Origin of the sequence: Azospirillum sp. TSH64, from assembly GCF_003116035.1 — a bacterium.
Lineage (GTDB): Bacteria > Pseudomonadota > Alphaproteobacteria > Azospirillales > Azospirillaceae > Azospirillum.
The window spans coordinates 6,869,168-6,909,839 of the sequence record NZ_LGQW01000015.1; the positions used below are offsets into that span (position 1 = coordinate 6,869,168).

General features: G+C 69.0%; 37 protein-coding genes. 16 read left to right on the top strand and 21 right to left on the bottom strand.

All coding sequences use genetic code 11. The features are described from left to right. Positions 1-421 precede the first annotated feature (421 nt). Together TSH64_RS32240 and TSH64_RS32245 are read left to right on the top strand one after the other, a co-directional pair. Positions 422-1,834, top strand: a complete 1,413-nt coding sequence (locus TSH64_RS32240) for a sigma 54-interacting transcriptional regulator (protein WP_247873269.1) — start codon at positions 422-424, stop codon at positions 1,832-1,834. 112 nt (positions 1,835-1,946) lie between these two features. Beyond that, positions 1,947-2,759: an IclR family transcriptional regulator gene (locus TSH64_RS32245; RefSeq protein WP_109451290.1), complete on the top strand. Its 813-nt coding sequence runs from the start codon at positions 1,947-1,949 to the stop codon at positions 2,757-2,759. Positions 2,760-3,072: 313 nt separating this feature from the next. On the opposite strand, the gene TSH64_RS32250 is transcribed toward TSH64_RS32245, so the two are convergent. Continuing rightward, complete coding sequence (locus TSH64_RS32250; RefSeq protein ID WP_109451292.1) at positions 3,073-4,773, bottom strand: methyl-accepting chemotaxis protein; 1,701 nt, start codon at positions 4,771-4,773, stop codon at positions 3,073-3,075. 291 nt (positions 4,774-5,064) lie between these two features. Here TSH64_RS32250 and TSH64_RS32255 point away from each other — a divergent pair, with 291 nt between their 5' ends. Further along, positions 5,065-5,727 (top strand): DedA family protein, encoded by a 663-nt coding sequence (locus tag TSH64_RS32255; RefSeq protein WP_109451294.1) that lies wholly within the window; start codon positions 5,065-5,067, stop codon positions 5,725-5,727. A 21-nt stretch (positions 5,728-5,748) separates the two neighbouring features. On the opposite strand, the gene TSH64_RS32260 is transcribed toward TSH64_RS32255, so the two are convergent. Further along, positions 5,749-6,402 (bottom strand): LysE family transporter, encoded by a 654-nt coding sequence (locus TSH64_RS32260; protein WP_109451296.1) that lies wholly within the window; start codon positions 6,400-6,402, stop codon positions 5,749-5,751. 219 nt (positions 6,403-6,621) lie between these two features. On the opposite strand from TSH64_RS32260, the gene TSH64_RS32265 reads away from it, so the two are divergent. Together TSH64_RS32265 and TSH64_RS32270 are read left to right on the top strand one after the other, a co-directional pair. Next, the gene (locus TSH64_RS32265; protein WP_109451298.1) at positions 6,622-7,611 is read left to right on the top strand and encodes a BMP family ABC transporter substrate-binding protein; all 990 of its coding nucleotides are present in this window, start codon (positions 6,622-6,624) and stop codon (positions 7,609-7,611) included. 11 nt (positions 7,612-7,622) lie between these two features. After that, on the top strand, positions 7,623-9,170 hold the full coding sequence (locus TSH64_RS32270) for an ABC transporter ATP-binding protein (protein ID WP_211099172.1): 1,548 nt from the start codon (positions 7,623-7,625) through the stop codon (positions 9,168-9,170). A 25-nt stretch (positions 9,171-9,195) separates the two neighbouring features. On the opposite strand, the gene TSH64_RS32275 is transcribed toward TSH64_RS32270, so the two are convergent. Further along, positions 9,196-9,909: an SDR family NAD(P)-dependent oxidoreductase gene (locus TSH64_RS32275; RefSeq protein ID WP_109453244.1), complete on the bottom strand. Its 714-nt coding sequence runs from the start codon at positions 9,907-9,909 to the stop codon at positions 9,196-9,198. Positions 9,910-10,043: 134 nt separating this feature from the next. Between TSH64_RS32275 and TSH64_RS32280 the strand changes: the two genes are divergently transcribed. Next, positions 10,044-10,967, top strand: coding sequence for a LysR family transcriptional regulator (locus tag TSH64_RS32280; RefSeq protein WP_109451300.1), 924 nt, complete (start codon positions 10,044-10,046; stop codon positions 10,965-10,967). 31 nt (positions 10,968-10,998) lie between these two features. Here TSH64_RS32280 and TSH64_RS32285 read toward each other — a convergent pair whose 3' ends face one another. After that, positions 10,999-11,427 carry a VOC family protein gene (locus TSH64_RS32285; protein ID WP_109451302.1) on the bottom strand — a complete coding sequence of 143 codons (429 nt, stop codon included), beginning with the start codon at positions 11,425-11,427 and terminating at the stop codon, positions 10,999-11,001. Positions 11,428-11,596: 169 nt separating this feature from the next. Here TSH64_RS32285 and gcvA point away from each other — a divergent pair, with 169 nt between their 5' ends. After that, the gene (gene gcvA, locus TSH64_RS32290) at positions 11,597-12,493 is read left to right on the top strand and encodes a transcriptional regulator GcvA (RefSeq protein WP_109451304.1); all 897 of its coding nucleotides are present in this window, start codon (positions 11,597-11,599) and stop codon (positions 12,491-12,493) included. Positions 12,494-12,562: 69 nt separating this feature from the next. Here gcvA and pcp read toward each other — a convergent pair whose 3' ends face one another. The 5 genes from pcp to TSH64_RS32315 form a co-directional block, all read right to left on the bottom strand. Beyond that, positions 12,563-13,222, bottom strand: coding sequence for a pyroglutamyl-peptidase I (gene pcp / locus TSH64_RS32295; protein WP_247873270.1), 660 nt, complete (start codon positions 13,220-13,222; stop codon positions 12,563-12,565). Positions 13,223-13,251: 29 nt separating this feature from the next. Next, positions 13,252-14,664, bottom strand: a complete 1,413-nt coding sequence (locus tag TSH64_RS32300) for a tetratricopeptide repeat-containing glycosyltransferase family protein (RefSeq protein WP_109451306.1) — start codon at positions 14,662-14,664, stop codon at positions 13,252-13,254. Further along, on the bottom strand, positions 14,661-14,894 hold the full coding sequence (locus TSH64_RS32305) for a hypothetical protein (RefSeq protein ID WP_109451308.1): 234 nt from the start codon (positions 14,892-14,894) through the stop codon (positions 14,661-14,663). The genes TSH64_RS32300 and TSH64_RS32305 overlap by 4 nt, the downstream gene beginning before the upstream one ends. A 113-nt stretch (positions 14,895-15,007) precedes the next feature. Further along, positions 15,008-15,889 (bottom strand): RNA polymerase sigma factor RpoH, encoded by an 882-nt coding sequence (gene rpoH, locus TSH64_RS32310; protein WP_109451310.1) that lies wholly within the window; start codon positions 15,887-15,889, stop codon positions 15,008-15,010. Positions 15,890-16,025: 136 nt separating this feature from the next. Beyond that, positions 16,026-16,766, bottom strand: a complete 741-nt coding sequence (locus tag TSH64_RS32315) for an AraC family transcriptional regulator (RefSeq protein ID WP_109451311.1) — start codon at positions 16,764-16,766, stop codon at positions 16,026-16,028. Between the two features lie 203 nt (positions 16,767-16,969). Between TSH64_RS32315 and TSH64_RS32320 the strand changes: the two genes are divergently transcribed. The 6 genes from TSH64_RS32320 to TSH64_RS32345 all read left to right on the top strand — a co-directional run bounded on the left by TSH64_RS32320 (position 16,970) and on the right by TSH64_RS32345 (position 22,703). Next, positions 16,970-17,422, top strand: a complete 453-nt coding sequence (locus TSH64_RS32320; RefSeq protein ID WP_109451314.1) for a DMT family transporter — start codon at positions 16,970-16,972, stop codon at positions 17,420-17,422. A 12-nt stretch (positions 17,423-17,434) separates the two neighbouring features. Next, a complete protein-coding gene (locus TSH64_RS32325) occupies positions 17,435-18,127 on the top strand; it encodes a metallophosphoesterase family protein (protein WP_199237717.1) in 693 nt (230 codons plus the stop codon). 109 nt (positions 18,128-18,236) lie between these two features. Further along, on the top strand, positions 18,237-19,001 hold the full coding sequence (locus TSH64_RS32330) for an ABC transporter permease subunit (protein WP_109451316.1): 765 nt from the start codon (positions 18,237-18,239) through the stop codon (positions 18,999-19,001). A gap of 16 nt (positions 19,002-19,017) precedes the next feature. Beyond that, complete coding sequence (locus TSH64_RS32335; protein WP_109451318.1) at positions 19,018-19,818, top strand: ABC transporter permease subunit; 801 nt, start codon at positions 19,018-19,020, stop codon at positions 19,816-19,818. Next, a complete protein-coding gene (locus TSH64_RS32340) occupies positions 19,815-21,533 on the top strand; it encodes an oligopeptide/dipeptide ABC transporter ATP-binding protein (protein WP_109451320.1) in 1,719 nt (572 codons plus the stop codon). Before TSH64_RS32335 ends, TSH64_RS32340 begins: the two co-directional genes overlap by 4 nt. Before the next feature lie 96 nt (positions 21,534-21,629). Further along, complete coding sequence (locus TSH64_RS32345; RefSeq protein WP_109451322.1) at positions 21,630-22,703, top strand: HAMP domain-containing sensor histidine kinase; 1,074 nt, start codon at positions 21,630-21,632, stop codon at positions 22,701-22,703. Positions 22,704-22,715: 12 nt separating this feature from the next. Here the strand turns inward: TSH64_RS32345 and TSH64_RS32350 are convergent, their stop codons facing one another. Further along, a complete protein-coding gene (locus TSH64_RS32350) occupies positions 22,716-23,963 on the bottom strand; it encodes a winged helix-turn-helix domain-containing protein (RefSeq protein WP_109451324.1) in 1,248 nt (415 codons plus the stop codon). 132 nt (positions 23,964-24,095) lie between these two features. Between TSH64_RS32350 and TSH64_RS32355 the strand changes: the two genes are divergently transcribed. After that, on the top strand, positions 24,096-25,298 hold the full coding sequence (locus TSH64_RS32355; protein WP_109451326.1) for an NnrS family protein: 1,203 nt from the start codon (positions 24,096-24,098) through the stop codon (positions 25,296-25,298). A gap of 40 nt (positions 25,299-25,338) precedes the next feature. On the opposite strand, the gene TSH64_RS32360 is transcribed toward TSH64_RS32355, so the two are convergent. The 4 genes from TSH64_RS32360 to TSH64_RS32375 form a co-directional block, all read right to left on the bottom strand. Then, positions 25,339-25,713 (bottom strand): response regulator, encoded by a 375-nt coding sequence (locus tag TSH64_RS32360; protein ID WP_109451328.1) that lies wholly within the window; start codon positions 25,711-25,713, stop codon positions 25,339-25,341. A gap of 160 nt (positions 25,714-25,873) precedes the next feature. Further along, positions 25,874-26,266, bottom strand: coding sequence for a hypothetical protein (locus TSH64_RS32365; RefSeq protein WP_109453247.1), 393 nt, complete (start codon positions 26,264-26,266; stop codon positions 25,874-25,876). 125 nt (positions 26,267-26,391) lie between these two features. Next, a complete protein-coding gene (locus TSH64_RS32370; RefSeq protein ID WP_109451330.1) occupies positions 26,392-29,130 on the bottom strand; it encodes an ATP-binding protein in 2,739 nt (912 codons plus the stop codon). Then, positions 29,127-29,978 (bottom strand): phosphate/phosphite/phosphonate ABC transporter substrate-binding protein, encoded by an 852-nt coding sequence (locus TSH64_RS32375; protein WP_109451332.1) that lies wholly within the window; start codon positions 29,976-29,978, stop codon positions 29,127-29,129. The genes TSH64_RS32370 and TSH64_RS32375 overlap by 4 nt, the downstream gene beginning before the upstream one ends. A 370-nt stretch (positions 29,979-30,348) precedes the next feature. Here TSH64_RS32375 and TSH64_RS32380 point away from each other — a divergent pair, with 370 nt between their 5' ends. Continuing rightward, a complete protein-coding gene (locus tag TSH64_RS32380) occupies positions 30,349-30,537 on the top strand; it encodes a hypothetical protein (RefSeq protein WP_109050254.1) in 189 nt (62 codons plus the stop codon). Positions 30,538-30,622: 85 nt separating this feature from the next. On the opposite strand, the gene TSH64_RS32385 is transcribed toward TSH64_RS32380, so the two are convergent. The 7 genes from TSH64_RS32385 to TSH64_RS32415 all read right to left on the bottom strand — a co-directional run bounded on the left by TSH64_RS32385 (position 30,623) and on the right by TSH64_RS32415 (position 39,555). Continuing rightward, positions 30,623-33,697 carry a multidrug efflux RND transporter permease subunit gene (locus TSH64_RS32385; RefSeq protein WP_109451334.1) on the bottom strand — a complete coding sequence of 1,025 codons (3,075 nt, stop codon included), beginning with the start codon at positions 33,695-33,697 and terminating at the stop codon, positions 30,623-30,625. A gap of 10 nt (positions 33,698-33,707) precedes the next feature. Beyond that, a complete protein-coding gene (locus tag TSH64_RS32390; RefSeq protein WP_247873272.1) occupies positions 33,708-34,946 on the bottom strand; it encodes an efflux RND transporter periplasmic adaptor subunit in 1,239 nt (412 codons plus the stop codon). A gap of 6 nt (positions 34,947-34,952) precedes the next feature. Further along, positions 34,953-35,720 (bottom strand): TetR/AcrR family transcriptional regulator, encoded by a 768-nt coding sequence (locus TSH64_RS32395; RefSeq protein ID WP_109451336.1) that lies wholly within the window; start codon positions 35,718-35,720, stop codon positions 34,953-34,955. A gap of 165 nt (positions 35,721-35,885) precedes the next feature. Then, a complete protein-coding gene (locus tag TSH64_RS32400) occupies positions 35,886-36,926 on the bottom strand; it encodes a response regulator (protein ID WP_109451338.1) in 1,041 nt (346 codons plus the stop codon). Next, the gene (locus tag TSH64_RS32405) at positions 36,923-37,372 is read right to left on the bottom strand and encodes a response regulator (RefSeq protein ID WP_109451340.1); all 450 of its coding nucleotides are present in this window, start codon (positions 37,370-37,372) and stop codon (positions 36,923-36,925) included. The genes TSH64_RS32400 and TSH64_RS32405 overlap by 4 nt, the downstream gene beginning before the upstream one ends. Beyond that, positions 37,362-38,861, bottom strand: a complete 1,500-nt coding sequence (locus TSH64_RS32410) for a CHASE3 domain-containing protein (protein ID WP_109451342.1) — start codon at positions 38,859-38,861, stop codon at positions 37,362-37,364. Before TSH64_RS32410 ends, TSH64_RS32405 begins: the two co-directional genes overlap by 11 nt. Before the next feature lie 106 nt (positions 38,862-38,967). Further along, the gene (locus TSH64_RS32415) at positions 38,968-39,555 is read right to left on the bottom strand and encodes a LysE family transporter (RefSeq protein ID WP_199237718.1); all 588 of its coding nucleotides are present in this window, start codon (positions 39,553-39,555) and stop codon (positions 38,968-38,970) included. Between the two features lie 297 nt (positions 39,556-39,852). On the opposite strand from TSH64_RS32415, the gene TSH64_RS32420 reads away from it, so the two are divergent. After that, positions 39,853-40,672, top strand: an 820-nt coding sequence (locus tag TSH64_RS32420) for a urate hydroxylase PuuD (protein ID WP_109453249.1), incomplete at its 3' end; no start/stop codon positions are given.

Consider the following 40,672-nt stretch of genomic DNA (forward strand, 5'->3'; position numbering starts at 1 on the left):
GAAGCGGGGGCACTGACCCCGCGGGCCGTTTCCGCGGAACTCCTGACAGAACTCCCCCAGGGGGGACCGAAAGGTCCCCCTCTTTTTCCTCATCCCCTCACCCGACTCTCACGCGCGTGAGTTGAAAATCCGGAAATCGCGAAGGGGTATGGCGGAGGATGTAGAGAACAGGTCCGGGTTGCCTTTTTAAAAAGCGCGCCCGCGAGGCGTTCCATAAAGGTCTGGTCTGATGAACGGGTGCGGATGACCGCGCGCACCCGCCCGATCCTGTGCGCCTTCCCTTTAATCCGACGGATGGGCTACTATGTTGACCTCTGATATTGTTGGCAAATTGCGCTGCAACGCAGCAGACCCCAAAGCGGGCATCGCAAGGGGCCTCGACACCGGGACGACGAAGATCGGTCCCGTTTGGGAGGGTGACGTGGGCGACACCGTGGATTTCGAAGCGCTGCGCCAGCGGGCGGTCCACTCCCTGTTCGAGCATCTGGAATCCATGTGCGTCGGCGCCGTCGCCGTCGATCACGCCGGCCGCATCGCCTGGATGGACGAGAAGTACAAGGCGCTGCTGGGCGTTCCCGGCGATCCGCGCGGTCGGCAGGTGGAGGACGTCATCCCCAACAGCCAGCTGCGCCGGGTGATCGACAGCGGCCAGCCGCAGCCGCTGGACATCATGGAGTTCGACGACCGGTCCTTCGTGGTGACGCGGATGCCGCTGTTCGGCACCGACGGCTCGATCATCGGCGCCATCGGCTTCGTGCTGTTCGACCGCGCCGAATATCTCCGCCCGCTGGTCCGCAAATACGAGAAGATGCAGGAGGAGTTGGCCCGCACCCAGCAGGAGCTGGCACATGAACGCCGCGCCAAATACTCCTTCTCGCAGTTCCTGGGCGCCAGCGAATCGATCCGTGAGATCAAGCGGCTGGGCCGCCGCGCCGCCCAGATGGATTCGACCGTCCTGTTGCTGGGCGAGACCGGGACCGGCAAGGAACTGCTGGCCCAGGCCATCCATTCGGCCAGCCCGCGGGCGTCCAAGCCCTTCGTCGGCGTCAATGTCGCCGCCATTCCGGAAACCCTGCTGGAGGCGGAGTTCTTCGGCGTCGCCCCCGGCGCCTTCACCGGCGCCGACCGCCGTCACCGCGACGGCAAGTTCCAGCTCGCCAACGGCGGCACCCTGTTCCTCGACGAGATCGGCGACATGCCGCTGCCGGTGCAGGCCAAGCTTCTGCGCGTGTTGCAGGAGCGGGAAATCGAGCCGCTCGGCTCCAACAAGGTGGTGCGGGTCGATGTGCGCATCATCGCCGCCACCAGCCGCGACCTGCATGCCCTGGTGCGCGAGAAGCAGTTCCGCGCCGACCTCTATTACCGGCTGAACGTGGTGCCGATCACCCTGCCGCCCCTGCGCGACCGGCCGGAAGACATCGAGAGCATCGCCGACCGCATCCTGGAACAGCTGGCGATCCAGCAGGGCACGCCGCCGCGCGAACTGCTGGAATCGGCGGTGCAGGTGCTGCGCGACTATGACTGGCCCGGCAATGTGCGCGAGCTTTACAACACGCTGGAGCGGGTGGTGGCGCTGACCGACGCGCCGATCCTGACGGCACCGCACATCCGCAGCGTGCTCCCCGGCCAGCATCCGGCCGGCGCGTCGGCCCTGCCGCTGGCGGCGGGGGCACGGCCGTTGCAGGAGGTTCTGCACGCCGCCGAGCGCCACGCCATCGCCGCGGCGCTGGAGGAGGCCAACGGGGTCAAGGCGCGGGCGGCGAAGCTGCTGGGCATTTCGCGCGCGTCGCTGTACGAACGCATGGTGACGCTGGGGCTGGGGGCGACCCAGTAGCGTCGGCACAGGCGGGACGCAGCAAATTTCGTACTGCGGAATGCTGTTTCATTGACGTGCTGACCAGCGGCTGGCAGGATCGTCCCGCAAAGGTTTGCGGGAGGGTTCGGGCATGCGCAGGCGGGAAGAGGCTCTGGTCGCCGACGATCTGGCGGAGGACGAGAAGGATCCGCGCTTCGTCACGGCACTCGCCCGCGGATTGGAACTGTTGCGCGCCTTCCGCCGCAACGAATCGATGCTCGGCAACCTGGAGCTGGCGCAGCGCACCGGCCTGCCCAAGCCGACGGTGTCGCGGCTGACCTACACGCTGGCCAAGCTGGGATACCTCTCCTACGACCACACCACCGGCAAGTACCGGCTCGGCACCTCGGTGCTGGCGCTGGGATATGCCAGCCTGTCGGGCATGGGCATCCGGCAGGTCGCCCGCCCGCTGATGCAGGAACTGGCCGACGAGACCGGGCTGGCGGTGGCGCTGGGCGGGCGCGACCGGCTGAGCATGATCTATCTGGAATGCTGCAAGGCCACCGGCCCGATCACCCTGTCGCTGGATGTCGGCTCCCACATCAAGCTGTCGACCACCGGCATGGGCCGCGCCTATCTGGCTGCCTTGCCGGAGGCGGAACGCGCGCCCTTGATGGCGAAGCTGGAAGAGCATGAGGGGGAGCGCTGGCCGCAGATCCGCGACGGCATCCTCCAGGCCGTCGAGGATTACCGGACGCGCGGCTATTGCCGCTCCATCGGTGCCTGGAAGTCGGAGGTCCATGCCGTCGGCGTCCCGTTCGTGCCGCGCGACGGCTCGCAGGTGCTGGCCTTCAACTGCGGCGGACCGGCCTTCATGGTCGATCTGAAGAGGCTGGAGGAGGAGTTTGCACCGCGGTTGGTGGCGATGGTCCGGCGAATCGACGCGACCCTGTTCAACGGGTGATGGGCCAGGTGGAGCGACCCGGACGCCGCTAGCCATCCCGCGCCAATCGGTTTTTCCTATCGAGGTATCCTGAAAAATCGATTGGACTGATCAGGTGTTTATAGCCATTCTTTGAATCGTTCTAGACAGGCTTCCCGATCCGGTTTGTCCTGTTCAGGCCGGTCCTCCATTCGGTGCCAGGGGTGGCCGGCCCCCCGGAAGGGCGGGGATTTCGGGGATGTGCGGGCACGTTCAATCCAACGCCCCGCCGTCTCCGCCCTTCCGGGATCTGGTCCCGCGGTTCCGGCCTGCTGTTAAGCCTTTTGTTGGCCCGTCAGGCCGCCCTGACCCGCGACAGGAAACCGTCCACCTCATCGCGCAGGCGCCCCGCCTCCTGCGACAGCAGCGAGGCGGCGGACAGCACCTCGTTCGACGAGGTGCCGGCCTCGTCGGCGGCCTTGCTGACGCCGGCGATGCTGGAGGAGACTTCCTGGGTTCCCTCTGCCGCCTGCTGGACGTTGCGGCCGATCTCGCCGGTGGCGGCAGTCTGCTCCTCGACCGCCGCGGCGATGCTGTTGGAGATCTCGTTCACCTGGGTGATGGTGCGGCCGATGTTGCGGATGGCGGTGACGGCGCCGCCGGTCTGGGTCTGGATTTCCGCGATCTGGGTGGAGATGTCCTCGGTCGCCTTGGCGGTCTGGTTGGCGAGCTGCTTCACCTCGCTGGCGACCACGGCGAAGCCTTTCCCCGCCTCGCCGGCCCTCGCCGCCTCGATGGTGGCGTTGAGTGCCAGCAGGTTGGTCTGGCTGGCGATGTTCTGGATCAGGCTGACCACGTCGCCGATCCGCTGGGCCGCCACGGCCAGCCCTTCGACCGTGCCGTTGGTGCGCTCGGCCTCGCTCACCGCCTGGCCGGAGATGGTGGCGGACTCGGCCACCTGCCGGCTGATCTCGCCGATGGAACTGCTGAGTTCTTCCGAGGCCGCCGCCACCGTCTGTACGTTGGCCGAGGCCTGTTCGGTCGCGGCGGCGACCGCCGTCGACTGGCGGGCCGTCTCCTCGGCGACCGCCGACATGGTCCGCGCGGTGGACTGGAGCTGCGCCGCGGCGCTGGAGACCGCCTCGACGACGGTGCCGATGCTCGTCTCGAACTCGTCCGCCAGGCCGAGCATGGCCTGCCTGCGCTCCGACGCCGCCCTGGCCTCGGCCTGCTTCGCCTGCTCTTCCAACTCGCGGCTGCGGATCAGGTTGGCTTTGAAGACGCTGGCGGTTTCGGCGATCTCCCCCACCTCGTCGCGGCGGCCCGTTCCGGCGATCTCGACCGTCAGGTTGCCGTCGGCAAGCCCGCGCAGCGACGAGACGATGGACTTGATCGGCCGGACGATGCCCTTCTGCGAGACCAGCAGGCCGAGCAGAAGCCCCGCCACGGTTCCGACGCCGGCGAGGACGAACATCCAGGTCAGCTTCAAGGCCGCCATCGCCTCGGCCGCTCGCGCCAGTTCGGTCGAGTCCTTCTCGGTGAAATCGAGGAAGGCCGTGATGTCGCTGCGCAGGCTCCGGATATCGGCACGGCTCGCCTCCACGGCGATTTTCATCGTCCGCTGCCCATCGGTCAGCGTGGACGAGCCCTGGAGCTTGCGCGCCGCATCGAGGGACGCCACCAGCTTCTCGTAATAGGCGGGAAGCTGGCGTTCGATCTTCAGCAGGATGGCCACCTGCTCCCCTTCGACCGTGCCCTTGAGCCGCGTGATGGCGTCGGCAATCGCCTTGCGGCGTTCCCCGATGGCAGTCGAGACGGTGCCGACCTCGCCCGGATCGATCGCGAGGCTGTATTCGTCGCGGTTGATTTCGGCGAGCAGGCGGTTGAGGCGGGAACTGAGACGCACCTCCGTCGTCGCTTCGTCAAGGTCCGTGATCGCAGATCCAAGGGATTGCAATCCAATTGCGCCGAAACCGGCAATGGTCATGCTCACCACGGACAGCATGCCGACGATCAGCATGATCTTCATCGAGATTTTAAGATTGCCCAAAGACATCCCTTAATACCCCTCAAGTTGCGAGTTTTATTTACAAGTTTACATGTTATTTTTATTAGAAATTCATTATGTGCATTGTATAATCTTAAAATTGCTTTACACGGCGTTGCAAAATACAACCTATGAAGAAAGTCGTATTCTTGGAATGATTTTAAAGTATCTCCGGTCGGGATGATGTTCTGCCATTGGGCGAACCCGATCTTCCGTCGTTTGCGCCTTTGCGGTCGGGAACTCTTCATGACGGCGGGCCGTTTTCGGAATGCGGCTGGATTCCGGCAGGGGAGAAGAGTCTTGGCAGGCGGCTTGACGGACTGGCTGGTGCAGGTGATGCACAACCTCCACTATGTCGGAATTTTCTTTCTGGTGGCATTGGCGCGGGTCTTCCCGCCGATCCCCGCCGAGTCGGTGATCCCGCTGGCCGGGATCGGGGCGGCGACCGGCGAGTTCACGCTGGTCGGGGTCGCCATCGCCGGCGGGCTCGGTTCGCTGGCCGGACAGCTGGTGTGGTTCCTGCCGAGCCGGCTGATGGGCCGCGACCGGCTGGAGGCGTTCTTGAAGAAGTACGGCCCCTGGCTGACCATCAATCCGAAGAAGGTGCGGCAGAGCACCGACTGGTTCGCCAAGCGCGGCGGGCTGGCGGTGCTGTTCTCGCAACCGGTGCCGGGGGTGCGGACTTTGATCTCGATCCCGGCCGGCGCCTGCAAGATGTCGATCCTGAACTATTCGCTGGCGTCCGGCATCGGGTCGGTGCTGTGGACGCTGCTGCTGGCCTGGACCGGCTACATGCTGTCCACTTGGCCCTTCGCGCACCGGCTGGTCGGCTATTTCACCGTCGGGCTGCTGGTGGTGCTGGTCGGCCTCTATCTCTGGCGGCTGTCCAAACACCTGCATCTGCTGCGCAAGGGCGGCACGGCCGCGGAGGCGCCGGGCATCACGCCGTCGGCAGGCTGCTGAGAGGCAGTCGCTGCCCGGGGATCAGGCCGTCGCCATCCCGACGATGCCGGTGGCGGCCATGCCCAGCGCCCACAGGCCGAACAGGCCCAGCGCCACGCCGGTGCAGTGGTTCAGCATGGTCAGCCCGCGGTCGGAGATGCGGTGGCGAACGGCGGCCACCCCCATCGACAGCGTTATCCACCACAGCGACGAGCCGATGAAGACACCCAGCACCAGGGTCGAGGCTTCCAGCCGGTCCAGCGTGCCGCCCAGTCCGAAGCCGGCGAAGATGGCGATGAAGGCCATGATGGTCGCCGGGTTGGTCAGGGTCAGCGACAGGCCGGTCATGAAGCCGGCCAGCCAGGATTTGCTGTCGGGGGCGGAGGCCGCCTCGCGCTCGTCGGCGTCGGGATGCTGGCGGAAGGTGCGGACCGCCACCACCAGCAGGAAGATGCCGCCGATCAGCTGGAAGGCGATCTCGTGCCCGCGCAGGAAGCTGAGCGCCGCCGACACGCCGAAGGCGGCGATGGCGCCATAGAAGGTGTCGGCCACCGCGGCGCCGAATCCGGTGAAGAAGCCCATCAGGGGGCCGTGCTGGAGGGTGCGGCGGATGCACAGCAGACCGATCGGCCCGACGGGTGCGGCGATGGCGAATCCAAGAGCGATTCCCTGCAAGAGCACCCAGACTTCGTTCACCGAGCGTCGCCCCCATTTTCTTGTGGCCAGGTTCAGATGGCCGTGTCCATCGCCAGTTCGTCGCAATGACTGTCGGCGGGGGTGATAAACGCCCCCGTCCCTGGCGTCAACCGGGGGAGACCCGATTCGCTCCGTTGCATCGTCCGCTTTCCCTGTTGTGTGAAATCATGGCGCGGTTATCCTTTGGGTCAAGTTTCCGCAGCCGGGAGTGGGTGGGACATGAAGACGCGTATTCTTGCAGCCATGCTGGCGGTGACCGCGGCCGGAGCGGGAGTCGGCGCTCCGGCGCTGGCCGACGACTTCTCGCCGGCCGTGGTGTTCGACCAGGGCGGCAAGTTCGACAAGTCCTTCAACGAGGCCGCCTATAACGGCGCCGAGCGGTTCAAGAAGGAAACCGGCACCGCCTACCGCGAGTTCGAGATCACCAACGAGGGCCAGCGCGAGCAGGCCATGCGCACGCTGGTCCGCCGCGGCGCCTCGGTCATCGTCGCCGTCGGCTTCTCGCAGACCGCGGCGGTGGACAAGGTGGCGAAGGAATCGCCCAACACCAAGTTCTGCCTGATCGACGACAAGCTGGACGCCCCCAACGTCCAGTCGGTGACCTTCAAGGAGGAGGAGGGATCCTTCCTGGTCGGCATGGCCGCGGCGCTGGCGTCGAAGACTGCCAAGGTCGGCTTCATCGGCGGCATGGACATCCCGCTGATCCGCAACTTCCTGACCGGCTACGAGCAGGGCGTGAAGCATGTCGCTGCCGCCGACGAGGTGTTCGTCAACATGACCGGCACCACGCCTGCCGCCTGGAACGACCCCGGCCGCGGGGCGGAGCTGGCCAAGAGCCAGTTCGGCCGCGGGGCCGACGTGGTCTTCGCCGCGGCGGGCGCCACCGGTCTCGGCGTGCTGCAGGCGGCGGCCGATGCCGGCAAGCTGTCCATCGGCGTCGACAGCAACCAGAACCATGTCCATCCCGGCAAGGTCCTGACCTCGATGGTCAAGCGGGTGGACGTCGTCGTCTATGACTGCATGAAGTCGGCGAAGGACGGCAGCTGGAAGGCCGGGCACCGCGTCGTCGGGCTGAAGGAGGACGGCGTCGGCTATGCGCTGGACGACAACAACCGCAAGCTGATCACGCCGGAGATGGAAGCGAAGCTGGAAGAGGCGAAGAAGCAGATCATCGCGGGCTCGCTGGCGGTCAAGCCGTACCAGCCGTAAGCGGACCCTTCATGACGCAGGCAAACGCGCCGGCCATCCGGTCGGAAGTCGCCCTGGAAACGGTGGCGATCAACAAGTGGTTCGGCACCAACCATGCCAACCGCGACGTGTCGCTGTCGGTCCCGGCCGGCACCATCCATGGGGTGATCGGCGAGAACGGCGCCGGCAAGTCGACGATCATGAGCATCGTCTACGGCTATCTGCGCGCCGACAGCGGGGAAATCCGGGTGAACGGCAATCCCGCCGCCATCCGCACCCCGCGCGACGCCCTGGCTGCCGGCATCGGCATGGTCCACCAGCACTTCATGCTGGTGGACCCCTTCAGCGTGCTGGAGAATGTGCTGCTGGGGGCGGAGGGCGGCGTCACGCTGGCGGGCGGCCTTGCCCGGGCCAGGACCGAACTGACCCGGCTGGCGCGCGACTATGGGCTGGAGGTCGATCTCGACAGCCCGGTCGGCGACCTGCCGGTCGGCGCCCAGCAGCGGGTCGAGATCCTGAAGGCGCTCTATCGCGGCGCCGACATCCTGATCCTCGACGAGCCGACCGGCGTGCTGACCCCGCAGGAGGCCGACCATCTGTTCCGCATCCTGCGGGCGCTGCGCCAGCAGGGCAAGACGGTCGTCATCATCACCCACAAGCTTCGCGAGATCATGGAGCTGACCGACAATGTCACGGTGATGCGGCGGGGGCAAGTGGTCGCCAACGTCGCCACCTGCGACACCAGCCGGGAGCAGCTGGCCGAGCTGATGGTCGGCCGCAAGGTTCTGCTGCGGGTCGACAAGACGCCGGCCAAACCGGGGACGGAGGTCTTGCGGGTCGAGGGCTTGCGGGTGCGCGATCCCTCCGGCGTCGAGCGGGTGAAGGGCGTCGGCCTGTCGGTGCGGGCCGGCGAGATCGTCGGCATCGCCGGCGTGTCCGGCAACGGCCAGTCCGAACTCTTGGAGGCTCTGGCCGGCATGCGGCCCATCGCCGGCGGCTCGGTCCGCCTGCGCGGGGAGGAACTGGCTGGGCATCCGGACCGCTTCAACGCCCGTGCGCTGCGCGGCCTGGGGGTGGGCCATGTGCCGGAGGACCGGCAGAAGGTCGGGCTCGTCACCAGTTTCTCGGCGGAGGAATGCTCGATCCTGGGTTTCCAGGACGATCCGGCCTGGAACGGCCGGGTGCTGCTCGACCGCGACGCGGTGGCCGAGAGCTGCGCCCGCCGGATGGAGGAATACGACACCCGCCCGCGCGACGGGTCGCTGGCGGCGGCCAACTTCTCCGGCGGCAACCAGCAGAAGATCGTGCTGGCCCGCGAGATCGAGCGGAACCCCGACCTGCTGCTGGTCGGCCAGCCCACCCGCGGCGTCGACATCGGCGCCATCGAGTTCATCCACCGCCGGCTGGTCGCCCTGCGCGACCAGGGCAAGGCGATCCTGCTGGTCTCGGTCGAACTCGACGAGATCCGCGCCTTGTCCGACCGCATCGTCGTGATGTTCGACGGCCATATCGTCGGCGAGGTGATGCCGGACCAGGCGGACGAGAAGACGCTGGGGCTGATGATGGCAGGGTGCGGGTGAGGGGCGCCGTCCCTCACCACGTCCCTCACCAGGGAACCGTTTGCCCCCGATAGTCGAGATACTGCAGACCGGGCCTGTCCAGCTTGGCGAGCAGCACATCGACCAGCTTCGGAATGCTGTCCTCGATGGACAGCGGCGCATCGGCGCCGCCGAGCGCGGTGCGGATCCAGCCCGGCGCCATCACCGCCAGCGGTCGGTCGGTGCCGGCCTGACGCGCCGCGAAGCTGCGCATGAACATGTTCAGCGCCGCCTTGCTGCCGCGATAAAGCTCGCGCCGGCCGGACAGGTTGTTGGCGATGCTTCCCTGACCCGACGACATCACCCCGATCAGCCCCGCGGCGGTGACGTTGCCCTCCAGGCCTTCGATGACTCGCATCGGGCCGAGGGCGTTGGTGGTCATGACGTGGATGAACTCGTCGGTCGAAACCTCGCCGATGGTCTGCGTTGGGTCGCGGTTGGCTGTTCCGGCATTGACGAACAGCATGTCGAACGTCCGGTCCGCCAGCCTGTCGCGGAGCGCGGCCAGCTGGTCGGGCGCGCAGATGTCGAGGCTTTCGATCTCGACCCGGCCGGGATGGGCGTCGGCCAGATCGTGCAGCTCGGTGCGATTGGGACCGCGCACCGTGCCGAGAACATTCCAGCCCTTCTTCAGGAATTCGGCGGCCATGGCATGGCCGAGGCCGCGCGACGCGCCGACCAGCAGAATGCTGCGATGGGTGTCGGTGGGGAGATGCTGCATGGGATCGTGGCTCCTGCTGTCGCTGTCCATGCTCCATATGTCCGGGGCCCTGGCTTTGCGCCAGACGCACAGGATGCAAAGATCGATTGCGTCCGGCGCTATGCATGGGAAGAGCGGCGGGCTATCCTGCGCCGATGCAGGCCATCGATCTGAACCTTCTCCTGCCGCTGGATGCGCTGCTCACCGAACGCAGCGTGACGGGTGCCGCCCGCCGTCTGGGCCTGAGCCCGTCCGCCATGAGCCGGACGCTTGCACGCCTGCGCCGGGTGACGGGCGATCCGCTGCTGGTCCAGGCCGGCCGCGGCCTTGTCCCGACGCCCTATGCCGAGGAGATTGCCGGCCACGTCCATGCACTCTGCCGCGACGTGCAGGCTGTCCTTCAGCCTGCGGCCGGGCGGTTGGATCTCGCGTCGCTCCATCGCACCTTCACCATCCGGGCCGGCGAGGGGTTCGTGGAACTGATGGCTGCGGCGGTGATGGCTGCGGTGGCGGACGCGGCACCGCATGTCAGCCTGCGGTTCGTGCCGAAGCCCGACAAGGAGGCGGAGCCGCTGCGGGACGGGCGGATCGACCTGGAGATCGGCGTGCTCGGCACCTCGGCGCCGGAGTTGCTGACGCAGCTTCTGTTTCGCGACAGGCTGGTCGGCGTCGCCCGCAGCGGGCATCCGCTGCTGGCGGACGGCGCGGTGACGGCGGACCGCTATGCCGCCTGCGGCCATGTCGCCGCGTCGCGCCGGGGCGAGTTCCATGGACCGGTCGACGACGCGCTGGCGGATCTGGGCCTCAGCCGCCGCGTGCCGCTGGTCGTCCCGCGCTACCCCGATGCGATGCGGGTCGCCGCCGGGTCGGACCTGATCGCGGCGGTCCCGCGCTCCTGCCTGGGCAACGGGCTGACGGGCGGGTATCCCGGCGGCCAGGGGTTGGACAGCTTTGAACTGCCGGTGCGGACGGCGGATTTCGCCATCTCCGCCATCTGGCATCCGCGCCTCCAGGCCGACCCGGCCCACCGCTGGCTCCGCGAGACCATCGCCGCGGTGTGCCGGCGGGCCTATCCGTGAGGACGGCCCGCGGCCCGTGCTCTCCAACCGGTTACTTCGCGAACAGCTTCGACATGTCGGCAAAGGCCTTGAATTCCAGCGCGTTGCCGGCGGGATCGAGGAAGAACATGGTGGACTGTTCGCCGACCTGACCCTTGAAGCGGGTGTAGGGCTCGATCACGAACTTGACGCCGGCGGCCTTCAGCTTCTCGGCGAAGGTGTCCCAGTCGGCGGGTTGCAGCACGACGCCGAAATGCGGGACCGGCACGTCGTGGCCGTCCACCGGGTTGTGGTGGGCTGGGGCGGCGCCGGGGTCGCGCGGCTTCAGGTGGGCGACGATCTGGTGGCCGAACAGGTCGAAGTCGATCCACTCGTCGCTGCTGCGTCCCTCCGGGCAGCCCAGGACGGTGCCGTAGAAATGGCGGGCGGCGGCCAGATCGTCGACCGGGAAGGCGATGTGGAAGGGCGTCAGCGTCGTCATCGGAGGGTTGGCCTTTCAGGACCGGGTGGCGGTGAGCTGCCATGGTTGGCTGCCAAGGGCGGTTGCCAGTAGCGGCTGTTGGTGCCCCCAGCAGAGCGTATCCCCGCACACTTGACAAACGAGTTCTCAGGCAGAGATTTATGAGTTCAACTCATGATTCGGATTGCCCATGCCCGACCGCGCTTCCGGACGCCATTTGCCGTCGCTCAATGCCGTTCGCAGCTTCGTCGCGGTGGCCCGCCATCTCAGCTTCACCCGGGCGGCGGACGAGCTGGCGGTGACCCAGGGCGCGGTCAGCCGCATGATGCAGACCCTCCAGGCCGATCTGGGGGTCGAGCTGATCCGCCGTGTCGGCCGCGGCATCGAGCTGACGCCGACCGGGGCGGCCTTCTATGGCGAGGCGTCGGCGGCGCTCGACCGCATCGCCGCGGCGGCGCGGGCGGCCCGCGCGCAGGAGGGCGGGGTGCTGCGGGTCAGCGCGCTGCCGACCCTGACGCAGCGCTGGCTGATCCCGCGGCTGAAGGGCTTCCAGGCGGAGAACCCCGACATCCAGGTCGAGGTCAGCGTCGGCGAGCACCGTGTCGATTTCGCCAAGGAGCGCATCGACGTCGCCATCCGCTATGGCGTGGAGGAATGGCCAGGAGCCGAGATCGCGACCCTGATGCCTGAGACGATGGGCGTCTTCTGCGCGCCGTCGCTGCTGGAGCAGGGGCCGCCGTTGAGCCATCCCGCCGATCTGGCGCAGCATCGGCTGTTGCAGCACACCACCCGGCCCGATTCCTGGCGCGTCTATCTCGCCGCCTTCGGCCTGCCGCTGCCCGAGGCGGCGCTGTCGCTGGCCTTCGAGCATTTCTTCATGATCATCGAAGCGGCGTCGGCGGGCATGGGGGTGGCCCTGCTGCCGGTCTTCCTGGTCGGGGACGATGTGGCGTCGGGGCGGCTGGTCCAGCCCTTCACCGAGACGCTGCGGCCGCGCGGCCGCTACCTGATCGCCCACGCGCCGGGCGCCGAGCGGGCGCGCCGGGTGCGCCGCTTCAAGGAGTGGCTGCTGACCGAGGTGGCGTAGAGTGCGATTGCTTCAGACGGTATCGTCTGAAGCGTGAACCGGACGGAAAACCGAAAAGCCGGAGTCCGGCTACTCCAGCGTGCCGGTCGCCTCATGCCGGTCCTCGGCGGTCGCCAGCAGGGTGTCCACGGCGATGCGCAGGCCGGCGACCACCTGCTCGACCGCCATCGACGGGGCTCCCGGGTGGCGAACCGCCTGCTCCGGCGCGAGCGGGATGTGCAGGAAGCCGACGCGCAAGCTCGGCCGCCGCACCGCCCGCAGGTGGCAGGCGCCATAGAACAGGTGGTTGCAGACGAAGCTGCCGGCGCTGTGCGACAGGGCGGCGGGGATGCCGGCCTCGCGCAGGGCGGCGGCGATGGCTTTGACCGGCAGGCTGGTGAAATAGGCCGCTGGGCCGCCCGCCGCGACCGGCGCATCGACCGGCCGATTGCCGGCATTGTCGGGGATGCGGGCGTCGTCGAGGTTGACCGCCACCCGCTCCAGCGACAGCTCCGCCCGGCTCTGTGCCTGCCCGACGGCGAGCAGGGCCACCGGGTCGGTTTCCGCCACCGCGCGGTCCAGCGCGTCGAGCGCCGCGCCGAACACGCAGGGCATCAGCCGGGCGGCGACACGGTGGCCGCGGCACTCCCAGCCGTCCAGCTGCCGCACCGCCTGCCAGGACGGGTTGACGGGCTCGCCGCCGAACGGCTCGAAGCCGGTCAGAAGGATGGTTGGCAGGACGGTCGGCATCGCAGAGTCCTTACGAAATTTCATCGTGCTCAAGCCGGACCGCGATGATGGCGGGGGAGCCGCGCCGCGCGCAACAGCTCTTCGCGCACCCGCGCCACCACCGGCGCCCAATCGCCGGGGCGCTGCTGGCGGAACAGGCGGAGCGTCGGGTACCAGGGGCTGTCGTCGCGGTCGAGCAGCCAGCGCCAGCAGCCGCTGAAGCGCGACAGCACCCACACCGGCACGCCCAGCGCCCCGGCGAGATGGACGAGGGCGGTGTCCACCCCGATCACGAGGTCGAGCTGCCGGACGATGGCCGCGGTGTCGGCGAAGTCGGTGACGCCGGACATCGGGTCGAAGAGCGCGGGCCCGTCCAGCTGAGCCGCCGCCGGTCCCTTTTGCAGGCTGACCCAGGACACGCCCGGCACCGTCAGCAGCGGCGCAAGCTGGGCAAGGGCAACGCTGCGGCGGGCGTCGGTCCGGCTGGCGGCGGCATGGCCCAGCCGCGGGTCGCCGGCCCAGACCAGCCCGACCCGCAAATCCTCCGTCTCCGGCAGGGCTCCTGTCCAATGCCGGACGGCATCCGGCGGGGGCGTGAGATAGGGCACCGCCGCCGGAATGCGGTCGGGCGGCACCGCCAGCCGCTGCATCAGCGACAGCAGCGGCACCCAGAGATCGTAGGCGTTGGGATCGGGCAGGGCGGCGGTCACCGCATCGACGCCCTCCATGCCGGCCAGCAGCCGGACCAGCGGCGCCCTGCATTGCAGGACGATCCGCCGCGCGCCGCGCGCCTTCACCAGCGGGATCAGGCGGATGAAGTGCAGTGTGTCGCCGAAGCCCTGTTCCTCCACCACCAGCAGGGTCTTGCCGGCGATGTCCTGGCCCACCCATTCGGGGTTGGTGCAGGCGGGCTTGGTCAGCGCCAGTTCCCGTGCCTGCCAGCGCGCCTCGTATGCCTGCCAGCCTTCCGCGAAGAGCCCATGCTGGAGCAGCGCCTCGGCCAGATTGTAGCGCACGCTCGGCATTGCCGGGGCGAGGGCAGCCGCACGGCGCAGCAGGGCCAGCGCGCCGCGATGGTCGCCGCAATCCTGCCCGGCATGGGCCATCGCCAGATAGGGGGTGTAGAGGCCGGGGGCCAGCGCGATGGCCCGGCGGCAGGCGTCGATGGCGGCCAGTGGATGGTCGGCCTCCTGCAGGATCGCGCCGAGGTTGGCATAGGCCTCGGCCATGTCGGGGCAGCGGACCAGCGCCTCGATGCAGGACGACACCGCCTCGTCCGCCCGGCCGAGCCGGCGCAGGGCCGCGCCGCGGTTGGCATAGGCTTGCGCCGCCTGCGCGGAAGGCAGACGCGGGTCGCCCAGCAGCCGGTCATAGACCGCCAGCGCCTGCGCCCAGCATCCGGCCCGGTGCAGGCGCAGCGCCATGCCGAAACCGGTTTCGACGCCGGATCGGGCGGCACTCATCGGCGCGGAACGCCGAGAGCCCCCAGGAGATGCGGCGGGATGCTGCCATGGTCGGCGATGACGTTGGCGTCGTCCGCCGACAGGCCGAGATGGATCAGGCGGTTGATGACCTGCCAGCGGCCGATCCTGTTGCTCTCATACAGGGCCAGCGCGTCCTTGATGACCTCGATCGCCGAGGTCCGGGGGAAGGATGTCCGGGGGATGGTTTTCGACGAATTGGTTTTCGACATGGGCCGCCTCCACGAGGCCGGCGGAAACCGCCGGCGCTGATGGAGGGGTTACACGGCGCAGCCCGCCGAAGCTGGCGCGGAATCCGCAAGCCGATGTCAGACCGGGCCCAGGATCAGGCCGCGACGGCCGCCGCCAGGACACGGGTCTGGCGGGCGACCTTCTCAAAGGCCTTTTCCTCGATCTGGCGGATGCGCTCGCGGCTGACGCCGTAGCGGACCGACAGATCCTCCAGGGTCAGCGGGCTGTCGGACAGACGGCGGCTGGTCAGGATGTCGCGCTCGCGGTCGTTCAGCACGGCCATCGCCTCGTGCAGCAGGGCGCTGCGCTGGCGGGCCTCGCCGCGTTCGACCAGCGATTCCTCCACCGACGGACGCTCGTCGGCCAGCAGATCCTGCCATTCGCCCGAATCGCCGTCGGCGCTCATCGGCGCGTTCAGCGAGGCCACCGGCCCCGACATACGGCGGTTCATGGCGACCACGTCCTCTTCCGGCACGGAAAGGTCGGTGGCGATGCTGGTGACGCTGTCGGGCTGCAGGTCGCCGCTGCCATATTCGCCCAGCTTCCGCTTCAGGCGGCCCAGGCTGAAGAACAGCTTCTTCTGCGCGGCGGTGGTGCCGATCTTCACGAGGCTCCAGGACCGCAGGATGTAATCCTGGATCGAGGCCTTGATCCACCACATCGCGTAGGTGGACAGGCGGAAGCCGCGTTCGGGCTCGAATTTCTTGACGGCGGTCATCAGGCCGAGATTGCCCTCGGCGATCAGGTCGGACAGCGGCAGGCCGTAGCCGCGGTAACCGCCGGCGATCTTGACGACGAGACGGAGGTGGCTGGTGACCAGCTTGTGCGCCGCATCGACATCGCCATGCTCGGTCCAGGCCTTGGCCAGCATGTATTCGTCCTCGGCCGTCAGGACCGGGTAACGGTGCGTGTCGTTGATGTAGCGGGACAGCGATTCGCCGGAATCGGGCGAACGGAGGGCGATGGCGGTGCTCATGTCACATCCTCGTGCAAAGCGATATGACGGGTTCAGGACCCCCTATCGGCGGGCCCAGGCCTCTCCGGCGGAGCAGGCAGGCATATAGTACAAAACTGGTGCTGTAAGTCAAGTGCGGCGGTCGGGTATGGGAGGCTCAGGGGGCCGGCGGCAGGTTCCGGCGGTACTGGCCCGGCGTGACGCCGAAGGCGCGCCGGAAACAGCGGCCGAGATGGCTTTGATCGGAAAAGCCGGCTTCGGCCGCCACGGCGGCGACCGGGTCTCCGGCGCGCAGCAGGCGCCGCGCCTCGTTCAATCGTTCGGACAGCCGGAAGAGCTGCGGCGCGACACCATGCTGCCTGCGGAACCTGCGCGAGAAACCTTCGCGGCTCATCCCGGCGAGGCGGGCGCCCTCGCCGACCGTTTCCCAGGAGGGAGTTATCGCCTCCACCCGTTGCGCCGGCATGCCGGCCTCGCACCGGTGAGTCCCGATCATCGCCGCCAGATCGGGCCAGTCGATGCTCCCCTGCCGCCACCGCAGGGCCATCCCGGCAAACAGGGCGGCGGCGTCGCAGGCCGCGGGCGGGGTGTAGATGTTGATGCAGAAGACATCGGCCGGTTCGGAAAGCGAGCTGTGCGGCGTTCCGGCCGGAATTCTCACCCCCCGGCCCGGTGCGACATCGACCGGCATGTCCCCGATCAGGAAGCGCCGGCGGCCCGACAGGACGAAGGTCAGCTGGTCCTCGTCATGGAAATGCACCGGCAGCGAGACGTCCTGTCCGCACACGACGCCGAGTTCGACGATGTCGCGGCTGAGCGGCCGCCAATAGTTCCAGGCACCGCCTTTGCCCATGCCGGCGATGCCCATGCCGCTGGGAAGCTGAAACGATGCCGTCATGACGAACCACCCCGCTTCCGGCCGTAGCCCTTTCGGAAAATCGACGGTCGCGCAACCATAATCAAACTCCGGTTGCATGGGCAAGGCCGCGGCCCGGTCACATGCGTTCCAGACGGCGGAGGTCATGCGCTGCTATCCATCCTCCGGGACGCGCCGCATGGAAAACCCTCCATGCCGGCCGGCATGTTTTCGGGGAGTACGGCATGACCGCCGCCTTGTCCGCCTTTTCCTATCTTCTCGTCGTCGGCGCCGGCGTGAGCGTCGCTTTGCAGCAGGTGCTGAACGCAAACCTGCGGGCCGAGCTCGGGTCGCCCTGGTGGGCGGGCTTCGTCAGCTACCTCGTCGGCATGCTGGCGATGCTGGCGGTGGCGCTGACATCCTCCGGCCCCCGGCTCACCGACCAGCTGGCCGGACCGACGTCGTGGCTGTCCTGGACGGGGGGTCTTTTCGGCGCGCTGTTCATCGGGACCGCCATCCTGATGGTTCCCCGCCTCGGCGCCGCGACCGTGCTCGCTTTGATCGTCGTCGGCCAGATGCTCGGCTCGCTCGCCTTCGACCATTTCGGCCTGTTCGGGCTTCCCCACCACCCGGTGAGCCTCACCCGGCTGGCCGGTGCGGCGTTCCTGCTGCTGGGCGTCGTCCTGATCCGTGCCTGACACCGGGAGGCTATGGTGAAGCTGGTCATCATATCCGACATCCACGGCAACCACGACGCCTTGCGCGCCCTGCCCGAGGCGTATGACGAACTCTGGGTGCTGGGCGACCTCGTCAATTACGGGCCGCAACCGAACGAGGTGGTCACCGACATCATGGAGAAGGCGTCGCTGGCGATCCAGGGAAACCACGACCATGCGGTGGCGCACGGCGACGACTCGCGCTGGAGCGCGCGCTATCGGCCGTTGGCCGAAGCGACCAGACGCTACACGTCCGCCGCCCTCGGCGACGCGCAGAAGGCCTATCTGCGCGGGCTTCCGCAGCAGGCGCAGGCCGAGCGCGACGGCCTCCGGTTCCACCTGACGCACGCGATGCCGTCGGATCCGCTCTATGGCCGGCACCCCGGCGATGCCGCCGGGTGGGAAAGGGAACTCGACGGAGTGCGGGCCGATGTCCTCCTCGTCGGGCATACCCATGTGCCGATGCTGCGCAGGATCGGCGACAGGGTGGTGCTCAATCCGGGAAGCCTCGGCCAGCCTCGCAACGGCACGACGCTGGCAAGCTACGCCGTCTGCGAGGACGGTCGTTTCGCACTCAAATCCTTTCGCTATCCGGTCCAGGCGACGATTGCGAAGCTCAAGAGCCTTGGCTTTCCGCATCCTGTCGAACGCGAACTGGTCGCCATTCTCGAAACCGGTTCGGTCTGATCGGACGCGGTCGCCCTCCGACGCTAATTCTGTTGCCCGGCGGGGTAGGGGCGCTTACGGTCGCATGTCGCCCCACATATGGTCTTTCCCCACCGGTCCCCCTGCCCAGATGCCGCGTCCCGTGATCCGCCGCCTGATCGATGCCGTGCCGACCGCCGTCCTGCCGATGCTGGCGGGGGTCGGGCTGTCGGCGCTGGTGGCGCCGCAGCCGGATGCCGCCATGGCGCTGCTGCGCGGGCTGGTGGTGACGCTTCTGCTGACGCTGCCGTCGCTGGCGGTCGGAACCGCGCTGGGCACGCTCGCCGGATCCTGGGCCGCGGTCGCGCCGCGGTCGGCCGGCGGGCTGGTCGGCCGGCTGCTGTCCGGCGCCGGGCCGCTGCTGCCGGGCTTCCTGCTGGCGGCGGCTGCGGCTCTGGCTGTGCGGGCCGGGGCGTCGGCGGCGCCGCTGGGCTGGACCGCCCTGTCGATTCCCGCCGCCTGCCAGGCCGCCCGGCTGGCGCGCCCGGCGATGGGCCGCGCCCTGGGCTCGGGGCCGGAGGGTGGGGCGGTGCGGATGGCCCGCGGGCTGGGGCTGGATGAACGCACCGTGCTGCGCCACCACGCCCTGCCGCAGGCGGTCGCCCCGGTGATGGGAGGCTTGCGCGCTGCTGTGCTGGCGGCGATGGTCGGTGCGGTGGCGCTGGAAAGCCTGCTGGACCTGCCGGGGGCGGGGGCGCTGATGGTCGATGCCGCCCGCGCCGGATCGGCCGCCGGGGCGGTGCCGGTCCTGGTGGCGCTGGGCGGGCTGACCGCCCTGCTGAACGCGCTGGGCCTCGGGGTGCGCGACTGGATCGACCCGGCCAACCACAGCTCCACGCCCTACGACGGGGCGTGACCGAAAAAGGACGCCGATGGCCGAGTACGACCAACCGCCGCTTTCCCATCCGGTTCCGCCGGACACCCCGCGTGCCGGCTTTGCCCGCGGGCTGTCGGGTGCCGCCATCCTCGCCGCCCTGGCGCTCGCCTGCGCCGCAGCACCGCTGATGGCCGACGGCAGTGCTGTGCACCGGCTGGACGCCGACCCGGTCGCCGCGGCGCTGCTCGACGGGCGGGGCAGCCTGTCCTTCGCGCTGCTCGCCGCGGTGCTGGGCGGGCTGCTGGGCATCGGCTGGGCGCTGCTGGCCGGGATGCTCGGCACGCTGACCGGCAGCCGGGCTGAGCGGCGCACCATCGCCGCCGCCCAGCGGATGGCCGGCTGGCCGCTCGCCCTGCTGGTTCCGCTTGCCGGCGGGCTGATGGGGCCGGTCTGGTTGCTGGCGCTGGTCACCGCGCTGACGGCAGCCCCCGCGGTCGCCACTCTCGCCCATGCCGAGCTGTCGGGCCTGATGCGGGCGGAGTTCCTGACCGCCGCCCGCGCCGCCGGCCTGGCGGAAGGCGAGGTGGTGCGCCGGCACCTGATCCCCAACCTGGCGCGCCCGCTGCTGGCCGCCGGGGTGCTGGCCCTGCCGCGGGTCCTGGCGGCGGAGAGTTTCGCCAGCCTGCTCGGCCTCGGCCTGCCGCCGGCCCTGGGCAGCTGGGGCGCCTCGGTCGGGCTGGCGGCACGGCTGGGCGACCCGGTGGCCTTCGTCCCGCCGGCCCTGCTGCTGGCGCTCGCCCTCTGGGCCGCCTGCGCCATCGCCGACGGCATGGCGGCCGGACAGCGCAAACCATGACCGATGCATCCGTCCTTGGGGCCACGAAGCCCGCGCCGGTCGAAACCGAGGCGCTGACCCTCATGCTGGGTGACCGCGTCCTGCTCGACCGCGCCACCCTGCGGGTGGAGCGCGGGCAGGTTCTGGCCATCACCGGCGGCGCCGGCAGCGGCAAGACCGCCCTGCTGGGGGCGCTCGCCGGCCGCTTGCCGGCCGGTGTCGACATGGCGGGGAGCGCCCGCATCGACGGGCATCTGCTGATCGCCCAGGGCGGCCGGCTGGCGCCGCGCCGGCCGCTGGCCCTGCAGGTGGCGGAGGTGGTCGGCCACCATCTGGGGCTCGACCTGCGGTCGTCGCTGCGCCGCATGGCCGACGGGCTGGACCGCATGGGCGTCCCCGCCGCCGCCCGGCGTTTCGACCTGCCGCCGGAACAGCTGCCGGAACAGCTGCGCTGGGCCTGCCTGTTCGCCATGGCGGTGGCGGTGGGGCCGGCGGTGCTGCTGGCCGACGCGCCGGCTGCCGGGCTGGACCCGACGGTGCGGCTGCGGCTTCTCCATCGGTTGGCCGACTGGGCGCGGGCCGACGGGGTGGCGCTGGTCCTGGCCGGACGGCCGGAGGATGGGCTGGCCGGTCCGGCCGATCGGGTGCTGGCGCTGCGCCGCGCCCGTCTGCTGCCGCCCAGCCCGGCAAGGACCGAACCGCTGGCGCCGCTGGAGCAGCCAGGAGCCGCCCGCCTGCATGCCCGCGGCGTCGGCATGTCCTATCCGCTCGCCCCCGGCCCGCGGGGGGAGGCGCGGTCTCTGGCGGTGCTGCACGGCATCGACCTGGATGTGCGGACGGGCGAGACGCTGGCCCTGCTGGGCGAGACCGGCAGCGCCAAGGCGACGCTCGCCCGCTCGCTGCTGTGCCTGCCGCCGCCGACGGCGGGTGCGGTGGTGTGGATGGGCCGCGACCTGATGGCGGCCTCCGCGCCGCCGGCTGCGGCCGACGGCAGGGGCGACGGCAGGGGCGACGACCCCGACCGCGGTGGATTGCGCCGTGCCCGGCGCGACCTGCAACCGCTGTTCCCCGACCCGGCCGCCTCCTTCGACCCGGCGATGACGCTCGGCGCCCAGTTCGGCCTCGTGCTGGAGAGCCTGCGTCCGGACATCGCCGCCGACCGCCGCGACCACCGCATCGACGAGGCGCTGGAGGAGGCCGGCCTGCGTCCGGAAGCGGCGCTCCGCTGGCCGTCGGCGCTGAGCGTCGCGGAGGCCGCCCATGCCGGCCTTGCCCGCGCCATCCTGTCGGAGCCGCGCGTGCTGATCGCCGACGAGCCGGCATCCAGCCTGTCGGCGGAGGAGCGCGAAACCTTCCTCGACACGCTGATGGCGGTGCGCGACCGCCGCCGGCTGTCGCTGGTCCTGGCGACCGAGCGGTATGACGAAGGGCTGCGCGATGCCCATCGCGGCGTCGTGATGCTGGCTGGCCGGGTGGTGGAGAGCGCCGACGCCGGAACGCTGCGGACGGCGCCGCTGCATCCCTACAGCCGGGCGATGCTGGCGGCGGCGCAGGGCGAACGCCCGGCGCTGGAGGGCGATGCGCCGTCGGCCTTCGCCCAGCCGGCCGGCTGTCCGCTGCGCCGCCGCTGCCCGCTGGCGCGGGAGTTCTGCGCCCAGGCCGTTCCGACGCTGGAGGAGGTGGCGCCCGGCCACCATGTGGCCTGCCATTACTGGGACACGCCGACGGACGGGTGAGCGGGATCGACTCAACGGCTGGCTGTTTTCATGCCATTGTGTTATCCTTTCAGGACGCAAGTTTCGTCATCCTGAACGCCTGCCGCCGGGGAGCCGATGCCGTCCCTGTCCATCGCCATGCCCGATCTGAACCGTCTGCCGGCACTGGAGCTGCTGGCCGGGCTCGCCACGCCGCTGTGGCTGGCGCGGGCGGAGGATGGCGGCGTGGTCTGGCTGAACGGAACCGCCCACGCGCTGCTCGACCCGGATGCGGCGGGCGGCAGCCTGCGGATCGAGCCGGCCGGACCCGGAACGACGGCCACCGAGGCAGCGGTGACCATCCGCGGAGCCGGCGGCCCGCCGCTCGCGCTGACTGCCCGCATCGTGCCTGTGCCGGACTGCGACCTGATCCTGCTGGAGGGGGCGGTCGACAGTGCCGGCCTGAAGGCCCAGGCGCTGGAACTGGCCGCGGCCAACCGCCGCAAGTCCGAATATGTCCATCACCTGAGCCACGAGCTGCGCACGCCGCTGACCGCCGTCATCGGCTTCGCCGAGATGCTGCGCGACCGGCTGCTGGGACCGCCCGACAGCCCGCGCTATGGCGAGGCGGCGGCCCAGATCGTCGCCGCCGGCGACTATATGCTGGAGTTGATCAACAACCTGCTCGACCTTGCCCGCATCGAGGCCGGCCGGCTGGACCTGCATGAGGAGGAGTGCCCGCCGGCCCTGATCGTCGACGTCACCCTGTCGATGATGGCGGGCCGGGCGGAGCGGTCGGGCGTGACCCTGTCCGCCTGCCTGCCGGCCGATCTGCCGCTGCTGCGGGCCGATCCGTCGCTGGTCCGGCAGATGCTGACCAATCTCGTCGGCAACGCGCTGAAATTCACCGCTGCCGGGGGCCATGTGACGGTGTCGGCGGAGCATGAGGCGGATGGCGGTCTGGTCCTGACGGTCGCCGACGACGGCCGCGGCATGCCGCCCGACCGCATTCCGCAGGCGCTGACCGCCTTTGCACAGCTCCACGACCCTGCCCATGATCCGATGACGGTGGCCCAGCATGGGTCCGGCCTCGGCCTGCCGCTGACCGCCGCCCTGGTGGAGCTGCATGGCGGCAGCATCGCCGTCGACAGCGCACCGGGGCACGGCACGACGGTGCGGCTGCGCTTTCCGCCGGAGCGGGTGGTGGGGTAGGCGGAGTCGGCTTCAGTATGCCTGAGCCTCGCCCAACACCCCCGCCAAGGCCGGCGCCAGATCGCCGGCGCCGACCACCGTCACCCGCTCCAGCCCCAGCCAGCCGGCAAGCCGGCCCAGTTCCGCCGCCAGGGCCGGGGCGACGGCATCGGCCTGGGCATGCGGTTCGCCGTGGGCGGCCTGGACCAGCAGGGTGCCGGCCTTGCGGTCGGATTTCAGGTCGACACGGGCGGCGATGCGCTCGTCCATCAGGAAGGGCAGGACGTAATAGCCATGCTCGCGCTTGTGGGCGGGGGTGTAGATCTCCAGCCGGATGCGGGCGCCGAACAGCCGTTCGGTGCGCTGCCGCTCCCAGATCAGCGAATCGAAGGGGGAGAGCAGGGCGCGGGACGCCGCCTTGCGCGGGATGCGTAGGTCGGGGGTGACGTAGGCGATGCGGTCCCAGCCCTCCACCGTCACCGGCAGCAACTCGCCGCCCTCCACCAGTTCGGCGATGCGCAGGCGGGCGTCGGCGACGTCCAGACGGTGGTAATCGCGCAGGTCGCGCTCGGTCGCCACGCCATGGGCGCGGGCGGCGATGCGCAGCAGGGCGCGCTGGGCCTCCGCCTCCTCCGGGGTGGGGGTGTCGAGCACGGCGGCGGGCAGCACCCGCTCCGGCAGGTCGTAGAGCCGCTCGAACCCGCGCCGGCCGGCGGTGGTGACGAGGCCGGCCCAGAACAGGTACTCCAGCGCCCGCTTGCCGTCGCTCCACCCCCACCAGCCGCCGGCGCCGCGCCCGGCCTCGCTGAGTTCGGACGCTCCCATCGGCCCGCGTGACGCCACCTCCGCCAGAACCGACTCGATGTAGGGACGGCGTTCGACGGCGAAGCGCGCCAGTTCGCCATAGGTCCCCTCGCCGCGTTCGGCCCGCGCCATGCGCCAGCGGAACAGCGGCTGCTGCTCCACCGGGATCAGGGAGGCCTCGTGGCCCCAATATTCGAACAGCGCCCGCCGCCTGCCGCCATAGGCCAGCCGGTCGAGCAGAGCCGCCTCGTAGGGACCGAGCCGCGAGAAGAGCGGCAGGTAATGGGAACGGATCAGCACATTGACGGAATCGATCTGCACCAGCCCCAGCCGCCCGATCAGGCGCCGGGCATGGCGGGCTTCGACCGTGTCGGTGTCGGCGGCATCGGTGGCGACGGCGGTGCTGTTGGGGAAACCCTGGGCGGCGATGGCGACGCGGCGCGCCTCGCGCAGGGACAGGCTGTCTGGACGGGGCATGGGTACGGAGGGAGGTTGGATGGGACGCCAGCTTGAGAATGCGTTTGATTTTCGTCAAGGCGGCGTGACGGCACGGGGCGCAGGCTGACGGTCATCCTGCATTGCAGCACCCGTCCTGCGGAGTTCCTGTCCATGTCCTCCCCCAGTCTTGCCGGCCGTGACGACGGCCCCGCCATCCCGATCCTGTTCCAGTATGGCTTCCGCTTCTTCTTCCTGTTCAGCGGCGTGGCCGCGGTCGGGCTGCTGGCCGCCTGGCTGGGCGTGCTGGTGACCGGCGAATGGCCGGACCATGCGGCGGGCGCCAGCGCCTGGCATGCGCATGAGATGCTGTTCGGCATGGTGGTGGCCGCCATCGCCGGCTTCCTGCTGACCGCGGTGCCGAGCTGGACGGGGACCAGGGCGGTCTCCGGCGCGCCGCTGATGGCTCTCGCAGCACTGTGGATCGCCGGCCGCGTCGCCGTGTTCCCCTGGACCGGCATGCCGGAACCGGTGGCGGCGGTGATCGATGTCGCCTTCCTGCCGGGACTCGGCATCGCGCTCGCCCGGCCGCTGGTGAAGGCGGGCAAGTGGCGGAACAGCGCCTTCCTGATCCTGATCGGGTTGCTGACCGCCGCCAACCTGCTGATCCATCTGGACTGGCTGGAGATGCTGGACGGCGGGGCGGATGCCGGCTTTGCGCTGGGGCTCGGCATCGTCCTGATGATGGTGACGGTGATCGGCGGGCGCATCCTGCCGGCCTTCACCCGCAACGGGCTCGGCAAGGACGGCCTCGGCGTGCGGTCCTGGCCGATGGTGGAGCGGCCGACGCTGGTTCTGACGCTGGCGCTGATCCCGGCGACGATGCTGGCCCCGGAGTCGGCGGTCACCGGATCGATCGCGCTTGCCGCCGCGGTGGCCCATGCCGTGCGGCTGGCCGGTTGGCAGGGCTGGAAGGCTTGGCGCTCGCCGATCCTGTGGATCCTGCATGTCGGCTATCTGTGGGTGCCGGTGGCGCTGACCTTGCGTGGGCTGCATGCCCTGGCCGGGCTGCCCGCTGCTTCGGGAACCCATGCGATGACGGTCGGTGCCTTCGCCACGCTGATCCTGGCGGTGATGAGCCGCGCCTCGCTCGGCCACACCGGACGGCCGCTGACGGTGTCGCGGGCGACGGTCGCCGCCTATGTGTTGCTGACGCTCGCCGCGGCCGGCCGCACCGCCTCGCCGCTGCTGCCGGTGGACTGGGTGTGGGGGGCGCTGCAATGGTCGGGCTATGCCTGGGTCGCCGCCTTCGCCCTCTACCTCGTCGCCTATGCCCCGGTCCTGCTGGCGCCGCGGGCCGATGGGCGGCCGGGCTGACGGGCTTAGCAGGACGGACAAGGTGCAGTGGGGCGGGGCGTTACGCCCCGCCGCGGAAATAGCGGTCGATGGCGTCGGTCATCTCGACCTCGCGGAAGGGCTTGGTCAGGACCGGGCGGGCCTGATGGCTCTTCGGCAGGCCGGCGGCGCCATGGCCGGTGGTGAAGACGAAGGGGATGCCCTTGGCGCCCAGAGCGTCGGCGACGCTGTCGACGCGCTCACCGCGCAGGGTGACGTCCAGCAGGGCGGCGTCGATGCCGCCCTCGGCGATCAGGTCCAGCGCCTCCGCCACCGTGCCGGCGGGGCCGACGACGACGACATTCTGGACTTCCAGCGAATCCTCGATGGCCATGGCCACCAGCGGTTCGTCTTCGACGAGCAGGATGCGCAAGGGCTTGGATCGGTCGGCTTCCATGGACAGGCGGCTCGCTGCTGGTCAAAGCGGTGGTCGGCGGACAGATGGGGGTCGCGATCCCATCCGGCAACCGGCGTGAGCTTTTCCGTTCAGCCGTCCGCTTGTCCACCCCGACCTTGGTCATCGCCCATTGGGCCATCCGCAAGCTCGGGCTGGACTATCACCCCAGATCATCAAGTGCCTGTTGGAGGGAGGGGTAGAGCGCCTCGACCAGCGATCCGTCCGGCCTAACCGGCGATGGCAGCACGTCCGCCCCTTGCAGCGCGCGGGCCAGGGGCAGGCCGCCGACCTCGACGAAGCCGCCGCGCTCGCCATACTGGCCGACGATCCAGTCCTTGAGCGCCGGGTCGCCGTCCAGCGCGTTGTTGTGCGAAATCATCGCATGGGTGCCGTCGTCGGACCGGCGATACCAGGCATGGCTGCCGTCGCCCAAATCCATCGGCGTGAAGCCGGCCGCGGTCATCGCCTGGCGAACCGCCGGCCGCACCCGGTCAATCCTCACCCCGGACCGCGTGCCGGTCCATTGGTCGAGATCGTCCGCAAGCTCGCTCATGGTGCCTCTCTGGTCGTTGTCCTGATGGATCAACGCTTCAGGGAGGCTTTTGTGCCGCGACCACCTGTCCGAATGTGGAAGCCGCCATTGCCTGATGGGTGCTGTCCAACCGTCGGCTTATCCGTTCAGACGTTCATGGGCGTGCGTGCGGCCAATGCTGCGAGCGAGCGGTCGAGCAGCTCGTAGAGACGCCCTTCCTGTTCCAGAACCGCGGCGGCGGGGGCGTGTTCCAACTCCTTCGCCAACAGACCGAGGGCGGCGGCGCCGAGATTGAGCGAAGTGCCCTTCAGCGTGTGGGCGGTGCGGTTGTGCGGCTCTCCGGCGCGCGCCTGGGCGACCAGGCCATCGATGGTCTTGCGGCCATTCTCGGTGAAGCCGGCGATGGAGGCGGCCCAGTCGTCGGCCGTCAGCACCTCCAGCAGCAGCGATACCTGTTCTTCGTCCAGCAGGTCGGCGTCCGGGATAGCGGTCATGTCAGCCTTCTGAGACGGGGATTCGGGAGCGGCCTGTTCCGGGGTGGGGGGCGGGCTGTTCCCGCCATCGCCCTTGCCCAGCACCGAAGCCATTTCGGCGAAGAGCAGGGCGGGACGCAAGGGCTTGGTGACGAAGCCGTTCATTCCGGCCGACAGGCATTCCGGCCGCGAGCTGCCCGACGCATGGGCGGTCAGCGCCAGGATTGGCACGCTGCCCCTGTCTCCGGGGAGGTCGCGCACGCGGCGGGTGGCGGTCAGCCCGTCCATGCCCGGCATCTGTATGTCCATCAGCACGAGGTCGAAGGGCTGGTCGCGGACCATGCGCACCGCCTCGCTGCCGCTGGCGGCCAGCGCCACGCTGTGGCCGGCGCGTTCCAGGATGCCGCGGACGATGTCGCGGTTCACCTCGATGTCGTCGACCGCCAGCACGCGCAGCGGCGGCAAGGCGGCGACGCGCGCGGCCTCGCCCAGGCTGGTTCCGTGGCCGGCATCGACGCGGCGCAGCGCCGACGGATCGCCGGGACCGGCGACGATGGTGAAGCGGAAGACGCTGCCGCGGCCGGGAGCGGTGTCGACGGCGATGCTGCCGCCCATCAGCAGGCAGAGGTCGCGGCAGATCGCCAGCCCCAGCCCGGTGCCGCCATAGCGCCGGGTGATCGAGCTGTCGGCCTGGGTGAAGCGGTCGAACAGGGTCGGCACCGAATCGGGCGCGATGCCGATGCCGGTGTCCTCCACCTCGAACTCCAGCAGGAAGGAGTCCGGGCGGCCCTGGGGAGCGAACTCGGCAGGATCCCGGTCCAGCCGGCGCACCCGCACGGCGATGTGGCCCTCTTCGGTGAATTTCACCGCGTTGCCGACCAGATTGAACAGGATCTGGCGCAGCCGGGCCGGGTCGGTGACGATCACCTCCGGCACCGACGGCATAAGCCGGGCCGACAGGTCCAGCCCCTTGTCGGTGGCATTGGGGCGCAGCACCTCCAGCACGCCGTCGATCAGCTGGGGCAGGGCGCAGTCGGCCTCCTCCAGGTCGATGCGCCGGGCCTCCAGCTTCGACAGGTCCAGGATGTCGTCCAACAGCCGCAGCAGCGTTTCGGCCGACCGGCGGGCGACGTCGGCCAGCCGCTTCTCCTTCGCCGGCAGCGAGGCATCGGCCAGCAGGGTCAGGTTGCCCAGCACGCCGTTCATCGGGGTGCGCAGCTCGTGGCTGACGGTCGCCAGGAATTCGGTCTTCGACCGGCTGGCGGCTTCCGCCTTCTCCTTGGCCTGGAGCAGCTGTTCGGCGGCGCGCCGCGGCTCGGTCACGTCGATGCACAGCCACAGCTTGCCGATGGCGGTCCCGGCAGCATTGCGCACCGGCACATTGTGCCAGCTGACGATGCGCCCGTCGGTCAGCGTCATCTCGCGCCGCTCGTCGCCGTCCACCGCCGACAGCAGCGTGTGGTCGGTGTCGCTGGGGGCGTTGCCGGCATTGGCAAGCGTCTCGTCCAGCCGATGACCGACCGGCGCTTCGGCAATGGCGAACAGGGCGGAGAAGGCCGGGTTGGCATAGGCGATGCGCCCGTCGGCGCCGACGAACAGCACGCCGAAATCCATCGCCGACAGCAGGGCCGACAGGCGGGCGCGTTCCTGCTCCATGTCGCGGGCGAGCGCCTCCTGCTCGTCCAGCGCCACGGTCAGCTGGTCGACGCGCTCCTTGATGGCGTGGGACATGGTGTTGAAGGCGGCCCCCAGCCGGCCGATGTCGTCGTCGCCTTCCGCCAGTGCCGGCGGGCTGTAATCGCCGGCCGCCACCCGTTCGCTGGCCCGCGCCAGCGCCGCCAGATGGCGGGTCAGCCACAGGCCGAGCAGGGTCAGCAGCCCGGCCGACAGCAGGATCTCCGACAGGGCGATGGCGATGCCCTGGGTCAGCAGGTCGCGCCGGGCCTGGACGATGTGGGCCAGCTCCAGGCCGAACTGCACCGTGCCCAGCTTCTGCCCGGCCAGCGACACCGGCACCGTCACGTCGTAGCGGGCGACGCCGTCCTTGGCGTCCAGCGTCAGCGTCGGGTCGGGAGCGGGCAGGCTGCGGTCCTGCGGCCAGCCGCTGGTCGCCACCAGCTTGCCCTTGCTGTCGGCGACGGCGAGATAGAGCACGCCGCCGGTGGAGCGGCTTTCGTCCAGCACCGCCTGCAGGGTCGCATAGTCGCGCTGGGCCAGCGGCGCCACCAGGGCGGCGTTCAGCACCGGCGCCACCTGTTCGGCATGCAGCTTGGCCTGTTCGGCGAGGCTGCCGTAGAGCAGGCGCACGCTGTTGGCGACCAGCAGGGTCAGCATGATCGCCTCGACCGCCATGGCGGCGGCCAGCATGCGCCCGCGCAGCGTCTTCCAGGGCGCCAGACGGGACAGGATCATTTCCCGGCCTTCAGGACGCTCCGGACCTCGTCGGCCAGCGGCTCCATCGCCTCCAGCTCCTCGTCGGTGACCGGGCGGTAGCCGCCCAGTTGGTTGGCGTCGAAATAGGTCCGGCCCTCCGCGGTTTCGCCGAAGGCGAACAGCGCCTTGCGCAGCGGCTCGGCCAGGGTGGCCTGCTTGCCGTTCAGCATATAGACGCGCCCGGCCATCGACCGGCTTTCGGCGACGGTGGACAGCTGGGCCTGCACCTCCGGCGCCAGCTTGGCGCGGTTGGCCAGCGACATGAAGCCGGCCGACGCGTCGCCGGCCAGGATCAGCTGGGCCACGCTGTCCGCGGCGCTGACATAGCGGAGCTGGATGTTGGGCAGCTTCTGCTCGGCCAGCCAGTGCTGGCCCCACAGGGTGACCAGCGACGATGGGCTGAGCCCCAGCACGGTGGTGCCGGCCAGCGACTGGACCGTCCGGTAGGGACCCTTGGCCGCCGTCACCAGCACGGCGCGGAAGTCCGATTTGTAGGTCAGCAGCGGCAGGTAGCCGGCATCCTTGCGCAGCATCTCCGCCTGATGGCCGGTGGTCACGGCGATGTCGTAGTCCTGCTCGACCGCGCGGCGGGCGAAGGCGGTGAAGTCGGGCGCCGTCACGATCTCCACCGGCCGGCCCAGCGCCGCCTCCACCGCGCGGCGGACGGGCTGGTACTGTTCGATGATGACGCGGGCGCTGGTGTGCGGGGCGATGCCGATGCGGAACGCCTGCTCCTCCGCCAGAGCCGGAAGCGGCGCGGTGGCCGCCAGGCCGCACAGCACGGCGGAACAGAGCGCGGCGAGGCGGACGAACGGTCGCTTGGTCATGGCTTTCGGCTCCCTACGGACTGCAGGTTTGAAATGCCGGCGCTTGGACGGACAGCATTCGTGACGGCGGCGGCCCGAGCGGTGGTCTAGGACGAAAGATATAACATTCGATAAATGCCGCAGGTAGGGGCAAGAGCGCACAGGGTGGCCTTTGCCGGGCATGAACCGGCCAACACCCGCTGCTGGCGGCGCTCCTTGAACCTTTGACCGTCACACCCCGCATCATTCCGGCGGAGGTGCGCAACTTTGGAACGGCGGCCGGACAGGATTCTGCACGAAGCCAAGAAAGATCACGCTTTGGTTGCGGACCGGTCCGCTATGTGTCGGAGAGCCCGCATCAACCCCCGCACAGCCACCGAGGACCCCGCCCGTGCCGGAACGAGCCCAGGACCCGCAGTCCGCCATCTGCCGCGCCATCCGCCTCCTGCGCAGCCACAGCCGCGGCTGCGACAGCGTCGAGACCCGGCGCCTGCTGATCCACACGGAACGCTGGATGATCTGGATGCTCCGCCGCGAGGAGGGCGAGGATCTGCCGGTGCCGGCGGAACTGGCGGGGTGAGAGGTCCCGAAAGAAAGCTCCGAACGAAAACAGGCCCCTCCCGGTCGGGAGGGGCCTGTTTCGTCGAAGGATGCCCGACGGCGCGTCAGGTCGTGCTGCGCAGCTGCTCCGCCCGGTTGGAGCGCGAGGCGGCGTAGTGGTCCTTGGCCAGCAGGGTGTAGACGGCCGGCAGGACGAACAGGGTGAACAGCGTGCCGATCAGCATGCCCGACACGATGACCAGACCGATGGAGAAGCGGCTGGCCGCACCGGCACCCGCCGCGGTCAGCAGCGGCAGCAGGCCGACCACCATCGCCGCCGTGGTCATCAGGATCGGGCGCAGGCGGACGCGGGCGGCATGCTCGATGGCGGTGCGGCGGTCGACGCCCTCATTGAGCTGCATCTCGCGGGCGAACTCCACCAGCAGGATGCCGTGCTTGGAGATCAGGCCGATCAAGGTCACCAGACCGACCTGGGTGTAGATGTTCATGGTGGCGACGCCGAAGAACAGCGGCAGCAGCGCGCCGCAGATCGACATCGGCACCGACACCAGGATGACCAGCGGGTCGCGCAGCGATTCGAACTGCGCGGCCAGCACCAGATAGATCACGATCAGCGCGAAGGCGAAGGTGACCATCAGCTGGCTGCCCTCCGTCACGAACTGGCGCGACTCCGACAGGTAGGCGTGGTTGAAGCCGGCCGGCAGCTGGGTGCGCGCCTGCTCCTCCAGGAACTCGACGACCTGACCCATCGAGACGCCCGGCATCGGCACGGCGGAGAAGGTGGCCGAGGGCAGCTGGTTGTACTTGTTCAGCGCGTTGGGCTCCACCGCGGTTTCCACCGACACCACGGTCGACAACGGGATCTGGGCGCCCGAACCGGAGGTGACGTAGTAGTTGGTCAGCGACTCAGGAGTCAGGCGCTCGGCCCGCGGCACCTGGGGAATGACCTCGTAGGAGCGGCCGTTCAGGTTGAAGCGGTTGACGTAGTTGCCGCCGACCAGCACCGACAGCGTGCTCGACACCGACTGCATGGTCAGTCCGAGATCGGCGGCCTTGGCGCGGTCGATCTTCAGCCGGACGACCGGGCTGTCGTATTGCAGGTCGCTGTCGGTGACGATGAACATGCCGCTCTTGGTAGCGGCGTCCTTGATCCGCTCGATGGCGTCGAAGATGGTGCGGTAGTCGCCGGGGCTGGAGATCACCATCTGCACCGGCAGGCCGCCGGTCGAGCCGGGCAGGGCCGGCGGCGACACCAGGAACACGTTGATGCCCGTCACCTTGCCAAGCTCGGCCTGGGCCAGCGGCTGCAGCTCCTTGGCCGACCGCTTGCGCTCGCCCCACGGCTTCAGGATCATGCCGGCGAAGCCCTGGTTGAGGGTGGGCAGGCCGGTCAGGATGAAGCGGGTGTCGGTCTCCGGGAAGGCGGCGAAGGTCTCGTCGATCTGCTTGCCGAAGCTGTCGATGTAGTCGAGGTTGGCGTATTGCGGCCCCTTGGAGATGCCGAACAGGATGCCCTGGTCCTCTTCCGGCGCCAGTTCCGACATGGTGTTGGCGAACAGGTAGCCGACCGACAGCAGGATGCCGACCGCGAACAGCAGGGTCGCGGCGCGATAGTCGAGCATGCCGTGCAGCCGCCGCTCGTACCAGCCCGCCAGCCGTTCGAACTGGCGGTCGAGGAAGGCGGCGAAGCGGCCCGGCTCCCCCTCCTTCAGGATGACGGAGCACATCATCGGCGACAGGGTCAGCGCCACCACACCCGACACGATCACCGACGCGGCCAGCGTGAAGGCGAATTCGCGGAACAGCGCGCCGGTCAGGCCGCCGAGCAGGCCGATGGGGGCGTAGACCGCCGCCAGCGTGATGGTCATCGAGATGACCGGCCCGATGATCTCGCGGGCGCCGATCAGCGACGCGGCGACCTTCGACTTGCCGTGCTCGATATGCCGGTGGATGTTCTCCACCACCACGATGGCGTCGTCGACCACGAGGCCGATGGCGAGCACCATCGCCAGCAGCGTCAGCAGGTTCAGCGAGAATCCCAAAGCCAGCATGAAGGTGGCCGCACCGACGATGGACAGCGGAATCGTCACCACCGGGATCAGAACCGAGCGCAGGCTGCCGAGGAACAGGAAGATGACGACGATGACGATGGCGACCGCCTCCAGCAGCGTCTTCACCACCTCGTCGATGGAGGCCTGGATGAAGCGGGTGCTGTCGTAGACGATCTCCATGTTCATGTTGGGCGGCAGGTTGCGCCGCAGCTCCGGCTCCATCTTGCGGATGTCGGCGACGATGTTCAGCGGGTTGCCGGTGGGGGTGCTGTCGATGCCGATGAAGATCGCCTGCTGCCCGTTCATCGCCACGCTGGCGTCGAAGCTCTTGGAGCTGAGTTCGACCGTGGCGATGTCGCGCATGCGCACCAGCGCCCCGTCCTTGGCCTTCACCACCATGTCGCGGAACTGCTCAACGTCGGTCAGGCCGGTGTTGGCGGTGACGTTGGAGATGACGAAGACGCCCTTGGTCTGGCCGGGGGCCGACTGGTAGTTGTTGGCGGCCACCGCCGCCGAGACGTCGGCCGGCGAGATGTTGCGCGCCGCCATCTTGACCGGGTCGAGCCACAGCCGCATGGCGAAGGTCTGGCCGCCCAGAATCTGGGCGCGGGCGACGCCCTCCACCGTGGACAGCACCGGCTGCACCACGCGCGTCAGGTAGTCGGAGATCGCCGCTCCCGACAATTCGGGGCTGGAGAAGCCCATATAGAGGATCGAGGTGGTCTCGCCGGTCGATTTCAGGATGACCGGGTCGTTGGCCTCGCGTGGCAGCTGGTATTTGACCTGCTGCACCTTTGCCATCACGTCGGTCATCGCGACGTTGGGGTCGAAGTTCAGCCGGACATAGGCGGTGACGACGCTCTGCCCCTGGGTGGAGGAGGAGGTCAGATAGTCGAGGCCCTCGGCCGAGGAGACCGCCTGTTCGATCGGCGTGGCGATGAAGCCCTGCATCAGCTCCGGCGAGGCGCCGGGATAGCTGGTGGTCACGGTGATGACCGTGTTCTGCAACTGCGGATACTGCCGGATCGGCAGCTCCAGCAGCGCGCGGGCCCCGACCAGCAGGATCAGCAGGCTGACCACGAGCGACAGGACCGGCCGGCGGATGAAGATATCGGTGAAACTGCCCATGGCGTCGGCCTCAGTTCTGCGGCAGGGTCTGCGGCGGGGTCAGCGGATTCTTCTCCGCCGGGACCACGGCCGCGCCGTTGGCGAGCTTCAGCTGGCCCGACACCACGACGCGGTCGCCGGGGTTGATGCCGCTGCGGATCTCCACGCGGTTGGCGAGGCGGTCGCCGACCTTGACCGGCTTGCGCTCCACCACCAGCTGCTCCTTGCCGTCCTGGGTCTTCTGCGATTGGGCGACGAAGACCGAATCGCCGTAGACCGTGTAGTCGACCGCGGTTTCCGGAACGGTCAGCGTGTTGGGCTGCGGCGGCAGGACGACGCGGACATTGGCGAACATGCCCGGCCGCAGCTGGCGCTCACGGTTGTCCATGGTGGCCTGCACCTTGACGGCCCGGGTGTCGGCGCTGACCTGCGGCTCGATGGTGGTGATCTTCGCCTCGAAATCGCGGCCCGGCAGGGCGTCGACGTTGATCAGCACGCCCTGGCCGACCGACAGCTTGGTGAAGCTCTGCTCCGGCAGGGTGAAGTTGATGTAGAGCTGCGACAGGTCGGTCAGCGTCACGATGGTGGCGCCGGGATTGACGTAGTCGCCGACATTGACCTGCCGGATGCCCAGCTCGCCGTCGAACGGCGCCTTGATCAGCTTCTGGCCGATCAGCGCGCTGGTGCGCTTCATGTTGGCGTTGGTCTCGTCGAGCTGCGCCTGATACTGGTCGACGTTGCTCTGGGGCGTCGCCTGGCTGCGGCGCAGGTCGCGGTAGCGCTCCAGGTTCAGCTCGGCCAGACGCGCCTGGGCGCGCTGGGCCAGCAGGTCGGCCTGCTCGGTGGCGTCGTTCAGCTGCACCAGCGGGTCGCCGGCCTTGACGCGGGCGCCCGATTCGAAGGGGATGCGGTCGATGCGGCCGGCGACTTCGGGGGCCACCGTCACCTGACGCGCCGCCTGGAGCGTGCCGATGGCGGTCAGGTATTTCGGGATGGTCTGCACCGTCGCCTCGGCCAGCGCCACCGGGGTGGGCGGCGGCTTGTTGTTGGCGAAGAAGTCGGCGATGGCCTTGGCGCGGAAGCTGTTGAAGCCGTACAGCCCCGCACCCAGCAGTCCCAGGATCACCAGCGTGATGACGATGCGCACGGTCAGCCGCCCGCGCGTCACCGGCTTGCGCGGCGGCGAGGTGGGGGGAGGCGCCCCGCGACCCGGCTCGGACGCCGGGTGGCCGAATGACGTCTCGGTCTTTGGCGAATGGTCCAGGGTCACGATCGGCTACTCCGGTCTCTCGGGTGTGGGTTCGTCATTCTCGGCTGCGCCATTCATGGGCTTGGCTGCGCCATGTGGCGGCGGCTCCGGCGGCGGCTGGGAAGGCACGAAGGGAAAGCGTCCGCCGCTTTCATGCGCGGCGATGGCGGTGTCACGCAGGCCGAGCCCGCGCAGGATGAACCAGATCGTCTGGCGCGCAAGGTCGGGACGGCCGCAGGGATAAGGAACGATGGCCCCGCCGGACAGGCAGACGGTCGCCATCATCTCGCAAAGATGCTCGGCGAGCCAGAATCCGTTCTCCGCATCGACCGGACCCGGCAGCAGGTCGCCGGCGGCGGTCGCGGCCTCGATGGAGGCGGCAAAGCAGGGCAGGAAGCGGCTGCGGATGCCCTCGAAAACCTGCCGCATGAACTCGCCGTCTTCAAGCAGGCTGATGATCGACAGGCGATGGCGGGCGCGTTCGTCGGGATCGGCCGGCAGCTCGATCACGAAGTAGTTCACCATCCCCTGGATCATCTGCACCAGCGTGCCGGTGCTGGGCGGCAACGCCACCAGCCGTTCATATTCCGGATCGCCGTCGATGCAGCTGAGGAAGATCGACTCGTAGAGCGAGGCCTTGGACGGGAAATGCTTGAAGATCAGCGCCTCCGACACGCCGGCGGCCTGCGCGATCTCCTTGGTGGTGGTCGCGGCGAAGCCCTTGCGTGCGAACAGCGGCAAGGCGGCGTCGAGGATCGCCCGCTTGCGGGCATGGCTGTCGAGGCGCGGGGCCATCAGAAGGGGGCCATCGGAGGGTGCCGGGTCAGTCGCTTGTGATAAGTGAGTGCTTACTCACCTTGCCGGCGGAGATATAGCTTGGGTGCGGCATCCTGTCCATGGGGTTTGGATGGATGGCCGAGGGTCTCCTGCCCGGCCCCTGACAGGAGCGGTCTGCGGCGGTCAGAGCGGTTGCAGCGGCATCGTCAGCGTCACCCGGGTGCCGGCATGCTGACGGTCATGATGCAGCAGCGCCCCCAGGCTGGCCGCCATCGCCTGGACGATGCGGGTGCCGAGGCCGGTTCCCTGGGGGGCATCGTCGCCGGAGAAGCCGACTCCGTCATCCTCGACGCTCACCGACAGCTGCCCTTCGGCAGCTGTCGCCCGCACGCGGATGCTGCCGGCCCGGCCGTCGGGATAGGCGTATTTGCAGGCGTTCGTGACCAGTTCGGTCACGATGACCGCCAGGGACACGGCCTTGTCGGTCGGCACGGAGACCTCGTCGGCGACGACGACGAAGCTGTCCGGGCGCTGGGACGCCATGGCGGTGTGCATTTCGGCGAGCAGCGTTTCCAGATAGGCGTCGAAGCGGACGGAGCGGACGTCGTCGGAGGTGTAGAGGCTTCGGTGGATGCCGGCGATCGCGGTGATGCGCAGCTGGGTCTCGTCCAGGGCGGTGCGGGCCATGGAATCGGACAGGCTTGACCGCTGCATCCGCACGAAGGCCGCCACCAGGGCCAGACTGTTGGCGACCCGGTGGTTGACCTCCCGCAGCAGCAGCTCCGCCCGGTCCCGTGCGGCGCGCATCTCCCGGTCCGCGCGCTCCCGTTCCCGGCGCAGAATGGCCTTTTCGAGCGCCTGCTCGATGGCCGCCGCCAGCAGATCGAAGAATCCCTCGCCGGTCTCCTTGGGAACATAGTCGTCAGCACCGGCCTTCAGCGCCGCGACGGCCACCCGCGTGTCGCCGGCACCGGTGACATAGATGACCGGAGGGGCATTCTCGCGCGCCAGCAGGGCGGGCAGTATGTCCAACCCGGTCGCTCCCGGCATCTCGTGGTCCAGCCCGACCACCGCGATGCCGCCCTGTTCAAGCCGCTCCAACCCGTCCCGGCCATCCTTCGCCCACTCCACCGCGTAGCCGCGCCGTTCGAGTTTCCGCTGCACCAGCCGGGCCAGGGCAACGTCGTCGTCGATGTAGAGGATGCGTATGGCCGGGTCGGTCATGCCTCCGCCTCGGGAACCTGGATGACGGAGAAGAACAGACCGAGCTGCCGGATCGCGGTGGCGAAGCTTTCGTAGTTCACCGGCTTGGTGATGTAGACGTTGGCGCCGATGTCGTAGCAGCGCTGGATTTCCTGCCGGTCGTCGGTGGTGGTCAGCACCACGACGGGGAAGCGCTTGGTGTGGGGGTTCGCCTTGAGCCTGGACAGGATATCGACCCCAGTCATGTCCGGCAGGTTCAGATCCAGCAGGATCAGAAGCGCCCGGCCCATGCTGGCCTGTCCGCTTCCGTCCGGACCGAACAGGTAATCGAGGGCGCTGGTGCCGTCGGTGAAGGGCACGATCTCGTTGGTGACGCCGGCCCGCCGGATGTTCTTCTCGATCAGGCGGGCATGTCCCTCGTCGTCCTCGATCATGACGATGCAGACCGATTGAGGGTCACGATTCATGAGCGGGCTTCTCCGGGGACAGGGCAAGAACTTTCGGAAGGCTTATGCGAAAGATACTGCCCTGTCCAGGAACGGAATCGACAGTGACATCGCCTTGCAGGCGCCGGACGAGCGTGCGGACATAGGCGAGGCCGATTCCCTCTCCCGGACGGTCCTGCACGCCGGACCGGCGGAACAGCTCGAAGATGCGTTCGTGATCCTGCGGTGCAATTCCGCGGCCGTTGTCCGCGACCTCGAAGATCAGCGAATCCGCTTCCGACCGTCCGCGGATGGCGATCCGGCCGGGCCGGGCGGGGTCGAGATATTTGATCGCATTGTCCAGCAGGTTCCCGAACACCTGCTCCAGGGCGAGCCGGTCGGAGACGAGCGACGGCAGCGGGCCGGCGATGTCGACGGCACAGCCCAGTTCGCCGGCCCGGTGGCGGTTGCTGGCGGCCACGGCTTCCACAAGAGCCTGCATGGAGACGGGTTCGGGGTTCAGCGTCCGGCTGCCCTGGCGCGACAAGGCGAGGATGGCGTTGATCAGACGATCCATCTTCGTCGTCGACGTGCGGATGAAGCCGATGGCCTCCGGCATGTCCTCGGCGACCGCCCGCCGCGCCTCCGCCGCCGTGGCGTCGTCGCCATCCGCCGGTCGGCGATCGAGATCGGCGGTTACGCTGGCCAGCCCCGCTTCGAGCTCGCTGGTGAAGCCCATCACGTTGACCAGCGGCGCGCGCAGATCGTGGCTGACGATGTAGGCGAAGCGCTGGATCTCGCCGTTGGCCCGCTGCAACTCCATGGTGCGGTCCGACACGCGCTGTTCCAGGGAATCGTTGAGGGCCTGGATCGCACGCTGCGCCTGCATGAGGGCGCGCGTGTAGCCGACCGCGATCCACACGGCACCGCCGACGACCAGCAGGATGAACAGGCCGCCCAGGATCGCCACCCATCCCGATGTCCTGGCCTGCCCGGTCAGGGCGCGGAGCTGGGTGTCGAGCTGCGCATCGGCGGGGGTGATCAGGTCGGCGAGCGAGCGCCGGGCATCGTCCATCAGCCTCATGCCGCGCCCGGTCTGAACGATGGCCAGCGAGTCGTCCCGGCGTCCGGCCTCCATCAGGGCGATGGTCTCCGCCAGCTCCTGCCGCTTGGCCGCAGCCAGATCGACGAGATGGTCGAGGATGCGCAGCTCGCCGGCATCGCCGTCGGCCAGCTCGCGCAGCCGGGCGATGGTGGCGTCCACCGCCGCGACGGCCGTCTCGTAGGGCTTAAGATACTGGCGGTCCTCGGTCAGCAGGTAGCCGCGCTGTCCGATCTCGGCATCCTGCAACTGGCTGAGCAGGGTCCCGGCGGCGACGCGCAGGGACGATATCCGGCTGACCGAGCGGGAATATTGCTGAGTGCTGTCTGCCAGCCACCCCGACATCACGATGATCGCCAGCAGCGCGAAGGCGGCGGCGAGCAGCATCAGAAGGGCACGGCGGGTGACTGTGCTGCCGGACGTGGGCATCGCGGAGAGCTGTGCGGTACGAGGAAGAATTATTTCCTCTACCAATTCGCAGGAGGGTTGGCAATCGATTGACGGCTCGGATCTTTCGGCGGCCGGGGATTTGCCGTCATGGATCGATCCAGATCGGCAGGATCGATGCGACCAGGAGAAGCGCCAGCGCGATGTTGAGGGCTCTCCAATGCCGGTCCCGGGTCAGGACACGCCGGAGCAGCCGGCCGCCCAGGCACCAGACCGCCAGCGATACCGACGCGAAGCATCCGAAGGCGATACCGAGAATAACGGCAACTTCGGCCGGACCGTCGCCAATCGACGAGAAGGATGCGGCGGCTCCGGTGGTCATCGCCCAGCCCTTCGGATTGTACAGGACAAGCCAGGCACCGCCCGCGATGCTCGCCGGCTTGGCAACCGATCCGGTCGTCTTCGGAGCACCCGTCCGTGACAGCTGAAAAGCCAGCCAGAGAAGATAAGCCGTTCCCGCGATCTTGACCGCCGTCTGTATCGCCGGCACGGCAACGAATATACCCTCGATCCCGGCCGCGGCGGCGGCGGCCATGCCGGCGAGGCCGAGCGATATTCCGGCGATCAACGGAAGCGATCCCCGATAGCCGAAATTCATGCCCGATGCGGTGGCAAGCGTCGTGGCCCCGCCGGGAGAAATCGTTGCCGCCAGCACGAAAAGCGCGAGACCGCTCAAGGTTTGCATCTCCTCCACCCCCCGACCCGATGACCCGAGGTCTGGTTAGAGCGGCCGGAGGAATTAAGGAATGGAATAATCTTAATCTTTCACATTATGTATCCTAATGGAGCGGATGGCTGAGGGCGTCGCCATGATCGTGACTGCCGCGGCCGCACCCCTTCGGCAGCGAGCTTGAAACCGCAGCTCCATCTTTCGTCATTTTTTGAAGCTGTTGGGACGGACGAATGGTTTTCCGCAGCTGCACACTGGCCTTACAGTCAAGCCATCGACCTGACCGGAAGGAGCGTGCGCGCGATGGAGCCCATCCTGTGGGAATGGATCAACGCCCTGGCGCGGTGGCTGCACGTCATCACCGCCATCGCCTGGATCGGATCGTCCTTCTATTTCATCCATCTCGACGCCTCGCTGCGCAAGCGCACCGGGGCGCCGGCCGGGACGGCGGGCGACGCCTGGCAAATTCACGGCGGCGGCTTCTACCACATGACCAAATACATGGTCGCCCCGCCGCAGCTGCCGGAGGAGCTGACCTGGTTCAAGTGGGAATCCTACGCGACGTGGCTCAGCGGCTTCTTCCTGATGTGCGTGCTGTATTACCGCGGCGCCGACCTGTTTTTGATCGACCAGGACGTGCTGGCGCTCAGTCACTGGCAGGCGGTGGCGATCAGCGTCGGCGCGCTGGTGGCGGGCTGGGTCGCCTATGACCTGATGTGCAAGTCGCCGCTCGGCCGCAACGACGGGGCGTTGGCTGTCGCCGGCTTCGTCATGCTGGTGGCGACCGCCTGGGGCATGACGAAGATCTTCAGCGGGCGCGGCGCCATGCTGCAGGTCGGCGCCCTGATGGCGACGATGATGGCCTGCAACGTCTTCATGCTGATCATCCCCAACCAGCGCAAGACGGTGGCCGCCATGCTGCGCGGCGAGACGCCGGATCCGTCGCTGGGAAAGAAGGCCAAGCAGCGCTCGCTGCACAACAACTACCTGACCCTGCCGGTCGTCTTCCTGATGCTGTCCAACCATTACCCGCTGGTCAGCTCCACCCGCTACAACTGGGTGATGGTGGCGCTGGTCCTGGTGGTCGGCACGGCGATCCGCCATTTCTTCAACAGCCGCCATG

Coding starts and splice junctions, on each gene's coding strand:
- TSH64_RS32340 (WP_109451320.1), top strand. CDS start 19,815: ATGACCGATGCATCCGTCCTTGGGGCCACGAAGCCCGCGCCGGTCGAA.
- TSH64_RS32405 (WP_109451340.1), bottom strand. CDS start 37,372: ATGAATCGTGACCCTCAATCGGTCTGCATCGTCATGATCGAGGACGAC.
- TSH64_RS32345 (WP_109451322.1), top strand. CDS start 21,630: ATGCCGTCCCTGTCCATCGCCATGCCCGATCTGAACCGTCTGCCGGCA.
- TSH64_RS32360 (WP_109451328.1), bottom strand. CDS start 25,713: ATGGAAGCCGACCGATCCAAGCCCTTGCGCATCCTGCTCGTCGAAGAC.
- TSH64_RS32265 (WP_109451298.1), top strand. CDS start 6,622: ATGAAGACGCGTATTCTTGCAGCCATGCTGGCGGTGACCGCGGCCGGA.
- TSH64_RS32280 (WP_109451300.1), top strand. CDS start 10,044: ATGCAGGCCATCGATCTGAACCTTCTCCTGCCGCTGGATGCGCTGCTC.
- TSH64_RS32250 (WP_109451292.1), bottom strand. CDS start 4,773: ATGTCTTTGGGCAATCTTAAAATCTCGATGAAGATCATGCTGATCGTC.
- TSH64_RS32275 (WP_109453244.1), bottom strand. CDS start 9,909: ATGCAGCATCTCCCCACCGACACCCATCGCAGCATTCTGCTGGTCGGC.
- TSH64_RS32395 (WP_109451336.1), bottom strand. CDS start 35,720: ATGGCCCCGCGCCTCGACAGCCATGCCCGCAAGCGGGCGATCCTCGAC.
- TSH64_RS32330 (WP_109451316.1), top strand. CDS start 18,237: ATGCCGCGTCCCGTGATCCGCCGCCTGATCGATGCCGTGCCGACCGCC.
- TSH64_RS32325 (WP_199237717.1), top strand. CDS start 17,435: ATGGTGAAGCTGGTCATCATATCCGACATCCACGGCAACCACGACGCC.
- TSH64_RS32385 (WP_109451334.1), bottom strand. CDS start 33,697: ATGGGCAGTTTCACCGATATCTTCATCCGCCGGCCGGTCCTGTCGCTC.
- TSH64_RS32300 (WP_109451306.1), bottom strand. CDS start 14,664: ATGAGTGCCGCCCGATCCGGCGTCGAAACCGGTTTCGGCATGGCGCTG.
- TSH64_RS32355 (WP_109451326.1), top strand. CDS start 24,096: ATGTCCTCCCCCAGTCTTGCCGGCCGTGACGACGGCCCCGCCATCCCG.
- TSH64_RS32270 (WP_211099172.1), top strand. CDS start 7,623: ATGACGCAGGCAAACGCGCCGGCCATCCGGTCGGAAGTCGCCCTGGAA.
- TSH64_RS32315 (WP_109451311.1), bottom strand. CDS start 16,766: ATGACGGCATCGTTTCAGCTTCCCAGCGGCATGGGCATCGCCGGCATG.
- TSH64_RS32285 (WP_109451302.1), bottom strand. CDS start 11,427: ATGACGACGCTGACGCCCTTCCACATCGCCTTCCCGGTCGACGATCTG.
- TSH64_RS32335 (WP_109451318.1), top strand. CDS start 19,018: ATGGCCGAGTACGACCAACCGCCGCTTTCCCATCCGGTTCCGCCGGAC.
- TSH64_RS32365 (WP_109453247.1), bottom strand. CDS start 26,266: ATGAGCGAGCTTGCGGACGATCTCGACCAATGGACCGGCACGCGGTCC.
- TSH64_RS32320 (WP_109451314.1), top strand. CDS start 16,970: ATGACCGCCGCCTTGTCCGCCTTTTCCTATCTTCTCGTCGTCGGCGCC.
- TSH64_RS32400 (WP_109451338.1), bottom strand. CDS start 36,926: ATGACCGACCCGGCCATACGCATCCTCTACATCGACGACGACGTTGCC.
- TSH64_RS32305 (WP_109451308.1), bottom strand. CDS start 14,894: ATGTCGAAAACCAATTCGTCGAAAACCATCCCCCGGACATCCTTCCCC.
- TSH64_RS32245 (WP_109451290.1), top strand. CDS start 1,947: ATGCGCAGGCGGGAAGAGGCTCTGGTCGCCGACGATCTGGCGGAGGAC.
- TSH64_RS32350 (WP_109451324.1), bottom strand. CDS start 23,963: ATGCCCCGTCCAGACAGCCTGTCCCTGCGCGAGGCGCGCCGCGTCGCC.
- gcvA (WP_109451304.1), top strand. CDS start 11,597: ATGCCCGACCGCGCTTCCGGACGCCATTTGCCGTCGCTCAATGCCGTT.
- rpoH (WP_109451310.1), bottom strand. CDS start 15,889: ATGAGCACCGCCATCGCCCTCCGTTCGCCCGATTCCGGCGAATCGCTG.
- TSH64_RS32375 (WP_109451332.1), bottom strand. CDS start 29,978: ATGACCAAGCGACCGTTCGTCCGCCTCGCCGCGCTCTGTTCCGCCGTG.
- TSH64_RS32410 (WP_109451342.1), bottom strand. CDS start 38,861: ATGCCCACGTCCGGCAGCACAGTCACCCGCCGTGCCCTTCTGATGCTG.
- pcp (WP_247873270.1), bottom strand. CDS start 13,222: ATGCCGACCGTCCTGCCAACCATCCTTCTGACCGGCTTCGAGCCGTTC.
- TSH64_RS32370 (WP_109451330.1), bottom strand. CDS start 29,130: ATGATCCTGTCCCGTCTGGCGCCCTGGAAGACGCTGCGCGGGCGCATG.